Source organism: Cohaesibacter celericrescens (assembly GCF_002866925.1).
Taxonomy (GTDB): Bacteria; Pseudomonadota; Alphaproteobacteria; order Rhizobiales; family Cohaesibacteraceae; genus Cohaesibacter; species Cohaesibacter celericrescens.
Map to the genome: position 1 here is coordinate 57,672 of NZ_PKUQ01000050.1, position 57,671 is coordinate 115,342.

A 57,671-nucleotide genomic window follows, 5' to 3' on the forward strand; every position below is an offset into this window, starting at 1 on the left:
TTGAAGATCAGTTGCGCCGGATTCCCGCGCTTAATAACGTTGCGATGGAAAACGGATGAGCGACTGATCGGCTGCCCGGGGGGCAATGTATAAATAACTTCTTTGCCTATAAGCTCGGCACTTTTCGGCACCACGGAAAATCGGTCGATCCGGAAGGACTGGAACCTCTTTTGTTCCAACACCGCCAAGCTGATGACATCGCCGGGTTTCAGCGTCACCTTAGGGACTGGCAACGAGACAACATGTCCCGAGGCCGCACTTGCTGTCTGTACAAAAGCCCCCCCCAATAGCAGCAGGCATGCCGCAAATGCGACCCCCAGATGCCTTGGCGATCCCGCCGTTTCTGCAGGTCGCCCAGAAGTGTCAGACCGATATGCCATTAGCGAATTCCTTGGGTCACAACACCAGCCATGTCATCGGCAGCCTGGATGACCTTGGAATTCATTTCATAACCGCGCTGAGCACTAATCAAAGCCGTAATTTCTTTTACGGGATCAACGTTCGAGGTTTCCAGATAGCCCTGCCGGATACGACCAAAACCAGCGTTGCCAGCAACACCGTCTACGGCCCCACCTGACGCTTCGGTTTCTTTAAACAGATTGCCGCCCTTTGCTTCGAGGCCAGCGTCATTGGCAAAAATCGCCAGTTGCAGTTGCCCCAGTCTCTGCGGTGCAGGTTGGCTGTCAAGCTTGGCATAGACCTCGCCATCTTCATTGATTTCGACAGCAACAGTGTCTTGGGGGAACAGAATGGCAGGCTCTACTGGATAACCATCCGCTGTCACTAAGCGCCCTTCCCCGTTTGTGTTAAAGGCCCCTGCGCGGGTGTATAGAGTTTCGCCATCTGCATTGGAGACGACAAACCAGCCTCGACCATCAACGGCGAGATCAAAACTATTGGTCGTATTGTCCAGATTGCCCTGGGTGTGTAGATTTCGAATGGCTGCGGTGCGAACACCAAGCCCCAGTTGAGCACCTTCCGGAATAGGATCTTCACCGGTCCGGTTGGGAACGCCCTGCAAGCGATGGGCCTGATAAAGAAGGTCGGTAAATTCAGCGCGGGCGCGTTTGAAACCGGTCGTATTCATATTGGCAATATTGTTGGCGATCACTTCAACATTGAGCTGTTGAGCGCTCATGCCGGTCGCCGCAATAGCAAGGGACTTCATGATTGCAATCCTTGTGTTGTTTCAAAGGTCAGAACAAAAGAGCAGGAAAATGCCCAATCAAATGGCCATTCGGCTGACTTCTTGATAGGCCGTTACGATTTTGTTGCGGATCGCAATCGCGCTCTGCAATGTCAGCTCCGCATTCATCACGGCTTCCACAACAGATTGGACAGATTGTTTGCCCTGAATACTCGCGATCGAGGCGCTTTCACCCTGCTTGATGGTTTGGATCGCATCTGTCGACACTTTGGCAAAATAGTCCGTAAAGGATTGACCGGTTTCGTCGACATCTCCGGTTACATTGACCGCAGCCCTATCGGTGTTGACAAAGCGACTTTCCGATACATTATTCATGCCCGTGGTGGGGGACGAAAGACTGGACGTAGCGTTGAGTGCGTCAATCATTATGAGCTCCTTAGAAGGTCAATTGTACGCAACACCATGCTGCGGGTTTGGGAAATGACTTTGAGGTTGGCTTCGTAACTGCGGTTGGCTTCGCGCATGTCGGACAATTCAATCATGGCATTCACATTAGGCAGCTTGACCATGCCATTTGCATCGGCAGCAGGGTGCCCAGGTTGATATTCGACTTGAAACGGGGCTTTATCGAAACCAACATCCTTGATCGAAACGAGATCAGCACCAAGTGCGCGATCCATTTCACTTTTGAAAGTAACAGTTTTGCGTTGATAGGGGTCTGAGCCTGCGGTTTCCCCCGTAGAGTGGGCATTGGCAAGATTTTCCGAGATCACGCGCAAGCGCTGCGATTGTGCAGACATGCCATTGGCCGAGATCTGGAAGGTTGCGGAGAGTGGATCAATCATCATTGTACCTTCGTGCTCAACAGCATCATGCTGTGCATAGATTTCATCAAATTGGTTGTAAGGGCATGAGAGCGGGCGACTTCATTGGCCTTCATCATTTCTTGTTCAAGGGACACGGAATTGCCTGAATAGGTCACATCCCAGCTGTCTTTCTTTTCGACAACCTGCCCCTGCTTTACAGCAGCAGAGGCAGTCATATGACCTGCTTGTGTGCTACGCATTTGGATATGGGCTTTGTCAAAGAGTGCACTGAAAGATTCAACATCCTTTGCCCGATACCCAGGCGTGTTGGCATTAGCCACATTTTGGGCAATGGTGGCTTCGCGCGCAGCGAGCCAGTCTTGATGCTTGCTCGCAAGTTTCATGAAATAGACAGGTTCCATAAATTCTCTCCGACTGGTTCTGATAGTTCATTCATAATCAGGCAAACTTGCCTGAAGCTGTCGAAGCCTCACTATCTATTTGAAATAATTATATAATTTTTAATTTTATTCAAATTTTTTACGTATTTTCATTGCTCCCAAGAGGACGAGAGCACCGGCAAAGCAAAAAAATCCGGATCGAATATTGGGCGAGTTGACAAAAAAAGCCGCCAAACACATAAGTGAATGACGGCAGTTTGGGCTGTATTACTGTGTAGTCTCTAGAAAAATGAACGAACCAATCCTCCTACCAAAATATTCCAGCCGTCAAGCAAAACGAAAAACAGCACTTTAAATGGAAGCGAGATGACCGTCGGAGGAAGCATCATCATACCCATAGACATGGTGAGTGTCGCAACAATCAAATCAATGACAAGAAAAGGCAGAACGACCAAAAAGCCGATCTCAAAGCCGCGTCTTAATTCTGAAATCATAAAAGAGGGTATCAATACGCGCATTTCAACCAAATTGGGATCATCAGCCTCACTGCCTTGCATGCGAGAGGCAGCCAGATCATTAAACAGAGCCAAATCCGATTCCCTGACATGATCAAGCATGAACTCCTTGAATGGTGCAGCCACCTTTTCATAAGCCTCTGTTTCCGATATTTGGTTTTCCATCAGCGGTTGGAGGCCATTTTTCCAAGCTTGGTCAAAGGTTGGCGCCATGACATAAAAAGTCATAAACAGCGCAAGGCTGATGAAGACGATGTTGGATGGCGTTGTCTGCAAGCCAAGACCTGACCGAAGAAAAGAAAATGCAACGGAGAAGCGAATAAAACTTGTCACCATGATGAGCAGCCCAGGTGCCAGTGACAAAACCGTTAGCAGGGCAACCATCTGCACCATGCGCCCGGTTGCCGCTCCCTCACCGGCTGGCAGTAGACTGCTCAGATCGGGGACTTGCGCGTAAGCCGGTACTGCCATAATCAGGCAAAAAGCAGCCGCTGAAAAAATACGTTTCATTGGACCACCATTGTTTCAAGAATAAACTCGTTGATTTTGCCCTTGGAGCGGATTTTGGCCCGTTGATTTAAATCTTCACGCAAGTTCACCAGCCCTCCCGCCCCTTCCAGATCGGCGAGCGTGAGTGTGCGGATGTAGGCGGAAATATCACTTTCGATCTTGCTGGTCAGGACAGACGCTTCTTCCATCGCATCTTTTTGGAAGATGACAGTGCCTTGCACACGAACAAACACATTTCTAGGTTCGGCCAAATTGGCGACGACAGGTTTGATTGATTTTGCATAGCTGGCTGCATGATAGAGCGGCTTAACATTGATTTTGGCTTGCACCCGCTCGGTCTTGAGCACTGCGAGGCGGGTTTGATCCACCAAATTCATGCCCGCAAAGGCGCCTGCTCCAGCGGTCAGCATCGTCAGAATAAATATATTAATAAATAGCCTACGGTCATTACCCGAACTTGAAACAGAGGAAGACGATAGGCTTGGGGAGACAGGATCACTCATTTTAAGCGGCTTTTCTGATAAACGATTTTCGAAAAAGGACTTTGATTGCTCTAGAATGGCGTCAAAGTTTGGTAAATCCGCTGGCCCCAAGCTGGCTTCTGAACTTCACTGACACGTCCGCGGCCGCCGTAGGAAATGCGTGCCTCTGCAATCTTGTCGTAAGTAATGACGTTATTCGGCCCTATATCTCGAGGGCGCACAATGCCTTCAACGCTTAGGACCCGCACTTCAAAGTTGACGCGCACTTCCTGACTGCCCGAAATAACCATATTTCCGTTGGGCAAGCGTTGCGTGACGATAGCAGCCACCTGAAGGTTGATATTCTCACTTCGATTGATGGCCCCTTTGCCGTTGGATCCACTGTTCGAAGATATATCGAGGTCGCCCTCGCCTTCTTCGTTCATACCAAACAAACCAAATCCGAGGTCCATGCCAAAATCGTTGTTCGAGCTGCGGCTACGACCGGACTCATTGTCAAGATTTGCTTCATCTGAAATATCGATGCTGACCGTCAGAACATCTCCGACGGATTTGGCGCGCGGTTCCTTGAAGAATTCGGTTCGGCTTTGATCCCACATGGATTGATAGCTTTTGTATGGTTGCGGCTGATATTGCGCCAAAGGCGGGTGCAAATCTTTGCGATTAAGCCCCTCGCCCACAGGCGAAAGCCCCGGTGGATCCCTGAATTCCTTGATGACATCGGAGCAGCCCGCCAGCATAAATAAGCTGAGCATTGTCAGGATTGGTTTGGCCCTATGTGGTGTCATTTTATGTCCTCCCCTGTTTCCAGTTCAACGAGAGAGGCCATGCCTTGTGTCAAGACGGACGCTCTGTCCGGATCCATTTCATTGAGAATACCGCCAACAATGCGGGGCTGCATTTTGGTAAGAAGCGCAATCGCGATGTCATTATCGAGTTTGGCCAGGCGTTCGGCGGCCGCATCAGGCCGCATCCGCTCATAGACAGAAACGATGTGCGCTTTCACATCCAGAAGAATCTTGTCCCGTTTTTCAATCCAGCTTCGGACATCCGCCCTCAGTTGGGAAAGCTTTTGGGTGCGTTCATCGATATCGGTTTGCAGAGCAACAAGATTGTGAATTTGCCAAGCGATGCGCTGCTCTTTGGCAACGTTGGCAATATTGGCGCAATAATTTTTGGCATCCGTTTCACTGGCTACATTGGTTGCCTGTTCGGATTGCTTAATCACAGCGGGGCTCTTTGCGTGAGCGCCGCTCGCCATAGCAAGCCCGAGCAAGGCGCACAAAGCCAATCGAATACCCGCCTTACAGGAGGGGTGGTCGGGGGAAGAGTTCAGCATCAAACCTGACAAGCTGATCATGTTTGCCTCGCAATTTTACGCATTTGAATGCGGTATAATTGATAACTGGAGGCAGTTTGCAGGCGCAAACTTGTGTCAGGCTGTATAGAATTTTACGAAGGCAATAAACTGATTTATTTTTAAAAAAGGAGCCTTAGATGAAGACCCGTAGAGCAACAGATTAGTTGAGCATTGCTCGGCTTGACCATTTTGTCGCCATTGGTTTGAGGCGCGCGTCAACCAGCGCATAAACCAAATGATCGATTTGCTCCATATCAGGTGCCTCTGGCACGTTGAACTGGATCTCACGCAATGTGATGTCCGTCACATTGCCGACGAGTGACAAATCGAACCTTGCTATGACACCATTATTGTTGAACTCCATACCGAGAATAATGAGGGGAGAATGATCCCAATCAACAGACATTTCGGCCGCGCGGCAATAAACTAGAGTATCTTCTTTAAAAAGAAGCTCTGTAGAAGATGAAATAATATCCTGAATACTATCGTGAGAATCCCTTAAGACATAAGAAATCATATGACTTGCATCAACAAGCCTTAACTCTGCCCCAAAATCACTTAGGGCCCAAATGAGGGCCCTAGTCAAAGATTCTTCATTACTACCGGTTTTCATGGTTTTATATGTATTTATTCCTGTAGCATTCTGGTTGTTTTTATTCATATGCCCTCAGAGCCGGTTTAAAGTTCTCATCCTTCGCAGTATACACATAATAAAGTAGTTCTGCAACGACACGGAAAAACTGCGGGGGAATCTGTGTGTCTACTTCACATTGTGCATAGAGGGCACGTGCCAACTGGATGTCTTCAATGACTGGAATGTCGTTATCTTCCGCTATTTGACGGATTTTCAACGCAATAAGATCTTGACCTTTTGCAATCACCAACGGCGCTTTATCTTCATTATGTGTATAGCGGACAGCCACCGAATAGTGTGTCGGATTGGCAATAACCACGGTTGCCTTCGGGACTGAGGCCATCATGCGATTGCGCGCCCGATCGCGAGCAAGCGAACGCATCCGCCCTTTGACCGCCGGATCGCCTTCGGTGTCCTTATATTCGTCTTTCAATTCCTTGCGGCTCATGCGCAGATTGCGGCGCCAATGGCCACGAACCCAAATCACATCTAGCGCCACCAATGTGATGATGGCAACACAAATGCCCGAGACCAAACGAACGGTGATCGACAACAGCTCTTCTGGCAACAATGAGGGGTCAGTAAACATCAGATTGGCCAACGTTTGACGTTCATTTGACAAAAGGATGCCAATAACGACTGCAAGAATGATGAATTTGGCAAGGGCTTTAAGAAACTCGATGCCACCTTGTGCGCCAAACATGCGTTTGAAGCCCTTGCCGGGGGAGATTTTGGAAAGCTCTGGTTTGAGCCTGTCAAAGGAGACCTGCGGCGGATGCTGGAACCATGTTGCAGCAAGTCCAAACACCAGCAAGACAGAGACCGGAACGACAAGAAACATTGCCATTTCAAGACCCACAGCACTCGAAATCTGTATGAAGTCGGCTTCATTTTCAATTCTTATATCTCCCACTCCATCCAGCAAACGAGCCAGAACAATTGATAACTTTGCAGTCGGGCCGTTAATGAAATACCCTAAGATAATGAGCAGTGCCAAAAAGCCGGAGAATGTGTTTACTTCCTTCGATAGGGGAAGGTTCCCCTTCTCGATGGCATCCCGGATTTTCTTCTCCGTCGGCTCTTCTGTCTGACTGTCTTTGTTTTCTTCTGACATGGACCGCTTCGCATTTAAATCAAGTTTGAAGGCTTGGGGCTATCGGCCTATTGCAAAAAGCCCCCTCCGTCCTGTTTGGGATTCAGATCAATCTCACCTTTGCCGGCCATTTCCAGGGCAAGATCCGTGATCTCGCGCCTTGCAATAAGAACATCGCGCTCAGCAGCAGGCTGGCCACTGGCCAATTCGTGTTCGACCATACGGCGCGTGCGGCTGGCGAGCGTTGCCAGAATAGCCTGACGCAAGGGCGCTTCAGTGCCTTTGAGCGCCATAACAATCTGTTCGGAATTAACCTGATCAAAGATAGCCATACGTGCTCGCGGCGTAAGATTGACAATATCGTCAAAAGTGAAGAGCAGGCTCTTGAGCGCTTCGGCAGATTTTGGCTGACGTTCTTCCAGGTTGTTTAGCGCGGCTTCCATCTGGTCCCGTTCCATCTGGTTCAGGATACTGGCCATTCTGGAGAAGGTATCGGCTTCCAGATTACCAGAGAAATTCAACAGGAAGTCTTCATGTAGGGCTTTTTCAATGTCCCGGGCAGTGTCTTGCACCACAGGCTTGATGGACAACATGCGGCGCATGAGTTGGTTTCGCAAATCCGTGGGCAGTTGATTCATGATCTTGGCCGCCGCAGCCGGTTTGCTACGCGACAGAATAAAGGCGGCTGTCTGAGGATGTTCTTTTTTGAGATAGTTGGCAATTGCCGTTTCAGAAATGGATGAGATCCGGTCCCAGATAGACCAGTTGGATGATCCGGCAACATCGGCGATGATGTCTGATATTTCATCCTCAGGCAAAACACCGGCCAACAGTTTCTGGACTTCATTGACAGAGCCGAAAAGACTGGAACCATCGGAGAATTGTTCGACAAACTCTTCTATGATGCCTTCCATTTCCCTAGCGTCGACACTGCCAAGCTGTGCCGCAGCACGCGTGATGAGTCTGATCTCGTCGCTATCAAAATGACCAAGCATTTTTGCGGCATTGGTCTGCCCCATGCCGAGCATGAGCGCAGCGACCTTGTCAATGCCGCGAAACTTCCGTACGGGGGCTTGTGGAAGTTGAATTTCGTTCCCAACCGGAGCCAATGCTGTCGTCATGACTTACCTCTGTCGAATATAATTGGTGGCACTGAGGGTTTACGCTTCGATATGAGATGATGGAATTCTCTCTATGCGAAAGCGTAAACCGTAGGCAACATTAGTTGAAAGCTTCAGGTGAAGGCGATGTTCCGGCACCAACGATTTCGGTCAGCGAGACACCAAAGCGAGAACTGTCGTCTTCAACGACGATCACTTCACCACGGGCCACAACGCGGCCGTTGACAACCACCTCCACAGGCTCTCCGACCCGATGGTCGAGCGGAATAACGGCGCCGCGCCCAAGTTTAAGGAGGTTGGATACCAGCATGGAAGCAGACCCGAGTACAACCTGGATATCAACGGAGATACCAAGAATGGCATCAAGGTTGCGATCCGTGTTCACAGTCGCCCCGAGGGTTTCGCTGGCTTCGACCGTTTGAGTGAAATCTTCCAGCTTTGCCTCTTTTTCGACGGGCTGTTCCAAAGGAGGTTTTGGCAAATCTTCCCGCTCGATCTTTTGAAATTCCATATCATCAATCATGGGTCAAATTCCTTGTCGTGAACTTATTTACAAAGGGGTGTCAGGACTTGAGGCGCACTTTGCGCAGCATCTGCGGCAACTGGTTCTCAAGGCGTTGAAAGTGTGGTTCTGACGCATTGCCATTGGGCGAAATTGCCCGATCTGCGGCGTCACTCACGCGCTTGAGCAGATCCACCTGGTTGGCGCATTCCTTGCCTATTTCATCTTGAAAGGCGACCATTTCCAGACGCAATTCTTTCTGCTGCTTGCGGACCTCCCGCGTCATTCGATCAATATCGGTCACAATATCGCGGGCTTCGTCGATGCGGCTTCCCAGTGCATTAAGAACCTGTTTGCCGCGCACATTGATCTCATCAATGGAGACCTCGATGCCATTAAGAGCCAGATTTGTCTGCTCCATGATGCGCCGAAACTCGAACTGATTGTCACGCAATTTTTGTAGTCGAGTATTCATTTTCATGACCCAAATAGAAGTCACGATGAGCGCGATCATCAATACGCCATCAGCTAGATAAGATATCATCGAATATATCCTCTTCTTGATGGATGAAATCATCTACCTTGAGGCAATAAGATCCATCCGCCTGTCCAATCGAACAGGTAAACAATGACTGGTCGTTGCATTGCAGGGTGATTTTGCTTCGTGGTGTGGCTTGAAGTTGTAAAACATCACCAACTTTGAGGTTGGCAAGCTCATCCAACGTGATGGATTTCTCTTCCAACACGGCTTCAAGATCCACATGGGTGCGCTGAATTTCTGCCTGAAACTGCTGGGTCCAGCCTTTGTCCCGGTGGTTGCCTTCACCCGACACGACCTGAGCCAGATTCTGGCGCAAGGGTGTGAGGGCGGTATGAGGAACCATGACAAACATTTCACCACCACGCCCGATGGCTTGCATCAACAATCGCCCGACCACTGCTGTGTTGTTTCGGCGTCCAATGACCGCAAAGTCCATGCGGGTTTCAATGCGCTCGAATTTCAAAGTAATGTCCGAAATCGACTTGAAAGCATCTTCAAGGCATTTGATGGCGTCGTTAAAAAGTGAGCGGGCAACGCGGGTTTCAATGTTGGAAAAAGGCCGCTCGTCATCAATCGGCGGTTCGCTGCCGTCTGAACCATACATGACTTCCATCATCGAAAAAATGAAGTCACGGTCGAAGCCGATCAGCAGGCGGGTATCCCATTCGGGAGTATAAACCACAGCAGCCAAGGCATTTGCCTCATTGGCATCCAGCACATCACCAATGCGGTCATTGCCGATATAGCTGACTGAAACATAACATGGAGAGGCTGCGCGCTGGCGCATGGTATCAGCGAACACCCGGGCCATCCGATCAAAGATGATCGGCAACATCGGCAGTCTTTCGATCGACGTACCCGCCGCGTCCAACAATCGGTCTGTGATGGGTGAATGATGTGATTGCATCATGACCTTACGCAGCTCCCTTCTGGGCAAACTCATGAACACTGCCATCAGAAGAAGAAATCGGACCAGCATTCATCGTCTGATTTTCCACTTCATCAATGCTGGGGCGATCCAGTTCGGAAATTGTTTTGCGGCCATGTTCAAGCGCAATCTGTGGTGCAGCGCCATTCATGAAAGCCAGCAAGGTCTGCTTGACAATCACATAGTGCCGACTGCGTTTCTCACGGATGGTTTTGACCTTGTTTGCCAGTGGACCTACCAACGCATAGGCCCCAAAGATACCGGCGAATGTGCCAACCAACGCAGCCGCGATGAGACCACCCAGAATAGCGGGGCTCTGATCGATCGCCCCCATCGCCTTGATCACCCCCAAAACGGCAGCAACAATGCCGATAGCGGGCAGGCTTTCGGCCTGTGCACTCAAAGCCAGATAGGGTTTCATCTGATCACGCATACGCGTCATCAATTCTTCGTCCATCAGGGCTTCAATCTCATGCGGGCGGGCGTTGGAGACAATCAACAGACGGAAATAGTCACAAATGAAATCCCGCAAAGCTATGTTGCGTAAAATAGAAGGATAAGCAGCAAAAATCGCGCTGTTTTCCGGTTCTTCAATATGAGGTTCAATATCGTTTCGACCCTTGGCCCGCAATTCACGCATCAGCGTGTAGAGCAATCCCAGAACGTCTAGATAGTCGGTTTTCTTTGGCACGGAATTGGACAAGGCTTCACCAATAGACTGGCCCGTGTCTTTAACGGTTTTCAACGGATTGGCTAATACGAACGTGCCCAAAGCCACGCCGAAGACAATCAGAAACTCCCATGGTTGAAACAAGACAGCGACATGCCCCCCCATGGCGGCAAACCCACCCAACAGCGAGACCAAAGAAATTGTAAGTCCAAGAAATACACTCAAGATCGGCTCTCCCGATTTAAATTTTCGTTGGAGCCAATCTAATTTGCCTGTCTTGCGCGAACCTGACCTTCCGCTTTGGACGGCAAAGGCGAACCACTCGTCAGTATATAAGGACACCGTCACAGCACGGATCTAGGTTAAGACATCGGTGAAGACAGGTCAGCCTGAGGCAAGCTGCGCAGGGCAAACTCTGGTTAGAAACGCCAGGAGCGCCGTCATGATTGATACGTCACTACGACTGACCATGCTCAACAACAATATGAGCAAGTCGCTTGATACGGTCAGCAAGGATCCCCTTGTCGACCGGTTGAGTCAAAACTATCTCGAGAAAATTCAAGACATTAAAACCGTCGATGAGTTCATTGATGATTACGAAGTCTTCAGTTTTGCCATGAAAGCCATGGGGCTGGAAGACATGACCTACGCCAAAGCTTATATGCGCAAGGTGCTGGTTGAAGGGGTGAGCGACAGCGACTCTTTTGCCAACCAGATCACAGATGAACGGTTTAAGGCCTTTGCCGAAACCTTCAATTTCGAACAGTTTGGCGAAACAACAACGACCTTTAGTAAAACCCAGCAACCGATAGTCGATATGTATGTCCGGCAGACTTTGGAAGACAATGAAGGGGAAGACAACACAGGTGTCAAACTAGCCCTTTATTTCCAGCGCAAGGCTTCAACAATCACCACCAGCATGGAATTGCTTGCCGACAATGCGATGGCCGAGGTGGCGCGCACCTTGGCGGGCATTCCTTCTGAAGCAGCCGGAGCTGACCTCGACTTGCAAGCAAGTATGATTGATGAGCGCATCAACATCGAAGATTTGCAGGATCCTGACAAGGTCAAAGAAATGCTGGTCCAGTTTTCCGCTCTTTGGGATTTGGAGAATGGAACCGCAACCCAGACTGTTCCCAATGTTTTGATCTCTGACCCGCTCAGCGCTGGCATTGATCAAGATCTGCTTATGAGCCTGCAAGGGCTCCGACTGGGAGGAGTGTAATGCCCTCTTCTACCTATGTGTCTCTTTCGGCGCAGGTGGCAATGGAAAATCGTATGAACTCCATTGCCCGCAATGTCGCCAACATCAATACCGCTGGATATCGGGCCGAAGAAATCAGTTTTTCCGAAACCATGTCTGATGTCAGCAAAGCCCCGGTCAGCTTCGTCTCGATGGGAGAAACCTATATTTCGCGCCAGCAAGGGGCGATCACAAAAACGGGCAATGCACTGGATTTGGCGATTGAAGGTGAGGCCTGGTTTTCTATCCAGCGCGGCAATGAAGTGGCCTACACCCGTGACGGGCGATTGAATCTGGACCAGACCGGCACTCTGACGACGGTGAATGGAGAGCCCATACTATCTGCGAATGGCACCCCGATCCAAATGGACCCCGAAGGCGATAGCCCCTATGTGCAAGCGGATGGCGAAGTGGTGCAAGGGGAGCAGAATGTCGGTCGAATTGGGCTTTTTGAGTTGAATGAAGGTGAAAAGCTAACCCGCTATGGCGGCTCTGCCGTCCTGCCTGAAGGTATAGCCTTTCCACTGCAAGACCTCACCAAAGCACGCATCGTGCAAGGGTTTGTTGAAGGCTCCAATGTCAATGCGATGACTGAAATGACCAAATTGATCATGATCAGCCGGGCTTTTGAAAGCGCTGCAAAAGCAATGGAAACAACTGAAAATGCCCAAAGCGAAGCTATTCGAGAACTTGGGAGCACGTCATGACCGGACCAATTTCCGCCACACAAAGCATCAGCAGTCTAAAACCGCTCGACTTATCCCGAGTCTCATTTCAAAGCACCAGCCTTAAGTCCGGTGCGGTGACGGAGACATTCTCGTCGCATTTTCCGGCCCAAGCAGGCAACGCAGGCAGTGCGCGTGATGGTCACGTCTCTTTGTTGAAGTTTGACTTTTCATTGGAACAAGTTCCGCTGGTTGGAGATTTTTTGTCCCTCGTCTCTGATTTGTTTTCCTCCACCCACGGGTCGTCATCATTGGCAACAGATCAGACCAGTGAAGTTGCCTATCACCGCAGCAATAGGACTATTGCAAACAGAGATGTTTCGGCCTCTGCAAACCAATTTTCCCAAAGCGACAGCCAGAAGATGGCAAGCACAAACGATCTGTCCGCTCTATTGCCCAGTCTCGAAGGATTGTCCCCTGCTCCAATAAATCTTCTGCCCGACGATGATGTTGCTCCCGATGCGCTAACGGCAACGCCGGACGCCGCGCGATCGATTTCCGGTTTGGCAAAACATCCATCCAACTTGCTTCCGGCAGAAACATTACAATTGCTGCAGGATCGCTATATGGCCAAGATTTCCAAGGAGGGATAAATTATGAAGAAAGCCCCCCCTCACCGGGCCGCCTCTGCACCCGCACGCGCAAAATCTGCCAACAAGCTTGATAAACTGCATGGCGTGGTCCGCTTGCTGCAAGAGCATAATACGTCTGTGCGCGTTTGCGGCACGGTCTCCCAGATCACACCCGGATATTACGGCATCAGCGGACTGGAAAAGCATGTTTGCATTGGCGATTGCATTGAGCTGGATGTGATGCGTCCCTATGGTCGCGGACCCGCTCGTGCCGAGGTCATCCGCATTGATGAGGGCAAGGTCTATGCCAAGCCTTACAGCCAGCATCTGGATGTTGGCATTGGCACCCGTGTCATGCGCATGGGCCCGGTTCAGCTAAGTCCGGACAACAGCTGGCTGGGGCGTGTGATTGACTCCCTAGGGCGACCAATCGACAACAGGGGTATGCTTGTGCCCGGTCGATTGAGTGTTTCCCTTGAAGGGGACCCGCCTCCCGCCATGGAACGGTCCATGATCGAAAAACCTATTCGCACCGGCGTGCGGGCCATTGATTTATTTACCCCTTTATGTGTTGGCCAGAGGATCGGTGTATTTGCAGGGTCAGGCGTTGGCAAATCCACATTACTCGCCATGTTGGCCAGCGCTCTTGATTTTGAAGTCGTAGTTGTCGCGCTGGTTGGCGAGAGGGGACGAGAGGTCCGCGAATTCATTGAAGGAACCCTGGGAGAGGCGCTCACAAAATCTGTGGTTGTCGTCGCAACCGGTGACGAGAGTCCCATGATGCGCAGACAGGCCCCTAAAACGGCCATGGCCATTGCGGAACATTTCCGCGATCAGGGCCTCTCTGTTCTTATGATTATGGATTCAGCCACCCGCTTTGCTCAGGCCGCAAGAGATGTGGCAATGGCGTCGGGGGAACCCGCAGTCGCGCGTGGCTATACGCCCAGTGTGTTCAGCGAATTACCGCGCCTGTTGGAGCGGGCCGGCCCAGGACGGGTGCCAGAGCATGAGTCAGAGCCTTGTGGGGCGATAACCGGAATATTTTCCGTTCTTGTTGATGGCGATGATCACAATGATCCGGTTGCCGACTCCATTCGCGGTATTCTGGATGGACATATTGTTTTGGATCGAGCGATTGCAGATCAGGGGCGTTATCCCGCCATTGATGTCTTGTCGTCGGTGTCTCGTATGGCCAACAAAGCCTGGAACAAAAATGAAGCGCAGCTGATCATGAAACTAAAAAGCATGATTACACGCTATGAAGAAACGCGCGATCTTCGCTTGCTGGGCGGTTACACCAAAGGTGCTGATGCAGAACTTGATCATGCCATGCTTTTAATCCCAAGCATCTATGACATTTTGTGCCAAACACCTCATGAGATGGTTCCAGCCAATGAGATTGACGACCCATTTCGCGAGCTCTCGGATGCCCTCACCGCAAAAGAAATAAAGGACTAGCACAACTCGTCAGGCAAGTTTCAAGCAAGCCACGTGCATTAATATTATCGCAACATTGGTGCACAAAGACAAACCGAGGTACTATGCATGGCTATATCCATTCCCTCAGATTTGGTTCTTGATGTTGTGAAGGCCGCCGATCCGGTCGCGCAACAGCATGCAACCATCGCGTTGGGGTCATCAAATGGTGTCAGGGCGCAGCCTTCTGAAAGCGCTTTGCAAAACGCATCCTTAGATGACGAGTCTTTCCAGCAAACCTTTTCATCCGTCGCGCAGCCTGCTGTGTTGTCAGATGCCCGAGGCAGCTTGTCCCGCTATCAAATGGCCCCGGTATCCACCCCCGTTGGTGAGAAATTCGAAGCCATGCTGCTACACCAGTTTTTGGAAACCATGTTGCCACGCGAGTCCGAAGCCGTATTTGGCAAAGGCACTGCGGGGGAAATCTGGCGCTCCATGCTGGCTGAACAGGTGGGCGCGCAAATGGCCAGAACAAAGGCAATTGGTTTGGCCTCCTATCTCAAAATTCCTGAACAAAGCAATCCTGCAACATAAGGGAAGAATACCCATGACAACCGAGCTTGAGCTATCTCATTTTGACGTCCCCACAGCGGTCCCGCCTGTTGAGGTTCTGTCCAACGCAGCGCAGCCATCAGATGAGAAAGGCACCGTCATCTATCTTGAAGAGAAAATGCTTGCCTCTGTCGACCGGGCAATAGATGTCGTGTCAAATGAAACACGTGCCCTGCGCGAAAATGTCATCGTCGACTTGCGTCCGCACGCTGATGCAAAATCACGGGCTCTTCTTGATCTCAATCGCATCATGGGTGATCTGTCTACCAAGGATGTACCCCAGTCTGTGGTCAACGAACTGCGCATATTGAGGCATATTCTTACTGACAATGAACAGCTTCTTTCCAACCATCTTGAAGCGGTTCGTGAGATCACGGACTTGTTGTCATCGACGATGATGAAAGAAGAGTCTGACGGCACATACACCGCTGATCATCTGGAGCCTAGATAAACGATGCGTTACATCTTGCTGGGTTTTTGGATTGGTGCTGTCGCCATTCTGTCTGCTTATTTCTCGGGTCTCTGGATGAATAAGCAGAATTTGATCGAAATCGCCGAAACCCCTCAAAATACAGGCATGGATTATGAAGAGACCCGCGCGATCAGTGTTCCTATGATCGCAGATGGTAAGGTGCATGGATATGTGGTGGCACAATTTGTCTTCACCATTGAAGTCGAAGCCTTGCAATCCCTGTCTGTCCCGCCCAATCCTTACATTATTGACGAAGCCTTTAGGGCCATCTTCAATGACCCTGACATCAATTTTTCTGACCTCAGAAAATATGATCTAGACGGTTTGACCCAGCGCATCAAAGACAATGTCAATGCCCGCATGAAGGGAGATTTGGTGCACGACATTTTGGTTGAGGAATTCAGCTTCTTTCCAAAATCCATGGCGCATGCGGGATAAGACCGCGTTCCGTCTAAAGAGCATTGACACCGTTGAACCCATTTAAGGTTCTTGACGGTCGCCTCGCAAGCCCAGCGCAAGTTTGCTGGGCCAAAATCCCGTGACAGAAAAACTCACGCAATGGAGAGCGACATGACCGACAGCAACGTTGTTGCAAGTGTTGGCCTAAATCCCGAAAAGAATAGCCGAGATATCGGTTTCGCTTTTGGCATGGTCATTATTCTGACGATCCTCTTCCTACCAATTCCAGCGATTTTAATTGATATCGGCCTGTCTTTATCTATTGCCTTGTCCGTCCTCATTTTGATGGTCTCGTTGTGGATCCAGAAACCACTGGAATTTTCGTCCTTCCCAACGATCCTGCTGATTGCCACGATGTTGCGCCTGTCATTGAATATCGCAACAACCCGCATGATTTTGTCTCGCGGGCACGAAGGCATGGATGCCGCTGGCGGTATCATCAATGGATTTTCACAATTCGTGATGGGCGGCGATTTTGTAATCGGTATTATAGTGTTCGCCATTCTGGTCATCGTGAATTTTCTGGTGATCACCAAGGGGGCAACAAGGATTGCAGAGGTTGGCGCACGCTTCACACTGGATGCCATTCCTGGCAAACAGATGGCGATTGATGCCGACCTGAATGCCGGATTGATTGACGAGAAGGAGGCACAGTCGCGCCGGCGTGAACTGGAAGAGGAAAGCTCTTTTTTCGGCGCAATGGACGGGGCCTCCAAATTTGTGCGCGGCGATGCCATCGCCGGTCTGATCATTACAGCCGTCAACATTTTTGGCGGCATTGTTATCGGGGCGACCCGCTATGACATGAGCCTGTCGGAAGCTTCGGATGTATTCACCAAACTGTCGGTTGGCGATGGTCTGGTTTCACAGATTCCGGCATTGGTTGTCTCGCTTGCCGCCGGTTTGCTTGTCTCCAAAGGAGGAACACGCGGATCGACAGAAAAAGCGGTCATGAGCCAACTGGGCAAATACCCACGTGCTCTGTTTGTGGCATCCAGCTTGATGGTCATTCTCGCCATCATGCCCGGCCTGCCCGTTCTCCCCTTCGCCATTCTTGCCGGCATCATGGCTTTCACCGGCTATACCATTCCACGCAAACTCGCAGAGCAACAAGATGTAAGAGACAAAAAGGCTGCCGTCATTGCCCGACAAAAAGAGCAGGAAGAGCGCTTATCGGTCAAACAGACACTTAAATCAGCTGAGATTGAACTCTGCCTCGGCAAGCAACTCACGGCTCAAATGCTGACATCCCGTGATGATCTGGCCAATCGGGTCGGCAAAATGCGTCGCAAATTTGCTGAGGAATATGGCTTCGTTGTCCCCGACATTCATTTGACCGACAGCCTGACCATCAATCCCAAGAGCTATGAAATTCGTATCCATGGCACGGTCGTTGCCAGCCATGAACTTCGGGTTGGTGAGCTATTGGTGCTTTCAGGTCCAGAAAACACCAACAAACTACCCGGTGAGGCGACGCGCGAACCCGCCTTTGGCATGCCAGGCATTTGGGTGCCTTCTGCCTATGCCGACGAAGTCAAACGCATTGGCATGGATGCCGTCGACAACACCTCGGTTGTCTTGACCCATTTGAGCGAAGTAATCCGCAACAACCTGCCACAATTGTTATCCTATAAGGATATGCGATCTTTGCTGGATCGTCTTGATAAGGAATATAAGCGCCTGATTGACGACATTTGTCCGGCACATATTTCTTATTCTGGTTTGCAAGCCGTTCTTAAATTATTGCTCGCCGAGCGCGTTTCGATCCGTAACCTGCATCTCATTCTGGAAGCAATTGCCGAAATTGCCCCCCATGTTCGCCGATCAGAACAAGTGGTGGAGCATGTTCGTATCCGGATTGGCCAACAGATTTGTGGCGATTTGGCCCACGGTGGGAAACTGCCCGTTATCCGGCTTGGTAACCAATGGGATTTGGCCTTCCATGACGCCCTCAAACGCGACCCCAAAGGTGAAGTGATCGAATTCGACATTGACCCGCATTTGGTGGAACAGTTTGGCGAACAATTGACCAAACTTGTCAGGGATAAATCGGCAAATCATCAAAGTTACGCGATTTTAACAACGCCGGACGCCCGCAGTTATGTGCGCATGATTGTCGAACGTCTGTTTCCGACATTGCCGGTCCTGTCCCATCTTGAAGTCGTTCGCGGGGTCGATTTGATCACCGTCGGCAGCGTGTCCTGATCGCTCATGGTCTGGCTTCAAACCAATGTGTTGGTCGCGATATTCCTGATCTATTGTCGTATCGGGGCCTGCTTAATGATTGTGCCGGGTTTCGGCAGTGCACGGATTGCCGCTCAGATCCGTCTGTTCATTGCCCTTGCCATCTCTTTGGCACTTGCGCCCTTGCTTTTGAAGCAAGTCATGCAGATCATTCCTGATGTATCACCTGCCAGTTTGTTGTTGTTGATCGCCTCTGAATTGCTCATAGGTGCGACCATAGGCTTCATTGGCCGAGCCTTTCTGGCGGCCCTACAAACGCTGGGAACTTTTGCCGCAATGTCGATGAGTTTCTCCCCCATGGCAGGGACGCCGATTGAAGGGGGGGAACCGGTTCCAGCCCTTGTCAATCTGATGACTATGACAGCCGTTGTCTTGATTTTTATTTCCGGGCTTCATTGGCAGATGATTTCAGGACTGATTGATTCCTATCAGGTGGTTCCTCCCGCTATGTCATTTGCAGTACAGGACAGTTTGATACAGGCGACAGATGCATTGAAAGAAGCCTTCATACTGGCTTTGCGCATAAGCAGCCCCTTCATAATTTATGCGGTTGTCGTCAATCTGGCGCTGGGTCTTGCCAACAAATTGACCCCACAAATTCCGATATACTTCATTGCCATGCCCTTTGTTATCGCGGGAGGACTTTTTCTCGTCATGTTCGTATTCAGCGAAATGATAGGGATATTCATTGATCAATTCTCTCAAGTGATTAATCGCTAATTTTTTTGGAGGCCCCATGTCTGACCGTCTCAAGAAAACCCGTCTCTTGTTGCGCGCGCAAGAGCATCTACAAAAGAATGCCCAGCGCGCTGTCACGCAGATGAAGACTCAGCTTGATCAACTACGTCAAAAAGAAAAAACCTTGTTGCTGCTTATGTCAGAAGGGGACCCCATGTTGGTCAACAGCTTGATGCATTCGCACACAAAACAAATCAAACGCGTCTCCCAGGACAGAAAGAAAATAGATGCTGCCTTACAGGAGATGAAGGAACAAACCCGCAAACACGGTGTATCAATGGAAATCGTCAAACGGCTTATTTCTGTGCAGGAAGAGGCCCAGGCCAAGATGCAGGAAAAAAAAGATCAACTTGAGTTGATTGATCAGTCAGTTCAGAAAAATCAATCTTTTTAAAAACTTAAGCATCACAAAAACCAACCGCAATGCGACAGAAAACCCCTTTTCCTGAGGGGTTTTCTTTTTTTTCAAAAAACATTCGTAGAGGTCAGCTTCAGGCAAGTTTGCAACTTTAAGGTCTGAAGTACGGCAGGTTGGACAACAACCAAAAAGGTCCAAAGGCATGACGCCGCCCTGTCGTCCCGGTGAAAATCCGGAATGTCCCCATATTTGACTATCATTGAAAGGGACATCATCATGTCTAACAGTATTCTGACCAATGCATCTGCAATGACAGCTTTGCAGACCCTGAACGCAACCAACGCCAATATGTCGGAAGTTCAGAACCGCATTTCTACTGGCCAGCGCGTTTCTTCCGCTGAAGACAATGCGGCCTACTGGTCTATTGCAACCACTATGCGTTCGGACAACTCAGCTTTGTCCGCCGTACAGGATGCTCTGGGTCTCGGTGCTGCAACGGTTGACACCATGTATACAGCCATGAACTCTACCGTTGAAGTTGTTGACGAAATCAAGGCAAAACTCGTTGCTGCCAAACAGCCTGGCGTTGACCGTGGCAAAATTCAGTCTGATATTTCTGAGCTGCAAAACCAGCTTCAGACCATCGCAGACTCCGCCGTGTTCAACTCTGAAAACTGGCTGTCAACTGATGCCTCAGCAACTGGCTACTCCGCAACAAAAAGTGTTGTTTCTTCCTTCAGTCGTGCCGGTGGTGCCATTACAATCTCCACCATCGACATCGATACCACTGCTACGCAGTTGTTTGAAGCATCTACTCAGGCTGGTGTTCTCGATAAAGCCCGCACAGCCGCTGCCGGCAACATGATTGGTGACAGTGTTGCTACCATCGACATCAGTGCGATTACTGATGATGCAGCCGATACAGCAGCCCTTGATGCGGCAATCAGCGACGTCGACGCTGCAATGGCTGAAATCACCGACTCGGCTACTCTGTTGGGTTCTGTGAAAAAGCGTATCGATCTTCAGAAGGACTTCGTGTCCGCTCTGACAGATGCTCTTGACCGCGGTATCGGCCAGTTGGTTGATGCGGATATGAACGAGGAATCAACACGTCTTAAAGCTCTTCAGGTTCAACAGCAGTTGGGTATTCAGGCTCTCTCGATTGCCAACTCCAACAGCGAGAACATTCTGTCACTGTTCCGTTAAGGCAAGACAGATCAAGACTTTTGATGTTGCGACAGACATGAAAGGCACGCCCCTTGTGGGGCGTGCTTTTTTGTTTTGGGTGATTGCAATTCAGTTGGACGAACCAATTCCCACGCATGCTTCGCGCAAGTTTTAGCCCGCATAGTGGCCCCAGTTAATTCTCAGTCGTGCAAGGGGTTTCAATTTCGATGCCAGGTAGTGAACAAGCCGAGAAAATTTGGTCCAACCTCAAAGAACTGGGACCAAAACGCCTGATGGCATTAGGCATAATCGGAGTGCTGACGTTATTCTTTGTCGGCGGTGGAGCCTATCTCCTCTCCCGTCCGCAATTGACCACTCTTTATTCCGGATTGGATCGGGAAGACATCACCCGTATCGGATCCGCTTTACAAGATTCTGGTATTCAATTTGACGTCAATACCGAAAGCTCTGCAGTTTTGGTGAGTCATGCGTCGGCCAAGCGGGCTCGCATGTTGCTGGCAGAGCGGGGGCTCCCCCGAGGGAAAAGCGCCGGCTATGAACTGTTTGATGACCTTGGTTCTCTGGGTTTGACATCGTTCATGCAAGAAATCACACGGGTTCGTGCGATCGAAGGTGAGTTAGGCCGAACCATTCAGTCCATGAAAGATGTACAGGCGGCGCGAGTTCATATTGTTTTACCGGAAAAAGGCTCTTTCAGAAGCAAGGATCAACCGCCTTCTGCGTCTGTGGTCATCAAAACAGCGGGGGCGGGTAATTTCCACACAGCTCAAGCGGTGCGCTTTCTTGTTGCCGCCGCAGTTCCCGGCATGGTCCCCGATAAAGTAACGGTGCTTGATTCAAGTGGTACCCTGCTTGCGTCCGGACAAGGCGAGCACAACACTTCAGCCGGTGAAATGGAAGGGCTGGCTGATCGTGTATCAAACCGCATTCAGGAAAACATTAGAAAAACCCTGACGCCCTATCTTGGATTGTCGAACTTTCAGGTTTCCGTCGCTGCCAAGCTGAATACGGATAAGCAGCGTGTTGCAGAAACAATCTTTGATCCCAACAGTCGGATTGAACGCTCGGTTCAAACGGTTAGGGCCAGCGAGAGTGCCCAAAATGCAACGTCGCAAAAGCCGACGACCGTTGAACAAAACTTGCCAGACAGCAAGGTTGATGCGGGCGGTGAAGATCAATCAATAGAAGAAAACAACCGACGCGAAGAAACCGTCAACTATGAAATTTCTTCGAAAAAAATAGAACAAACACGTGAAGGTTATGATGTCGAACGGCTTTCCATTGCTGTGTTGGTCAACCGCCAGCATTTGGTACAAACCCTGGAAGAAGGCATCGAAGAAACCGCCATCAATGAAGCCCTTGACAAACATGTCGAAGAAATCCGCCAGTTGGCAGCTTCCTCAGCCGGTTTTGATGAAACCCGCGGAGATCAGATCAAGGTTGCAACAGTCAATTTTGAAGTTGGTACAGGTGATCTTGCGCCTCTTGAGCCCTATTCATTCTCTCAGGTCTTGCTTCGCCAATCGAGCGACATAATCAATGCCATCAGCATCTTGCTGGTGTCCGGCCTGCTGATCTGGTTTGGCTTGCGTCCTGCCGTCAATTCCTTAATTCCCAAACTCATAGCCAATGACAATGCCGCACCGCAAGAAGTAGATCTGCAAGAAGCCGCCATCGCTCTGGATGCGCCGGAAGCCTCTATCAACGGGGCCTTGCTAGAAGACTTGTCACGCAAACTGGAAGCGTCACCCGTGCGCAAACTGGAACAGGTTGTTGAGCTTCATGAAGAACAGTCTGCTGCAATCCTCAAACAATGGTTCTATCAGACGGAGCATGCATAATGGCCAGTGCGCTGAAAGACTTGTTGCCTTTGGTTGATGAAACGCCGGTTTTGCCCAGCGCATCAACACAGAAAAAGCACCCGGAAAGGGTCCTGTTTGGTGGGCTTGATATTTTGTTTCAAAAAGCCCATCGGGAAGAGCAAGCAACTCTGAAAATGGATGAACAGAGCCTGAGAACACAGGCGTGGTCACAGGGCCTGTCCGATGCTGAAACGCTTTGGAACGAGAAACAAGAACATGAGCGCGAAGCTGCAAGGCGGGCTCTGCAGCAGGAAAAAGACGAGCTAGCCGACTTGTTATACGAGTCTCTGACTGGGCATATTGAGCACCAATTCGAAGAAATCAAAACAGCACTTGCTGATCAGCTTGCGGAACTTTTGGAACCATTAATGGCCGAACAGGGGCGCAAAGTCATGGTCGCCCGATTTGCTGAAGTGGCCGCCTCGGCGCTGAATGAATCGGTTGCCCAGACGCCTATGCTCAAGGGATCAAAAGAGCTTTTACAGCAGCTATCGACTTGTTGCCAAAATGCCAAGGTCGATGCATTGGCCAGAGATCAACTGGCCATAGATGAACTGTCCAAAGACGATCCGACCAAGGCCCTCTTGCCCCAAAAAAATGAACTGTCTTTACAGTTGGACAAGACCGTTTTCGAGACCCGTTTGACGGCCTATTTGGCTCAACTCAGGGAGGCCGTACAGCATGGCTGAAGAATCCACCGAACGTGAACCCGAGCTCATTATTGTACGCAGACGCTATGATGCTGACCTTGATGCCCCGCACGGGGGCGTTTGGAAAATTGCACATGCCGATTTCATGACGGCAATGATGGCTTTCTTTCTGGTTATGTGGCTCGCCTCGGCGACAGATGAAGAAACGCGCAAAGATATTGCGCAATATTTCAACCCGGTGAAACTGGCAGAAATGACGCCCCATCAAAAGGGGCTGCAAGATCCCGAAGAGGCAGCACCCAAACCGGACGACACTGCCAATGAAGAAGGGAAGAAATTCAACGGCAAAAGCAACACCCCATCTACTCCGCGCAAATTCAGCGCAGATGGCGGGCGTGTAGAGAAAACTGGCACCACGAACTTCAAGAATTTGCCGACCTATTCGGAAGCCGAAATCTTTTCTGACCCTTATGGCATTCTAAATCGCATTATGGCGTCGGCACAACAGATGGAAAAGCAAGAGTCTCCAAGCGAGGGAGCTTCCGACAACGACGGCAAAATCGGCAATAAGGGAGGGGCTGCGCTGCGGGACCCATTCGATCCGCTTTACTGGCAATTAAAACCTGAAAAACCGGAGATTGAGCAGGATAACCTGCAAGTTGAAGTGATTGAAAGCAAGGTCTTTCAGACCCAACTGCCGCGTATCAATCCGATGTTGAGCGACACATCAATCGTAAAAGGCATTATCACCGGCAACGATCCCGCAACCGAGATTACTCCTGAACCTCCGATGGGAACCCGACATGCGTCCTCGGGAGAAGAACCCGAGGATGCAGCCTCCCTAGAGCCGACAGATACCAATGCCAGCGGGCCAAAAACCACTTCCAAACCTCAACAGAAACGACAAGCGGAGAAGCTCGCGCTCTATAAAGATCGCCTTGCCCAAGAACTCGGCAAGTCTCCCCGTTTGGTTATTGGCAATGAATTGACGGTCACCCAGAAGGGAGATGGCATGTTGATTGATGTCACCGATAAACCAAGTTGGAGCATGTTTGCTGTGGGGTCATCCGAACCGTCCGCACGCTCCATCGCACTGCTCGAAAAAATTGCCAACAGCCTCAAGACGGTCAAGGGTAAGATTATTATCAGGGGTCACACCGACAGTCGGCCATTCCGTAACAAAGGCAACGATAACTGGCGCCTCTCGACAGCACGGGCACATATGGCACGTCACATGCTCATTCGTGGTGGTCTGGATGAAACACGCCTGTGGCGGGTCGAAGGCTATGCGGATCGAGAGTTGAAACAACCCGATAAGCCAGAGGCAGCCAACAACCGGCGTATCGAGATTTTGGTGCAGCCCGATGAGGAGGCAGGACAATGAAACCATTACGCAATTTATTGCCTCTTGCCTGCCTTGCCACCTGTCTCGGGGTGCCCCAAATGACAACAGTCACCCTGGCGCAAGAGGCGGCATCAGTCCCACCGCCAAAACCAAGCCCAATCCGGGTAGTGGGGGGCGCCGCAGTGGTTCCGGCCAAACATGCTGATCAGGCAGAAGCTGTCGATTTGGCCAATTCACCATATTCCACCCCAGAGCTAGACCGGATTCTGAAGCCGGATTCCAATAAAGAAAAGAAACCCTTTATGCAAATTCGTATTCTTCAGGGTCTGCAAAGCCAGACAGCAAAAGGATCCACTCATGCTTTGAAAGCGCAGCGTCGACTGCTCGGCCGCATGAATGAATATTTTAAAAGCCTCGATCCTGTTTATTGGAGCGATCATCGCAACATACGAGCAGCGGTGTTGCTGCTGTTGTCTGGAGGCCATCCTTCTGTCGGTCATCATCTGCTCTCTCTTGGGCTACCCGTGGAAGCAGACATGACGATGATGCAAGGAGCACTCGACTATATAGAGGGCCGTAAAGAGGATGCTTACGCAAATTTGACCTCTTTCGAACCACTGGATCTTGAGCCAAGCTTGGGCGGTCAGATCGCCTTGGTGCAAGCGGTTCTATATCTGCCCCATGATTTAAAGAATGCCTTGGTCGCCATAGACAAAGCCCGTCTGCTGATGCCGGGCTCCCTGATCGAGGAAGCAGCCCTGCGCCGTGGGGTCTCCATCGCTGCTGCTCTGAACCAACCGGATTTATTCCAAACCTACGCCTTGCAATATATCCGGCATTATCGCAGTTCCATTTATAACGAAGATTTTCGACGTCGTTTTGGTCTCGCCATGCGTCATTTCAGTGACAACAGGTCGGAAGAAACGTTCGATTATCTCGATGGGGCCATCACTGAATTTGATATGGACACCCGCCGCGAATTTTATCTTTTACTTGCCTACTCGAGCTTGGTGGAAGGCAATTTGGATTTGACGCAAAAAGCAGCCCGTTCGGCCTTGCCTTTAAGTATGGACAACACCCCAGACCGATCCCGCGCACGTCTTTATCTTGCAGGCTCTATACTCAAGGCAGACAGATTGGATATTGCGCTAAAGCATCTTTGGGCCGTCAAACGAGACCTGTTGACCCAACGAGATCAGGCCCTAGCGGAACAGGTGTCAGAAACCCTGAATAATATCCGCCATTGGCCCCAATCTGGGCCGGATTCCCGAAGCTTTATATCGCACAAAGCACTGGTAAAACCGGAAAATGAAGATTGGGATGAAGGGACAATTTCGGAAGCACATCTGGAACTTGAAGCATCGGACCAGCTTTTGACTTTTGCTGACAAACCGATGCAGGGGGGGGCACGATGACGGATCAAGCCATTCAAACTCTGGGCACGATGAAGCAAAGCACAACGCCATCACCGATTGGCTCCAAAGATCAATCTTCTGGACAGGGGATCGGTAAAAAAGGCGATCAGCGGGGACAACATCCCTTCAAGGGCTGCGTGGAGCAACAGGACGGAGCGACTGTCTCAAAAGAGACGAGCCTGACCGAGACCGATGAGCAAAAGACCGATTTTGACAAAGTCTTTGAAGGCATCGATGCACAGAAGTCAAAGTCTACCCAGAAGGGTGAGACTGCCACTTCTGATGCTATTGACCTCCAAAGCGACGGTTCCACGCCCGCCCAGGACAGCAAGCCTACCACGAGTGAGCAGACCGGATCAGAATCTGCTTTCGCGCGTCTTTTGAGCGCAGTTGCACCCGAAAAAATTGCGGTAGAGACAGCTTCCTTGGCCAATGAGGGAATGCAAAAGGAATCCTCTCCTTTGCTTCAGTCACAGAACCATGCTTCAACGCACGCTAAGGGTAGCCAGATGGCAAACGCTGCGGCAGGCCTGTTTGATGCTTATGCTGTTGACGTTCGCCCTGCATCTGCTTTCGACAAAATCGTCCCCATTGTCAAAGAGACGATTTTAACCCCGACACAAAGGGCCATGAAAGACGGTTTTTCTATTATACGGCAAGAAACCCACTTTGCCCCGACAGCAACGTTGGAGACCAATACCATAGCTGCAACGGGAACAATCATCCAACAGGTTGGTACAGCGATCGGTAAGGAGCTGTCGCCTTCGGTTTTTGGGCAACAGGGAAGCACACCACAAACAACAGCCACCGCTCCCCGCCCTGACACCGGCAGTTTCCGCATCAATAACGGCAGTGAGGCCCTGCGGGTTCTCGATATTCAACTGCATCCTGCAGATCTGGGCAAAGTGCGCCTTTCGATCCGGCTCAATGACACATCTGTTGATGTGCGAGTGGAAGCATCAAACGCTGCGACTGCCAAGATTTTAGAAGGCAACAAACAAGCATTGGATCAACTGCTGCAAAAAGCGGGATACCGCGCCGATCACATCTCAATTGTCGCCATCGACGACAAAAGTGGCAGCCAAATCGCCCCCCCCTCGACCGCCAATTCATCTCAAAGTCAAAACTCCGCGCAGGAAGATGGTGCGAGCTTCAGCACAGGGGACCAGGCTCACTCCGGCGAAGGCGGCAATGAAGACGATGGTCAGGCAACGGGCCAATCAGACGACATCAATCTGATGTCTGATCATCCCTCTGCAAATGGATCTGATGAGGAAAGTCATGAAGCGCACAGAACGTTGTCTAGGGGCATTACTCTTTAGCTCAGCTGCCCTGACAAGCAGCCTAGCCTGTGCCGGACAGGCTGCCTTTGACCCTGTTTGCGAACGGGAAATGCGCGCCGCCTCCCAAGCAGAGAGCGTACCTTTGGGGATCTTGTATGCGGTCGGATTGACAGAAACCGGCCGCGGCAAAAAACTCCATCCCTATGCCCTGAATGTGGCAGGGAAATCTATATTCGCCACCTCGAAATCGGATGCCCTCAAGCATTTTCATAGTGCACAAAAGAACGGTAAAAAGCTGATAGATATCGGCTGTATGCAGATCAATCACCATTATCATGCCAAAGAATTTTCCTCGCTGGATCAGATGTTTGATCCTAAGTCCAACGTTATGTACGCCGCCAAATTCCTCAAACGGTTGAAACATCGGCAAGGCAGTTGGACGATGGCTGTGGCTCGCTATCACGCAGGCCCCAACAACAATCCTGCTCAAAAACGCTATGTCTGTGCGGTCATCGGCAATCTTGTTGCAAGCGGTTTTGGCAAATGGACCAATTCATCCCGCACATTTTGCAAGTAATATTGGCGGCGTTTCCGACCGTTAACTCCCCCCACCTCACCTCACCTCACCTCACCTCACCTTCCCCCACCGCCCCATCTGTCCGACCAAATCAGCTCAATCAATGGCTATAATTTTTGAGATCAGTTTCGCGCAAGACTGCACGTCTATCTTCTGTTTGTAATCATCTCACAGTCCGTTTTGGACTTGGTGGCGTTCTGCTCGCTGTTATCAGGAGAGTGGGCCCTACATTCGACAGGAGAGCAATCATGAGCCTATACGGCGTTATGCGTTCAAGCGTTTCAGGCATGTCTGCCCAGTCCAGCAAATTAAGTGCGGTCTCAGACAATATTATCAACTCGGCAACCGTTGGATACAAACGTGTGGAGACCGAATTCAGCTCCATCACAATGCCTTCGGGGTCAGGCACTTATAATTCGGGTGCCGTTGAAGCCCGCTCCCGTTACGCGATTTCAACAGCAGGCAACCTTGATTTCACCACCAGTGTCACGGACCTAGCGATTGAAGGCAATGGCTTCTTTGTGGTTGCTGATAGCGATGGAACACCAGCTTTGACGCGTGCAGGACGTTTTGTTGCTGATGACACCGGCGATCTAATCAATACAGCTGGTTATTATTTACAAGGTTATGATTTGGGAACGGGCGGGGTACCCGCTGTTGTCGCCAACTCCATGGCCGGTATGACCACTGTTAATGTCGCCCAGATGCAGCTAGATGCCGACCCGACAACCGCAGGCTCAATGGGCGGAAACCTGCCATCAAATGCAACGGCAGTTTTGGCCGGCTCATGGCCAAGTGATAACGTTGCGGGCTCTGATTTTACAGCCAAAACATCAATGGTCACCTATGACAACCTAGGTAACGAAGTAACCGTCGATATTTACTTTACCAAAAAGAGTGCTTCTCCGGCCAGCTCTGTCTGGGAAGTATCCGTATTCAATCAAGCTGATGCAGATCCGGCAACCGGTGGGTTCCCCTACGCTGCGGCTCCGACAAGCCCCCTTGGCACCCCTTACACCAACCCGCTAAGCACGACAGACCTGACCTTTGACAATACCACGGGAGATATCACTGGCACCGATTTTGTGCTGTTTGACATTCCCGATGGGCAAACCGGTGTAAATTTTTCACTCTCGGAAATGACCCAGCTGGCCAAAGAGTTCGGCAGCGTGAATCCTGAAATGAACGGCAATCCGCCGCAAGCCGTCGAAAGCATATCCATCGATAGTGATGGAACGCTTTATGCGGTTTATGAGAATGGCAACCGCGAGGCACGCTTCAAAATCCCTCTGGCGAACGTCGCCAGCCCGGACAATCTCGATCCTATGGGTGGTGAAGTGTTCCGCACCTCTAGCGACAGTGGCGATGTGGTCGTTGGCTTTGCCGGAGAAAACGGACTAGGCACGATGCGCTCCATGGCCATTGAAAACTCCAACGTCGATTTGGCAACCGAATTGACCAATATGGTGGTTGCACAGCGGTCCTTTTCAGCCAACTCCAAAGTTTTTCAGACCGGATCTGATTTGCTGACCGAAGTGGTCAACCTCTCCAGATAGCTCCGGTTAACGAGGCTACGCGACCCTTCCCTTTTGTCGCTCGCGTAGCCGCCTTCCATTTATACAGGTTCGTGTCATGAGTCTTTCAGTTGCCCTGCAGGTCGCTCAATCTGCCTTAACGACCCGTCAGCGAGAAACCGCAATTCTGTCAAAGAATATCACCAGTGCGACGGAGGAAGGATACAGTCGCAAGACAGCTCTTATCTCTTCCCTGCGCTCAGAGGATGGTCAAAGTGGTGGTGTTTATGTCAGCGCCATTGATCGAGCCACCGATAGTGCTTTGTTCAGCAATTTGATCAGCTCCACATCAGCGGGCATGACCAGTGAGATCTTTCTTGATGGCGTAACCCGCCTTTCACAAACAATTGGCGATCCCCAGGAATCCCGATCCCCTAGCGCAACCTTGGGCCGCTTTGCCAATGCTTTGCAGCAATATAGTGCTGAGCCACAGAATACGGTTCTTGCCGGTGCTGTTTTGACGGGAGCACAGGATCTGGTCAACACACTGAACACAGCAACCAGTGCTGTACAGACCGAGAGAGAGCGGGCCGATGCCTTGATTGCAGACTCGGTCAATTCAATCAATTCCCTGCTATCCAATCTGGAAGACGTCAATAAGGAGGTGATCCGCGGCACGCAAGCAGGCACGGACATTACGGATGCCCTCGATGAACGGGATCAAATCGTTCTGCAACTGTCCGAATTCATGGGTATCAGGACAGAGACACGTGCCAACAACGACCTTGTGGTAACCACCGACAGCGGCGTCATGCTGTTTGAAACAACACCCCGATCGGTCAATTTTGAAGCGACCAACAGCTATGTCGCAGGAACCACCGGCAACGCATTGATTGTAGACGGCGTCAGAGTTTCTGGTCCCGGAGCCAACATGGAGCTGAAAGAAGGCAAGATTGTCGGCCTGATGCAGATCCGTGACGAGGTAACGGTAACCTATCAAAACCAGCTTGATGAAATAGCCCGCGGCCTGATTACTGCCTTTTCAGAATCAGATCAGGTCGGCACCAATCCGGACCGCACAGGTCTGTTCACTTACTCCGGCTCCCCTACGGTTCCCGCTTCAGGTACGTTGGTTACAGGTCTGGCAGGGTCCATTTCCATTGCCGCCTCCGTTGACCCCGATCAAGGGGGCGATATCAATCGCCTGCGCGACGGTGGCATATCCGAACCGTTTGACAGCGATTATGTCTATAACACGGGCGGTGAAGCCGGCTATGTGACACGCCTGCAAGACCTGATCACCAATGTCGATACGCCGATGACCTTTGATCCTGCAACGCAGGTGGACACCAGCAATTCACTCACCGCTTTTGCTTCCTCTTCGGCCAGCTGGCTCGAAGGAGAACGCAAACAGGCCACCACCATCAATGAACAACACACTGTGGTTGTCACGCGGACGGCCGAATCCCTTTCCAATATCACGGGCGTCAATATTGATGACGAGATGCAGTCGATGCTGGAAATAGAGCGGAGTTATGCAGCGACCGCCAAACTCATCACCACGATCAATCAAATGCTTGATCAACTTCTTCAAATCGCGGGGTAAGTCATGAAAACCGGTTTTATATCTACATTGTCCCTGACCTCCGCCTCGCGTGGCTCCATTATGGAGCAGAGTGTGGCGTTGGCCAAACTGCAAACAGAAGTTTCCTCGGGGCGAAAATATGATGTCGGCCTCGATCTCGGCATAGGAACCGGCGAAGCCATTTCCATGCGCAGCGAGTTCGAAAACCTCAACACCATTGTTGACACCAATGGGCTGGTTAAAAGCCGCTTGGATGTCACCGAGACCGGCATGCTGAATGTACGCGACAGCGCGCAAACAATGCTGGCAACACTCGTATCCAGCATTGGTAGCGAAACAGGTCGTGAAGTAACCATCGCCGAAGCAAAAAACAATCTCGAACAGCTTGTCGCGACATTGAACACCTCCTTCAGCGGCACCTATCTTTTTGCTGGAATCAATGTCGGAGAAACACCGATTACCGACTATTACGCCACGGGTTCAGCCAACAAAACAGCAGTTGACACCACCTTTATGGCCGAGTTCGGCATGGCACAAAACAATGCAGGACTGAACAGCGTGACGGCGGCGCAAATGCAAAGCTATCTGGATGGCGCATTTGCCAATGAATTTGACAGTCCGGGCAACTGGAATGCCAATTGGTCAACAGCCACAGATCAGGAAATGGTCAACCGGATTTCAACGTCCGAAACCATCGAGACGTCCATCAGTGCCAATATTGATCCCATGCGCAAACTTGCTATGGCCTTTACCATGGTCGCCGATCTTGGCGGTGAAAATATGACACAGAACACCTTTGATGTGGTGCTCAACAAGGCCGTTTCTATGCTCGGAGAGGCTATTGGTGAGCTCAACTCCAGCATAGGGCAGGTCGGCAATGCGCAGGCACGCGTGGCACGGGCATCAGACAAGTTGTCCCTGCAAACCGATCTTATCAACGAGCGCATTCTGGCGTTGGAGAATGTGAACACAACAGAAGTTTCCGTCCTGCTTTCAAACGCTGTAACCCAGCTAGAGGTGACCTATGCCGTCACCAGCCGGATGCAGGGAATGAGCTTGTTGAACTATCTTTAAACACCCCGTTTGACCGGTGGTCCAACGGCATGTCTTTGGCTAACTCCTTTGTAGCAAGGGTCACAATGTATAACACCTATTACGCGGAAAGCACGGCACTGTCGTGCGAGTTCAATCGCAACCACGAATGGTCTGCTTTGGATCAAGTGGTCACGGCATTAAAGACAGCAAAAGAGCACGGGCTTGTATCCTCTGAAGGGAAACAGGCTCTGCATAATACGATGATGGTCTGGAGCTTCCTGCTAGAAGACCTGAGCAACAGTGACAATGACCTGCCTGCGCAATTGCGCGCAGACCTCATTTCCATAGGCATTTTTGTCATTAAGCAAGTGGGGCGTTTGCGCGAGGCGGAAACAGCCGAGATTGACGGCCTAATCGACATCAACACAACCATAAGGGATGGATTGAACCAATGAAACCGTTGCAATTGACCTTCAAATCTGGCGAGCGTTTCTATGTCAACGGCGCTGTGATCAGGTTTCCAAAGAAAACCACGGTTGAGTTGTTAAACAATGTCGAGTTTCTGCTCGAAAGCCAGATCATGCAGATCAGCGAAACAACCACTCCTCTACGCCAGCTTTATTTTGTCGCACAGATGTTGCTGACGTCCCCCAGCAACACAGATGACGCGCATGCGACATTTATGCATTTCTCCCGCAGTCTGGCCCAGACCCTGAAGCACTATCGCCTCTGCGCTGGTGTACAGGAAGTTGTCGACATGGTGAATGCTGGCAGCACCTACGAAGCCATGAAAAAAATCCGTGCGCTCTACCCCCTGGAAGCCAGCATTCTGGATGGCTCCGCGCTTCACACGACGGAATCACTGGTGCAACCCCAAAAAGCAGCGGCCGCGGCCAATTATCTCTAACCCTCCGATCCGAACTGAAACATCTTCCGATCCACAGCAAATTCAGAGGATTTCCCACAATGAGCGTCTCTACCGTCACCCCGTCGAGTTCTGTTGATACGACATCGAGTTCAACCTCATCAGCCATGCAAACCCAAACCATGGATTATGATTCATTTCTGCAATTAATGGTGACGCAAATGAAGAATCAGGATCCAACGGAACCAACCGACATGGGCGAGCAGATGGGGCAACTCGCGTCTTTCTCCAACGTCGAGCAAAATATTCAGACCAATAATAAGCTGGATGCGGTGCTTTCCCAACTTTACGTCAATCAGTCGGCGAGCCTGATTGGTAAAACAATCACCACCACCAATAATATTTCGGGACAAATCGAATCCGTCGGCATTTATTCCGATGGTGTTGTGGCAAAGCTGCAAGATGGTACAGACGTTCTTATAGGTCCCGGAGTGACAATCTCCTGATGAATGAAATGGACGCACTCGATTTGGTTCGAGCAGCATTCTGGACGATCATAGTCAGCTCTGGCCCTGCGGTTGGCGCAGCCATGGTCGTCGGCGTTGCGATTGCCCTGTTCCAAGCACTGACTCAGGTTCAGGAAATGACGCTGACCTTTATTCCCAAGATCCTCGTGATTTTTTTAACACTGATCGCCAGTGGTACCTTTATCGGTTCCCAAATTGCCAGCTTCACCGAGGTGGTTTATGACCGGATCGAACACGGCTTTTGATAGGATACCAAGATTGTTGGATCGTCGTAAGCAGCACCCGCTAGATCCTCAGGATGCAGCAACAAAGTCCGTCATGCCACATACCCTATACCGCAATAGGTGCACGGATATGGGGATGCGGATCATATCCAACAATCTCGAAATCATCAAAACCATACTCGAAAATCGAGTCGGGTCGGCGCTTGATTTTCAATTGCGGCAATGAGCGCACCTCGCGTGTGAGCTGCATTTTCACTTGTTCAAAATGATTGGAATAGATGTGGGCATCACCGATGCTAATAACAATCTCACCAACATCCAAGTCACATTGCTGAGCCAGCATATGGGTAAGCAACCCAAGGCTGGCAGTGTTATACGGATTGCCCAAAAACAAATCGTTGCTTCGAATATAAAGGGATGCACTTAACCGCCCACCGCCCACATAAAACTGATAGAAAGCGTGGCAAGGCGGAAGCGCCATTCTACCGGCTGCAGCATTTTCCTGCGGCGTCATTGTTTCATCGGGCAGAGCAGAAACATTCCAGCCGCTAATGATATGACGGCGTGAGTTCGGATTGTTTTTCAAACCATCCATAAGCGCTTGCACTTGATCATAGGATTTACCATCAGGTCCCTGCCAAGCACGCCATTGCGCTCCATAAACGGGACCCAATTCTCCATCTTCAAGAGCCCATTCATCCCAAATGCTGACACCATTCTCTTTGAGAAACTTGGTATTGGTATCGCCACGCAAGAACCACAACAACTCGATAGCAATCGATTTAAAATGGAGCTTTTTGGTCGTCAACAGCGGAAACCCCTCGGTCAGATCATACCGAACCTGCCGCCCGAACACCGAACGCGTCCCTGTCCCAGTACGGTCGCCTTTATCAACTCCGCTTTCCATCACGTCTGAAAGCAAGTCTAAATAAGTCTTCATTGAGCGCCCCTGACTCTACCTAAATAAATTGGCAGAGAGTATGTGTAATTTGAACCGTTTTCATAGAAACATTCTACGAATGAATTGTTTACGCTGCCAATACGGCTCGACCAGTTCTGCAAAATGCCAAACACAGATCCAGTAGCGGTGCAGTCTCCATTGACTGCCTCATAATCAGGCTATATTGCAACAAATCCGGATATCCTTGCGTCTATGCCCCAACCGTCATGCCATATTTTGTGTTCTGATAGCTGATTCTGCAATCCATTCACAGCGCGGCATAATTCCGTGCCTTCGCTATCATTCCCTCTTTTAATCCCACCGACTAGTCCCTATATTCAATTTGTCACTTCGGTGACTATGGCAATAAATGGCCTTTGTAATAAGCCTATCGGACCCGGGGGCGGTACCCGGCGCCTCCACCACAAGCACCGTTGCGAATGCAACGTCAGAAAGCGGTGTTTTTGCTGGGGGCGAAATAGGATCGACGAGGGTGTAAAGATCGTGTTTTTGCTCGGCATTGTACCGCCGTTATCGGGCTATATTTTAGTTGCAAATGACAACTATGCAGGCTCACGTCTCGCTGCTGCTTAAGCAGTGCGACAAGCCACTTAAGCCCTAACCGGTTTGCTCGGTTAGGCGGGGTTCGGAGGCACCTGGCAACAGAAGCCTTCACTTAATTTCGACAATCCTTTGACAATGGTTGATATCTGCCGCTGGAATAGGTATTGAGCGCCTGCCTCGCTTGACTTTGAGCAGCAGCCACTGACAATAGAACGGCAAATCTTCCAGAATTCGGAGGCCCCATGAGTGAAGACCTGATCCGCTATGATATCCTTGCACAAGACGCTTTGCGAGGTGTGGTGAAAACGGTTTTGACCGAAGTGTCACGCACCGGCCTTCCCGGCGAACACCACTTTTATATCACCTTTAACACCCATGGAACTGGCGTACGCATTTCGCCGCGGCTTTTGGCAAAATACCCAGAAGACATGACCATCGTATTGCAGCATCAGTTTTGGGACATGACAGCCCACGAGCAGGCCATTGAAATCGGCCTCTCCTTTGATGGCATCCCGGAAAAACTTTATATCCCTTATTCCGCAATCATCACATTCATTGATCCCAGCGTCCATTTTTCATTGCAGTTCGAAGTTGAAACAGACGTCGAAGATGAGTTGGAGAGCCTTGATCTTGAAACAGATGAAGGATCCGAGGCAATCATCACCGTAATGGCGCCCACGTCGGAGCGGGACGAAGGCACAACAGCAGAATCTGCCGAAGAAGCCCAGACCGCATCAGACACATCGACCTCAAAAGAAGAGGATGATAAGTCAGATGGCGCTGAAGTGGTGTCATTGGATGCTTTTCGCAAGAAATAGACATTTTTCAGGGATCATCCCGCCAAAGGCACCTGTTAGAAGCAATGGCCAGCATTATCAATCTCCGCCAAGCACGCAAAAGCAAGGCTCGCGTTGAAAAAGAACAACGAGCCGAGTCCAATCGTGCCAAATTTGGCCGCACCAAGGCGGAGAAGGCCAAACAAAACTCAGAATCCGATAAACTCAATCGGCATTTGGACGGTCACAAACTGACGACAGCCCCCGCAGACAGCGACGGCAGCTAATCTGGCACCCTCATGAAAAAGCACTCAGTCACTATCGCAGGCCATCGCACATCCATTTCTTTGGAAGACGAGTTCTGGACCGGACTGAAATCGCTGGCGGCCAGCCGCAATAAATCACTGGCTGACATCATCCGCCAAATCGACCGTGATCGCGGTGCAAACAACCTCTCATCAGCCATTCGCATTTCCGTACTCGATCATTACAAGGCTCAGATCCCTGACAACACGGATCTGACAGAACCCACTAATCCAACTGAATGATCCTGTCGGGAGAATTGAGCAATTCTTCAATCAAATCATTATGAACCGAAGGATCAACGCGGTTCTGTTCTGGGCTCGTTGTCTCCTGCTGCGTTGGGCGAACGGTTCTAATCTGTGGCAACGTAAACAGAGCTTCAGGCAACACCCGCGGTTGTATCAGGATAGGGTCTTGAGCCGCATCGCCCAAAAGCCCATCAATGCCCAAAAGAGTTGCACCATCAGCATCGGGCTTAAGCTCTTGAAGCGGCCGGATTTCGATGCCATTTTGCACCCGCCCATTGCCATCATCCGATTGTGATTGTTGCTGAATGCGCTGAGCATCCCGCTCGGCTCTTTGCGCCTCGGCAGCCAATCGTTCAGCTTCAGCGCGCGCAGCCTCCACGCGGACTGCCTCTTGGTCAGCCTTACGTTGCGCTTCGGTTGCCAAACGAGCCTTTTCTATCGCAATTTTGCGCGCTTGAGCGGCTTTGAATTCCAATTCGGCTTTTCGTTCATTCTCTGCGCGCAGCGCTGCTTGGGCTTCGCGTCGGGCCCTTTCTTCGGCGGCCTTGCGTTCAGCGTCAGCTTGACGTGCGGCGTCAGCTTTGCGGGCCGCTTCTTCATCCAGACGCGCTTTTTCAAGAGCCGCCTTTTGTGCCGCTTCCGCTATGCGGGCTTGTTCAGCTTTTTGCTTTGCCAACAACTCTTGCAATTGTTTCCGCTTGGCAGCGGCCTCGGCCTTGCGTTGTGCTTCGAGACGGAGTGCTTCTTGTTTCGCAGTTTCAACCGCTTGTTCAGCGGCCAAAGCAGCCTCTTGACGGTGTTTTGCCTGCTCACGATACAGACGCAATAGGCGGCGCATTCGTTCTTTTTCCAAAATATCCGCTTGCAACCGCTCGACGCGATCAACCTCGCGTTCAAAGGCCCGAATGCTGAGATAGCCGGTAAAGGGCGCAACATCGACAACACGACTTGGCGCATCAAGATCCCCAGAGAAGACCAAACCAACTTCAGGCTGGGCACCTGTCACGGCATCCTCCTCATTGGGCTCAACCTTGATGGACCAATCGCCATTGATCGTCTGAGCCGATAAATCAATCATCAGATTGCCACGGGATTGCAGTATGTCCGCATCGGCCTGAATGTTGTTTGCACGCAGGGCCCCCCCCGCAATGCGAAAGGCACCCGCAAGATTGGATACCCGCGTTGAACCTGCATCCATATGCGCCGTGAATGCCTTGGCTATATCATCGTTTTTCAGCTCCAAGCCTTTATCTACGGCCCGCACCACCAGCTCAAAAGCCTGCGGATTGATGTAATTCAACACCCCGTCTGTAAGCGTGAATGTGCCATTGCCAGACAATCCCGATACAAGCCCCGCCAAAGACCGCCCCTGTGTCTCGACATTAAAATTGACATCCATCTGCCCATTGGCAACAGCGCGACCATCGCGTTCCCAAACAAAGGGTGCCAATGCCATATCGGTGACACGCAGATGCGACTTCAGAACAGCTTCCCCATTTACATTTTCAAGCTGCAAGCCACCTATAGCTGCGCCCCCTTCCAAAAGGGCGTCAAAATTGCTGACGACAACTTCATTATCGCGCCAAATCAGGTCAAACTTTGGTTGTTGGAAAATATAGGGCGCGGCAAGTTCCAAACTGCGGGCTTTGACCCCGAGCACAATCTTGACCGGATGGGCATCGGCATCTGCCAATGGCGCAAGAAAAGCGGTATCGGGCCAACTGCGATCCAGCGATGTAAGGCGGCCCGCACCAACCACACTTTCACCAAGCCATATCCCGTCCAGATCACCCAGTTCCAACTGGCCTTTCAAAAGCCTGTCTGTGATGGTTGTCTCATAGGTCAGTTGCCCCACAACCGGCTGTCCATCCCACTGACCTTCAAGGTTGTTGATCTTGCTCACGGCATCGGCATGATCCAAATCCGCCATCAGCTTAGCTGGCAAGGCGAGACCGGGATTGCTTAGCGAGATACCCGACGCCATTAAATAGGGAGCCAAATCATCAATGTCCAAAGCAAGCTTGCCTTTGGTGCCGACACCCTCCTTGGCGCTATAACGCACCGTGCCGTCATACGTGAGCGACCCTTGCTCAGGTTGCAGAGACAGGGCCAATGACGCGCCTTCTGCAAGCACCCCTTTAACAACAACCCGAGAAGCAAGTGCAGGCAAGGCAATAGCATTGCTCCCCAGCCCGACAAGGCCAAGCAGCTTTTCGCCATCGGGATTGTTCACTTGCAAATCCAGCGCCAAATCATGATCGGCCCAATTGGCAAAGGACCCGTCCAAATGGCCGCCAAAAGACACATCGCCACCGCCTAATAAGCCAGAGAGCTTTCCTTCAATCCCGCTGCCTTGAGTGCCGCCATCGATCGAAAAAGTAACATCTGCAGGAGACAAAGCCCCTTGCGCTTTGGCAAACCAGTCAGCAACGGGTTGCTCGGGCAGGAAGCGTGCAACAAGATCAGCGAGACCATTCAGATCATCAGCGCGCACTTGCCCTTCGAGACGGCCGCGCGGTGTTCCTGTCAAATTCTGCAAATTGCCTGACGTGGAAAGATACGCACCAGCGAAATCGTCGACAACGAGTTGGTCAATACGAATGTCACCATTGGCAAGACGGAGTTTGGCAGCCATTTTTTTGCCTTGAAAGTCCCCTGCCAGCAAACGGTCTGTTTCAATATCGAGGCTAATATCGCTCAACGGCGCGGCCTTGCCACTGGAGTTGGCCAATAGCAAAGACCCGATCCCCTGCACCACATCAAGATTGACCTGATCTGCCTTCAATTGCATGGTCAACGCACCTGATTTCTCGGCGGTGCCATCGCCCAAATACCAATCTATCTGCCCTCTGGCGCGATCGCCATTTATATCCAGATCCAATGACGCAATCGAAATCTGATCAGACTTGACCACCACTTGACCACTCAAATCAAAAGGTTCAAGGCGCCCGCCTGGGGGCACATCCTTAAGCCACCATTTGGCAAAAGCCGAGGGTTGATCGGACCGAACGCGCGCCTCTCCCTCAAATACATGCTGGGAATTGACGCTGTCCATGCGCTGTGAAAACAGCCCCGCCATTGCAAACCGGGTTTGCCCCGGCAAATCAGCTTCCAATGTTTCAATCTGCCAACCATTGTCCACCAAACTGGCGTCCAGTTGCAGATTGCGAATAATACCACCACCCAGAATGACACCGGGCACATCAAAACCGACACGCCCCGGCATCGGTGGAATAGGCATTTTAGTCAAACCATCCGCAAGCACACTGATGCCATGTTTCAAATCAATTGGCGCATTGGGGCCCTCCCCTAGTGCTCGATCCAAATCAAGCTGGCGAGAGGAAACGACAACGTCAAAGCGCGGATTGACGCCAAAATCAATGGTCCCCGCCCCATTGAGGCGATAGGCCTGATCAACAGGACCGTGGGAAAATTCAAACTTGGGCAGAACCAAGGAGGATGCGGTCAAATCGCTTTCGCCGTTGAGCAGCCAAGGAACAGACTGTTCCTCCAATCCATCGATTTGATTGGTTAGTCTGGTCGTGCCGACATAATGATAACGACCATCTTCCTGTTCTTTCACATTGCCATCCATGGCAAGCGTGACGGGCAGGTTGACCGGCGTTAACAAGCTCTTGAGATGAAGGCCGGATTCGCTGGCAGAACCAGTCGAAAGCATCAGGGAATATGGTTCTCCATCCATTTGGAAGGAGGTCTCGATTTTGTAAGGTCCGATCAGGCTTCGGGCTTGCAATGTCGCATTCAGCGACGTGATGTTCTTTGAACGGCCGGTGCTTTTATCGTCAAAGGCAATCCGCCCGTTTTCAACGCGCACATCATTGAGCTTGATTTTCTCCAGATCGATATCCCAAAGCTTGCCCTTGTCCTGCCGCCATGCAAATTGCCCTTGTTCATCCAGCTGCATCCGCAATATGGGCGAACGCAATGTCATGTCGACCACTTCAATTTTGCCCTGCAACAGCGGCAGCAATTCGATGCGCATATCAAACGTATCAACCACCAGAATGGGCGCTTCATTGTCTGGCCCGACATGCACACTTTCAAAATGCAAGTGCGGCAACGGCAGGATTTGCATATCCGCCGCCCCCAAAACACGAACCGGCTGACCCAAGACAACCGTCGCTTCTCGCTCAAATGCTGCGCGATAAGAAGTCCAGTCGACAAAAAGCGGCCCAACCAGCGCCACGATCAACGCCAGCAAAAGCGTACCACCAATGGTGAAATACAGACTATTCAGAACCTTGTCTCCTTAAGGCCATGACCAGCAACCAACAAGCCAACGGACATACATCAAAATCCGACCAGCGCGGATTTATCTTTCGCATAACGGCATCAAACACATAACGCCATATCAAGCCACAACAAACGCTAGCAAAATGAACCCGTTGACCGCAAATCAGGAGTTGTCCTTACCCCAGATTTGGTAGCATTTTCCCCGGATTCATGATGTTCTTTGGATCAATGGCCTTTTTGATAGCCACCATATAGGCCAACGCAGGCCCAAACTCTTCCAACATATACTTCATTTTGCCCTGACCGACACCATGTTCACCTGTACAGGTCCCGCCCATTGAAATGGCGCGATGGGCCAGGCGCGACAAAAAGGCATCTGCTTTTTCTTGCTCAGCGGGACTTTCGGGGTCAAGCAACAACAACACATGGAAATTGCCATCCCCGACATGACCGACCGTTGTGGCGACAAATCCATTGTCTTCCAAATCCTGCTGCGTTTGCGTCACACATTCAGCGAGTCGGGAAATCGGCACACAAGCATCTGTCGAAATGCCCTTGGCACCTGGCCGCAACTCATGCGATGCCCAATAGGCATCATGGCGCGCCGTCCACAACTTGGTTCGGTCTTCAGCACGAGACGCGGATTGAAAATCGGATCCGCCGCAATCGGCAACGATCTCGCCGAATAATTCGATCTGTTCCGCCACACCCGTTTCTGTACCGTGGAATTCCACCAGCAAGGTTGGTCGCTCGACCAGATCCAGTTTGGAATAGAGATTACACGCCCGTATTTGCATCACATCAAGCAATTCAATCCGCGCAATGGGAATCCCGCACTGAATGGTCATGATCGTGGCGTTGCAAGCACTTTCCAAATCAGGAAATCCACACATTCCGCCAGCAATGGCTTGCGGTATGCCCGACAGCTTCAGCGTCACTTCGGTAATAATGCCCAACGTGCCTTCGGATCCAACCAACAGACGGGTCAAATCGTAACCAGCAGAGCTTTTTTTGGCACGGCTCGCCGTTGTGATGATTTTACCGTCAGGCATAACAGCCTTCAGCGAAACCACATTGTCTTTCATGGTGCCATAACGCACCGCATTGGTGCCCGAAGCACGTGTCGCAGCCATCCCCCCGAACGAAGCATCGGCACCGGGATCAATAGGGAAAAACAAACCTGTATCGCGCAAATAATCATTCAATTGCTTGCGCGTCACCCCCGCTTCAACCGTACAATTGAGATCCTCGGGATGCACTTCAACCACCGCATTCATCTGGGACAAGTCAATAGAAATGCCGCCAAACGGAGCGTTGAGATGGCCTTCAAGCGAAGACCCCGTACCAAACGCAATCACTGGCACGTCATGCTCGTTGCACAGCGTCACAACGTCAGAAACCTCTTGGGTGTTTTTGACAAAAACCACCCCATCCGGCATCTGATTTTTCAAATTTGTGGTCGTATGGCCATGCTGTTCTCTAAAGGACGCACCCGTCGTAAAGCGGTCGTCAAAACGCTGCTTAAGCAGATCACACACAGCAGCGGTTGCAGCATCATCTCTAACCCGGCTGAAATGAGGTTCGGTCACCATTATTTATCTTTCTTCTTTAGCCCTTGCATAAAACCGAACCTAGCAAAATTATTTCGAAAACAAAACCGCTTACCGCACTGCCGCATAGCAAATCTGCAATGCAATTTTCAACGATCCCCTTGAAAGAGGGCTTGGGATTTATCCAACATTGCCTATACTGCCCCCATCGCCAGACTGAGCCATCTGATTCAATTGTTGCAGCAGCAAGAAGGACTGAGACAAGACTTATGCGTTGGTTAAACCCGTTGCAACTGTCAAAAAGCTGGATTGAACCCAACTGGCGTGTCTATCTTTCCACACAACAACCCAAATTGTGGTTTCTTGCGATTGTCATTGGCATGTTGGTTTCATGTGCGGCAATTGTCTTTCGTCTCGGCATTGGTGCGGTGCAGTGGCTCTGGCTTGGAACCAATAGCGAAAGTATTCTGACAGCGGTGCAAAACACACCTGCATGGGTGGTTATCCTTGCCCCCACAATCGGTGGACTGGTTGTTGGTTTGTTTCTGGAATATGTCCACCCGATCAAACGAGCAGAAGCCGTGGCCGATGTTATCGAGGCCCGTGCCCATGGCGGCAAGGGGCTTCGCTTCTGGCAAGGGCTAGACAGCGCAGCGGTGACCATCATTTCACTGGGAGCTGGTGCCAGTGCTGGCCGTGAGGGGCCCATTGTGCATTTGGGAGCCAGCCTTGCCAAAATGCTTTGCGAGGCTTTTTCTCTCACACCGGCGTCCAAAAAAACGCTTCTGGCCTGTGGCGTCGCCAGTGCTGTTTCGGCTTCCTTTAACGCCCCCATCGCAGGGGTCTTGTTTGCCCATGAAGTCATTCTCGGCCACTATGCCCTGACGGCATTTGTGCCCATTGTGCTCGCCTCTGCCATGGGCACTATGCTCTCACGCCTTTACTTTGGCGACATCGCAGCCTTTGATATTCCCGCCTATCAAATCACATCCTACTGGGAAATGCCTGCCTTTGCGCTGCTTGGCCTGACATGCGCATTTGTCGCAGTTCTGTTCCAGTTCACCTTGATGGGCACAGACTGGGTCGCTCGACACGTCAAAATGCCCCTGCCCTTGCGCCCAGTGATAGGCGGCTTTCTGATTGGTTGCATAGCTCTCTATTATCCCGAAATACTCGGAGTCGGCTATGAAGCAACCGACAAAGCCCTGCACCAACAATTGCCACTGGCGATGCTGTTTGGTCTGATCATTGCCAAAACGGCAGCCACCGCGATCACACTAGCGTCGCGTTTTGGCGGCGGGATTTTCTCTCCTTCTCTCTATGTCGGTGCCATGACGGGCGGCACCTTTGGACTGATCGCTGCACAAGTTTTCCCCGATATGGCTTCAAGCCACGGCCTCTATGCCATTTTGGGCATGGGCGCGGTTGCCGCAGCGGTCTTGGGCGCGCCCGTATCCACCACTATGATTGTATTTGAGCTAACCGGCGGCTATGCCTTGTCTATCGCCCTGCTGCTCACAGTCTCCATCGCCACAGGCATCACTTTGGCACTGCATGGCCGCTCCTATTTCCATTGGCAACTGGAAATGCGCGGCATCTTCCTGCAAGAAGGTGCGCACAAATTTCTTGTCAAAGAAGTCAAGGTCGCCCAATTCTATAAACCCCTGCCAGAAAATGCCAAAGAAGAGCAACAGCTTTTGCCTCAAGGCGCACCAACCATTCGCCTCATGGACACATTGGAAAAGGCTCTCAAAGCCTTTGACGCTGTAGGAGGAGAGGATATCGCGGTTCTCGATCCTGAAGACAAAGGCCGGATCATCGGTTGGGCTCAACAGGTCCAAGCGTTACGCTATTTCAACGACAAGCTCATCAGCACCAATGTCGAAGAGCACCGCTGATGACAGTTTGGCATATTTTGCGCCTGACAAACCACATTTGTTGCTATAATGTTCTAATGCTGGATTCGGCAAGGCCCCGCCACCATTAGAACCGAATGCATCCCTCTTGAACCGTTAATTTGGACCAGATTGTCTCCATGCCAGACCTTTTTGCCAACAACTCTGCACCTCCGTCTCATGAAATGCAGGAGGACGATCAGGAAGGGATTCGGGCCAAACTAGCACGCATGCACCCGACGCCTTATCTTGAAGGCCTCAATCCGGAACAAAAAGAAGCCGTTGAAAGCCTTGATGGTCCCCTGTTGGTTCTGGCTGGTGCAGGCACAGGAAAAACACGGGTTCTAACGACACGCATCGGTCATATACTGGCCACACGCCGCGCAGCACCTTGGCAAATTCTGTCGGTGACCTTCACCAACAAAGCATCGCGTGAGATGAAAGACCGCATTGGTCGGCTGATCGGTGGGTCGGTTGAAGGCATGCAATGGCTGGGCACCTTCCACTCCATCGGCGTTAAAATTCTCCGCCGTCACGCCGAACTGGTTGGCCTCAAGTCCAATTTCACCATTCTCGATAGTGACGACCAAATCCGCTTGATGAAACAACTCATTCAGGCACAAGGCCTTGATGAAAAACGCTGGCCTGCGCGCCAGCTTGCCGGGTTCATTGATGGCTGGAAAAACCGCGGCCTTTCGCCGGAGCAAGTGCCACAAGACGAAGCCTTTTTATTCGCGCAAGGCAGCGGCCTCATCCTTTACACCGCCTATCAAGCGCGACTCAAGATTCTCAATGCCTGCGACTTTGGTGATCTTTTGCTCGAATGTCTGCGTCTTTTCCGCGAACACCCCGATGTTCTCTCAAGCTACCATAACAAATTCCGCTATATTCTGGTGGACGAGTATCAAGACACCAACGTAGCGCAATATCTCTGGCTGCGCCTCCTCGCCCAATCCAACCACAATATATGCTGTGTTGGCGACGATGACCAATCCATCTATGGCTGGCGCGGCGCCGAAGTCGACAATATCCTGCGCTTTGAAGCAGATTTCCCCGGCGCAAAGGTCATCCGCCTAGAGCGCAACTATCGCTCGACCGAACATATTTTGGCCGCGGCGTCTCATTTGATCACCTTCAACCAAGGCCGCCTGGGTAAAACCCTGCATCATCAGATTGAAGACGATGAGGCCGAAAAGGTTACAGTCACATCCATCTGGGATTCAGAAGAAGAAGCCCGCACCATCGGTGATCAAATCGAAGCGCAACAGCGCGATGGCCACAATCTCAATGAGATCGCCATTCTGGTGCGTGCGTCTTTCCAAATGCGGTCGTTTGAGGACCGTTTTGTCACCATGGGCCTCAATTATCGCGTCATCGGCGGCCCGCGCTTTTATGAGCGCGCCGAGATCCGCGATGCTCTTGCCTATTTCCGTGCTGTTGTGCAGTCAGCTGACGACCTTGCCTTTGGACGGATTGTCAACACACCGCGTCGCGGTTTGGGTGATGCAACCGTGCGCCAAATTCACGCTTTGGCGCGGCATCAAGAAATCCCGTTGATGGAAGCGGCAGCCGAGCTGGTTGGCACCGAAGACCTCAAACCGCGTGCACGCAGTTCATTGAAGGGGTTGCTTGGTCAATTCAACCATTGGCGCACGATGCTGTCGACCATGAAACATTCTGAATTGGCTGAAGTCATTCTAGACGAGTCCGGCTACACCGAAATGTGGCAGAAGGAAAAATCGCCTGACGCGCCCGGCAAACTGGAAAATCTGAAAGAGCTTGTTCGGTCCATTGCAGAATATGAGTCTCTGCCCAGCTTTTTGGAACATATCGCTCTTGTCATGGATCGGGATTCCGGCGAGACCAACGAAGCAGTTTCTATCATGACCCTTCATTCCGCCAAAGGTCTTGAGTTTGACTCCGTCTTCTTGCCCGGTTGGGAAGAAGGTCTCTTTCCCCATCAGCGCGCGTTGGATGAAACCGGCAACAAGGGTCTGGAAGAAGAACGCCGGTTGGCCTATGTCGGAATCACCCGCGCTAAAAAACGCGCCAAGATTTATGTCGCCCAGAACCGCCTCATTCATGGCAAATGGCAAAACTCCATTCCCTCGCGCTTTCTGGATGAATTGCCCAACAAACATGTCGAAATCGAAGAAACCCAATCCACCTATGGCGGCTATGGCGCATCCGGTGTTGGCGGCTCTATCTATGGCAAAAGCCGGTTTGATAAATCCGACCCGTTTGAAAGCTCTTACGACACCCCGGGCTGGAAACGCGCACAAGCCAACAAAGCCAACCGATCAAAAAGTGGGTCCTCACATGGCAGCCACACCTCTCACCTGATCGAGGGCGAACTTGTTGCCAAAAGCGTTTCAGATGGCCCCGCCAAATATGCAGTCGGCGAACGGGTCTTTCACATCAAATTCGGTTATGGTGAGGTCAAATCTGTTGAAGGCAACAAACTGACCATCCAGTTCCAAACAGGTCAAAAACGCGTTGTCGATTCGTTTGTAGAAAAGCACTAAAAACCAAACACACCAAGGCACCTGCTTGCCTTTGCAGCCCAGACGGTTTATCGACTGACAAAAGCCAAAGCGTTGCCATGACCACTAAAAAATTGGCCATGAATCTACGCACCCACCCAATATTTCGGCCTTGTCTGATTTCGTAAAACAGAAAAGGCTTGGATTGTGAGACAAAGCCATGCCCCAATATCTTTATGCCGAAGGCAACTTGGAAGAAATTCAAACCGCCGCCAAACATCTAGAAAACGTGTTTGAAGAAGACGGCTTTGCAGTCTCCAATTTCGAGATTGATGAAGACAACGGCCTTTGGGCTTTGTCACTTTATCCTGCCGAAGAGGGTGTCACCGACACCTACAAGATTGCACTGGCTGAATTATCTGCTCTTTCCATGCAAATACCGCTCAAAATCAAAGAACTAGAAGACGAAGATTGGGTTAGCAAATCGCTTGAAGGGCTCTCCCCCGTTGAGGCCGGGCGCTTTGTGGTTCATGGTTCCCACGACAAGGGCCTGAACACCAAAGGCCGGATACCAATTCAGATCAATGCAGGCCAAGCCTTTGGCACGGGACATCACGGCACCACAGCCGGTTGTCTGAAGATCATCAGCGAAGAGCTGCGCAGCTATAGCCCTTGCCGGATACTCGATCTTGGCACGGGGTCAGGCGTTTTGGCTATCGCATTGGCAAAATTGCTAAAGCAAGAAGTGATTGCCACGGATATCGACCCTATTTCCATTGAAACAACAAATGAAAATATCCGTATCAATGGGGTACATCCCCTTGTGAAAACAGCGGTAGCTACGGGCTTCTCACATTCAATTTTTAAGGAAAAAGGCCCATTTGACCTGATCGTTGCCAATATTCTGGCCGGTCCTCTATGCCAAATGGCTCCAGAACTTGCCGCTCACACCAGCGTTGGTGGCCGCATCATTCTGTCTGGTCTGCTTCCTCATCAACGCGCAAGAGTGATTGCTGCCTATCGCACACAAGGTATGCGGCTCATCCGTTCCATCACCCAAGATGGATGGCTGGTTTTGGTGCTCGGGTAAAGCACCAAAAAAGAAAGCGGACCAAAGGCCCGCTTTTCTTTTTAGTAATTTCCAGACTATGCCCCAAGACCATTTAGAAAATGAGAAACTTAGGAAACAGCTGTTCAAGCCGATACAAATCACCCAATCGGCCTGAGATGCGTATCTTTATCAGAACGGAAGATATTTAGGGTCACCAAGTTTCAACTCATCTGCATCAAAGCCGTTTGCTTCCAGCAAATCGCGGTCGGCAGTGCGTAGATAGATTTGTAGGTGACGGCGCGCTTCTTCTTCACGTGCAGCAAATATTTTTCCAAGTGTACGGCTAACGATAGACATTTCATCATCCTTTTATCATCAGACCCCGACATCCGGACTCTATGACTTTAGTATAGGTCGAAATTAACCCATGATTAAATATACGTTTCTTCAAATCAGCCATTCAAAAAATGCATGCCTATCAAATATGAAGACCAGATACGAAAAAAGCGGGTCGTAACCCGCTTGTTTCCTTGGAACTAATTTGTTGAACGGTATTCCTTCCGTCCGGCGCTTTGATCGGCTTCCATCCTGCTCCCTTCAGCAGCTGGAGCCGTTAAAAGCACCCCAAGTCATTAATCTTTTGAATCTGTAGAAATTTCGAGCATGGTGTCGATACCGTGGTCAGCCATGTAAGTACTTACAAAACGCTCTGCCTGTTCTTCACGGGACTGGATGTAACGATCGAAAGCGCGGTTAAAGAAGTTCATAATGTTTTTCCTTTTGGTTTCTGTCAGTCATGCTTGACTTACATCAACAATATGGTGCATTGCGGTGATTTGAAAAAGAGCCAATTGCTCAAGACTGCCATGCGAATATTGCATATCGAAAATATGAGCTCCGCGTTAAACGCAAATACGGGTTAAGACCTAGGTGATATATATCAGGTTAGAACACCTGCATTCGGTTGCGAGACCGGACCAAATTTGCCACTTTAGCCCTATGTAGATAAGCGCCCCATCGATGTGTCGGTGGTTGCAAAAACCTTTGCCAATCCACTCCTATTTCCATTAGAAATCAATAAATGTCATTATGAATCCCAGAGGATTTCGTCCATGTTCCAAGAATTTAGCGATCAAGCTTGCCCAGAGCAAGGCCGCGTTCGGCTCCCTCTATTGCGGGAGGAATTACAAGAACAGGGCCTATCGGGCTTCATTGTGCCTAGAGCCGATGAATATGGTGGTGAGAATCTGGCCCCCTATGCTGAGCGCTTAAGCTGGTTGACGGGCTTCACCGGATCCGCTGGCACGTCTGTCATTCTCAAAACCAAGGCCGCAGTCTTCATCGACGGGCGCTACACCCTGCAAGTGCGGGATCAAGTCGACACAGAGCTATTGACCCCGATCTCTGTTCCTCAAAGCTCGGTCTCCAAATGGCTAGAGGCCAATCTGTCATCTGGCGACGTGATCGGTTTTGATCCGTGGCTGCATGGATCCAGAGACGTGGCGCGTTTGCAAGATGTCTGCGAAAAGGCAGGAGCCGAGCTCAAGGCTTGTGAAACCAACCCAATTGACGCGATCTGGACCAATCAGCCAGAGCGCCCGAAAGCACCTATTGTGCCCCACCCGATGAGTTTGGCTGGTCAAACCGCAGAAGAAAAACTGAACAAAATTTCAAAACAACTGCAAGGCAAAGCCGATGCAACATTCATCACCCAAGGTGATAGCATTGCTTGGTTGCTCAACATTCGCGGCAGTGATGTACCAAGGGCACCGCTTCCCCTGGCCTTTGCAATCGTTACGGCGGCCTCCAAAGCCATTCTCCTGATTGATCCATCCAAACTGACCGCTGAAACACGAGCGCATTTGCCTGACAGCATCACAATTGAACCGCTGGACAACTTACCGACAATCATCAGCAATCTTGCGGCCTCGGTTAAAAACTGGATGCTGGATGATCAGTTGGTGCCATTCGCCGTCAGAACCATCATCGAAGCCACAGGTGCTGAAGTTGTTATTGGCCAGGATCTCTGCCTCAAACCAAAATCTGCCAAGAATAAGGCTGAGCTGGCAGGAATGCGAACCGCGCACCTCCGTGATGGCATCGCCATGTGTAATTTCCTTGCGTGGCTTGATACAATGGCACCGACAGACAGCCTGGATGAAATCGCGGCAGCTTCGGCGCTCGAACACTTCAGGTCTGCGTCTGGTTGCTTAAAAGACATCTCGTTTGAGACAATATCCGGCGCCGGCCCCAATGGCGCGATTGTGCATTACCGCGTCAGTGAAGCGAGCAACCGAAAGTTTGATCAAAACTCGCTCTTCCTCGTTGATTCAGGAGGCCAGTATCCAGACGGCACCACCGACATCACACGCACGATAGCCATCGGTACACCCGATACAGAAATGAAAGACCGCTTTACGCGGGTTCTCAAAGGCATGATTGCCGTTTCTATGGCGCGTTTCCCCAAAGGGGCCAACGGCGCGCAGCTGGACACTCTGGCGCGGATGCCTTTGTGGCAAGCCGGACTTGATTATGCCCATGGCACAGGGCATGGCGTGGGGTCATATCTGTGTGTGCATGAAGGCCCCCAACGCATTTCAAAAGCAGGCGCGGTGCCTCTGGAAACCGGCAACATCCTGTCCAATGAGCCCGGCTATTACAAAACCGGAGCGTGGGGAATCAGGATCGAAAATCTGCTTGCGGTCACAGAGCCAGAAACAATCAAAGACGGCGAAGACGCCATGCATGCCTTTGAAACCCTGACTTTGTGCCCAATTGATCACCGACTCGTCGATGCGCGCCTGTTGACGCAGTCCGAGCTGGATTGGTTCAACGACTATCACGAAAGGGTCTTTGCAGAATTGTCAGGTGATCTGGATGAAAAAACCCGTGCATGGCTGGCTGAAGCAACCAAGCCATTGCACAAATCATAAAATACCCAGCAAACGAAATGGATCGGCTAACCAGAAATCAGGTCGATCCATTCATCCTCGGTATAGATGATGATGTCCAGTTCTTGCGCCTTTTTCAGCTTGGACCCAGCCCCCGGTCCGGCAACCAATATATCGGTTTTCTTTGACACTGATCCAGATACCTTGGCCCCGAGGCTCTCGGCTTGATTCTTGGCTTCCGATCGGCTCAAGCGCTCAAGGCTGCCCGTAAAGACAATGGTTTTTCCCGAAACAGAACTATCCGTCTGTACAGCTTCGGCTTCTTGAGGGGTGACCGCAGCCAACAAAGCATCGAGCACCTCTTCATTGTGGGGTTCGTTGAAAAATTCAACAACCGAACGAGCCACAATAGCCCCGATCCCGTCGATCCCCAACAGATCCTGCCAGGCATCGCTGTCCGCGTCCCCTGCCTTGATCATAGCCTGACGCAGCGCGGTAAAGGTATCATACTGCCGCGCCAGCAATTTGGCCGTGGTCTCACCCACATGGCGGATCCCCAGCCCAAATATAAATCGGTGCAAAGCAACCGACCGCCGTGCGTCAATCGCATCAAACAGATTGCGTGCCGATGTTGGGCCCCAACCTTCACGATCTCGAAGACGTTCGCCACGATTCTTGCCCGCATCAATCTCTCGTAATCGGAAAATATCTGCGGCATTGTGGATCATGCCTTCTTCATAGAAAGCAGTGACCTGCCGTTCACCCAATCCGTCTATATCCAAAGCGTTGCGCGAGACAAAATGTTTCAGCTGCTCTACAGCCTGCGCCGCGCAAATAAGCCCGCCTGTACAGCGACGGATGGCGTCCAACTCACCGTTTTCCTTTTTTTCCCGCACGGCATGAGACCCACAAACAGGACATTTCGTCGGAAAATCAAAAGGCTTCAAGCCCTCGGGGCGCAATTCCAGCACAGGCCCGATAACCTGAGGGATCACATCTCCAGCCCGCTGCACCGTGACCACATCACCGATGAGCACGCCTTTGCGCTCAATTTCACCTTCATTATGCAGCGTCGCGTTCGACACCACAACACCGCCCACAGTGACAGGCTCAAGCTTGGCAACGGGAGTGAGTGCGCCGGTGCGGCCCACTTGAATTTCAATATCCAGCAGCTTTGTGGTGGCCCGTTCAGCTGGAAATTTATGTGCTATGGCCCACCGTGGTGCACGCGATACAAAGCCCAGCCTGCGCTGATAATCCAGCCGGTCAACCTTATAGACCACCCCGTCAATATCATAATCCAGCGACGAGCGTTGTGCCTCAATCGCGCGGTAATGTGCCAGCAATGCCTCGACAGTGGTGTGACAGCGCATTTGCGGATTGACCATAAATCCCCAAGCATCAAAACGCTGTACAGCTTCATATTGTGTCGGAGCCAATTCTTCACTGACCTCACCCCAAGCATAGGCAAAAAACGCGAGATTTCGAGATCGAGTAATTTCCGCATCCAACTGGCGCAAGGAGCCCGCCGCTGCATTGCGCGGATTGGCAAATGTCTTGCCACCCTTTTCTTCTTGTCGGGCATTGAGCGCCGCAAACTCCGAGCGGGGGAAAAAGACCTCGCCACGCACTTCAACCACACTGGGGATTTCGGAACCATGCAGCTGCTGCGGGATAGAAGCGATGGCTTTGACATTGGCAGTGATGTCTTCCCCAACGGCCCCATCGCCGCGTGTGACACCATACACCAGCGCGCCATCTTCATAGCGCAAGGATGCAGACAAGCCATCGATCTTGGGCTCGGCGGTGATAGCAACAGGCTCACTGCTGGCAAGCCCCAGAAACCGGCGCACCCGCATGACAAATTCAGCAACATCTTCATCATTGAACGCATTGTCCAAGGATAGCATAGGCACCGCATGTGTGATCTTTGAAAATTTTTCGGAAGGCGCAGAACCAACGCGTAAAGTAGGGCTGTCTGCACGCCGCAGATTAGGAAACCGCAACTCCAGAGCCCGATTTCGTCTACGCAGGGCATCATACTGGCTATCGGTCAGAAGAGGCGTATCTTCACCGTGATAGAGTTTATCAGCTTCGGCTATATCTTCAGCCAGATGGGCCAATTCTTGCTCGGCTTGCGTACCGTTCAATTGATCAACGGCCAAGTCCCGCAAAGTTTGCCGATCCACGCCTTATGCCCTCGCTTTTTCATCAGACATCAAACGGCGAGCAGCCGCCCGTGCCTCGTCGGAAACAACATCGCCCGCCAACATTCGCGCAATCTCTTCTTCTCGGTGATCGCCATCAATAACAGAGACCCCCGTGGCAACCCTATTTTCGCCCTTAACAGCAGTTTTCGCAATCCGCATGTGTGCGTCAGCACGAGAAGCAACCTGTGGCGCGTGGGTGACTGACAACACCTGCACATTGCCAGCAAGGCGCGCCAATCGGCGCCCAATAGCATCGGCCACCGCACCACCAACGCCGGTGTCAATCTCGTCGAAAACAAGCGTCGGCGCAGAGCCTTTATCGGCCATAGCAACCTTCAGTGCCAATAGGAAGCGAGACAACTCCCCACCGGATGCGACTTTCATCATCGGCCCGGCTTTGGTACCCGGGTTAGTTTGAACCCAAAACTCAAGCTGATCAATGCCGTCTTCACTGCGCGCCTCACCATCACTGGTCATATTGACCAAGAAGCGAGCGGCCTCCAGCTTCAGGGACGGCAGTTCTGCCATCACTTCTTTAATAAGTGCATCGGCTACTTTCTTGCGTTTTTTACTCAGATCGACAGCCGCTTTATCATAAAGGGCTTTGGTGCTGACAGCGGCCTGACGCAGCGCAACCAAACGCTCTTCGCCATGATCAAGCGTATCGAGTTCTTCGCGCATTTTTGCCAACAAACCAACCAAGGCATCGCCGGTTAGCTTGTGTTTTCGAGCCAACGCCCGCAGACCAAAAAGCCGTTCTTCGGTCTGTTCCAATTCACGCGGATCAAAATCCGTTTGCCGTTGAGCTTCTTCAAGGCTGCCACGAGCTTCTTCCAAGGCATTCAACGCAACATTCAAATGCTGCAAAGTTTCATCGAGCAAACCCGGCATTTGTTCGGTTTTGCGCTCAAGTCGCCGCATCATTCCAGACAAGGTTGGGATGGGCGACGCATTGCCATCCAGCACCTCAAAAGCCTCATTCAGATCGCCAGCAATCTTTTCCGATTGCATCATCACAGTGCGTTTAGCGGCAAGTTCATCTTCTTCCCCCTCAACGGGGCCAAATGCGGAGAGCTCATCGACCGACGCATTGAGATAGTCGGCTTCCTTGCGTGCTTCTTCAATCGAGTGTTCCAGATGCGCCAGATCTTTTTCAGCCTTGCGCCAATCCTTGAATAGCTTACCCACCTTGGCAACTTGGCCCTGCAATCCACCAAAAGCATCCAGCAAACTGCGATGCACAGAAACGTCCACCAAAGCACGATCATCATGCTGCCCATGAATCTCGACAAGACCGTCGCCAATCTGGCGCAGCATACCGGCACTGACGGGTTGATCATTGACATAGGCTCGCGTGCGGCCATCACCATTTTGCACACGGCGCAAAATAAGATCACTGCCACTGGACAGTCCCTGCTCTTCCAAAAGGGAAAAAACGGGGTGGCTGGGCGTAAGGTCAAAGCTGGCGACAATCTGGCCCTGTTTTTGGCCAGCACGCACCAACCCACCATCTCCCCGCCCGCCGAGTGCAAGCGACAGAGAATCCAGCAAAATAGACTTGCCCGCACCGGTTTCGCCGGTCAGCACAGTCATGCCATCGCCGAATTCCAGATCCAGGCGATCAATCAACACAATGTCACGGATGGAAAGCGAGGCGAGCATGGTTTCCTCTTGGATCAGACGAGCTTAACTGGTCAGTTCACTGACTCGGATTTCGAGCCATGCTATGACAATTCGCCATCTAAAAGCAATCAGGCAATGCGCAAAAACGTGAACAAAACAAGATCATTCCCACAAGACAATTCTATGCGACGAGACATTTCTATCGTGCGGGGCAAACTTGACTGCCTATCAGCGAAACAGGCGTGCCATCCAAGAGCCGCGATTGACCTTGGGGGCCAAACCATCCTTATTCAGCATGCCATAGGCAATCTTGTACCATTTGCTCTGCGGGAAGTTATGGCCCAAAACAGCGACTGCGGTTTGTGCTTCATGGGTAATGCCCATGGCGAGATAGGACTCAGCCAAACGCATCAAGCCTTCTTCCACCTGACGTGTCATCTGGAAGTCAGTTACCACCACTTTGAACCGGTTGACCGCCGCAATATACTCTTTGCGCTCGAGATAGTAACGACCAATCTGCATTTCCTTACCTGCCAATTGATCCATTGTAATACGGATTTTGCGGCGGGCGTCATCGGAATATTCAGAATCGGGGTAGCGCTGGATCAACTCGTTCATCGCCTGCATCGCACGCTCTGACGATTCTTGATCGCGTGTAACATCAGGAATCTGTTTGAAGTAGGACTGCCCAATCAAATAATAGGCGTATGGCGCATCGTCATCACCGGGATATAGTGCAATGAATCGCTTTGCTGCCGAGATACACTCTGTATATTGACCGCTTTTATAATGCGTATAGGCGGTCAGCATCATGGATTTGCGAGCATAGTTGGAATAGGGATGCTGGCGATCAAGCTCCTCGAATTTCTTCTTGGCTTCTTTTGCATCGCCGGTTTCCATAGCCACAAGGCCTTCTGCATAGAGCTTCTCGGCTGGAATCTCTTCAAAAGCCAACTCGGAAGGGTCGGTGCTGGAGCAAGCCGCCAAGCCGGTAGCCAACACCAGAGCGAGCCCAAACCGGCCGCGTTTTGCAGAAAGAAAACCCATCGTTACTCATACCCTTCAATCAGGAAGCAGATCCATCCGCCCGGCCGCGCAGGCCACGTCTATCTTGTCTTTACAAGAAAGCAGTAGAATTTTCCAACAGTGTCATCACAATTTAGGAAAAAATGTGTCTTACCGCCAAGTTGCTCGCTATATCTTCACAGCAAAGTCACTTATACGCACAATCTAAGACAATCGCACCCACAATCCCAAGATTTTTGCCGCCAATAGAGTGTTAAAACAAAAAGGGTGACTTGCGCCACCCCAAATTTATCAAAACAAATGCAAGCTTAGTTGGTTTCAGGGCCCATCGCTGCCTGAATAGCAGGGCTGGTATGGGACACGCCAACACGCATGGAATTCCGTTTGCTGGCAGCAGCTTCCACCCACTCCCAATTGCTGTCATCTGCAAAAAGAGCTTCCAGCATATTGAAATTCAATTTGTGGCCACCTTTGAATGAACGGAAATGCGCCAGAAGCTGAGCACCAGCCAATGCAAGATCTCCAACGGCATCCAGTGTTTTGTGACGCACAAACTCATCGCTATAACGCAATCCATCAGGATTGACGATTTTCTGATCATCGCCAATGACAACCGAATTTTCCAAGGAAGACCCAAGCGCATACCCTGCGGCCCAAAGGCGCTCAACATCGGACATAAACCCAAACGTGCGAGCCAAGCTAACATCACGTTTGAACACCTCTGGTGTCATTTCAGAGTCGAAAGTCTGAACACCGATGGAATCGCAATCAAAGTCGATGGTGACATCAAACCGTGTTCCATCATAAGGCATCAATTCGCCGACGGACTCACCATTCTGAACACGCACAGGCTTCAACACACGGATATAGCGGCGCGGTGCTGACAATTCTGTCAAGCCAACCTGATCGATTGCATCGATATAAGCACGAGAGCTGCCATCCATAACAGGCACTTCATCCGCATCAACTTCAACCAGAACATTGTCGACACCGTAGCCAACCAATGCCGCCATCAAATGCTCGATGGTGGCAATCATCCCTTTTTGAGGATGCCCGATAATCGTGCAAAGCTGGGTATCAATGACCGAAGAAAAAGATCCTTTGATCTCCAATTCGGTGCCATTTTCACGATCAACACGCAGGAAGTTAATGCCGGTATTGGGGTCTGCCGGATGCAAGATCATCTCGACGGGCTTACCGCTATGCACACCAATACCCGACACCACCACACGTTCGCGCAAAGTGGTCTGTTTAGCGTTTAGCAAATTTGCCATATTTATGCCCCTAATCGTATCTATCGTTTTTTCAGTGTCGGCCGCCCACATCCAGATGTGGAATCTCTTTCGCCAACGATACGCATGATACGCTTTATGCTTTTCTTGAGCCGAACATAACGTGTGAATGATCTGTTTACCAAATCACGCTTTCTTACCCTATGTTACGAAAATAATCCCGACGCACTGATAATAGAGCCGTCAATAAAAACACATATATTTCAATAAATTAGAAGCCGGAGTTGGCTCAACCCCGGCTTCTGGCAGTCTATTTATTATAGTTTATGTAACAGAGTGTTACCGCACCTGTCTGCGCAAGAAGGCAGGAATTTCAACTTGTTCTTCTTCGCTGATTCCCTGAGCCTGTGGCGCAGCAGTTGGTACAGAGCGGCCATGCGGGTCCAGCTGACCCTGCTGTGGCTGATACATGCTGTTTTGCGTAGGCCGTTGTTGGCGCGGTGCAAACTCATTAAAAGGCGATCCTGCAGCAGGCATGCCTGGCTGAGAAGAATGTGGCGCATGAGGTGCAGCAGGTGCATTCATACGCGGCATGGCAGGCAATTCATTTTGCACAGGACGCTGAGCGGCTTGAGGCGCAGGCGCTTGCTGGGGCTGATAATGCTGTTGTGCCTGTGGCTGCTGAACACGTGGCTGCATTGGCTGTTGCACAGGTGCGGCTTGCTGCACTTGCGGAGCAGCCTGTGCTGCCTTTGCTGCCTGTGGTGCATGACCACCAGCAGCCTGTTCAAGTTCGTCTTCACGACGACCAAGACCAACAGCAGCAAGGCGTTTCAACAGGCTCATAGGACGCGTTTCATCATCCTGATGTCCCAATTCTTCACGATTGCGCAGAGCTTCGAGCTCACGTTGGATCATGGGTGGCAATTCATCCACATTCGGCATTGCACGGCGCAAATTTTCGGGCACTTCAGGCATCGCAGGAATGAAAGGTTGTTCCGCAACG

At 51.0% G+C, this 57,671-nt stretch carries 57 protein-coding genes and 1 other RNA gene (2 of these 58 cut by a window edge); 32 read left to right on the top strand and 26 right to left on the bottom strand.

Translation table 11 applies throughout. The features are described from left to right. The 16 genes from flgA to motA form a co-directional block, all read right to left on the bottom strand. A protein-coding gene (gene flgA / locus C0081_RS19300) for a flagellar basal body P-ring formation chaperone FlgA (protein WP_101531982.1) crosses the window boundary here: on the bottom strand, window positions 1-380 show its 5' portion. The gene continues 145 nt to the left of window position 1, outside the view; only the first 380 of its 525 coding nucleotides appear in the window; it begins with the start codon at window positions 378-380; its stop codon lies off the left edge, out of view. Then, window positions 380-1,168, bottom strand: coding sequence for a flagellar basal-body rod protein FlgG (gene flgG, locus C0081_RS19305; RefSeq protein WP_101531983.1), 789 nt, complete (start codon window positions 1,166-1,168; stop codon window positions 380-382). Before flgG ends, flgA begins: the two co-directional genes overlap by 1 nt. Window positions 1,169-1,225: 57 nt before the next feature. Next, the gene (gene fliE / locus C0081_RS19310) at window positions 1,226-1,573 is read right to left on the bottom strand and encodes a flagellar hook-basal body complex protein FliE (RefSeq protein ID WP_101531984.1); all 348 of its coding nucleotides are present in this window, start codon (window positions 1,571-1,573) and stop codon (window positions 1,226-1,228) included. Continuing rightward, window positions 1,573-1,992, bottom strand: coding sequence for a flagellar basal body rod protein FlgC (gene flgC / locus C0081_RS19315; protein ID WP_101532338.1), 420 nt, complete (start codon window positions 1,990-1,992; stop codon window positions 1,573-1,575). Before flgC ends, fliE begins: the two co-directional genes overlap by 1 nt. Beyond that, window positions 1,992-2,375: a flagellar basal body rod protein FlgB gene (gene flgB, locus C0081_RS19320; protein WP_101531985.1), complete on the bottom strand. Its 384-nt coding sequence runs from the start codon at window positions 2,373-2,375 to the stop codon at window positions 1,992-1,994. Before flgB ends, flgC begins: the two co-directional genes overlap by 1 nt. 260 nt (window positions 2,376-2,635) lie before the next feature. After that, window positions 2,636-3,340 (bottom strand): flagellar type III secretion system pore protein FliP, encoded by a 705-nt coding sequence (gene fliP, locus C0081_RS19325; RefSeq protein WP_101532339.1) that lies wholly within the window; start codon window positions 3,338-3,340, stop codon window positions 2,636-2,638. Window positions 3,341-3,375: 35 nt separating this feature from the next. Then, window positions 3,376-3,882: a flagellar basal body-associated FliL family protein gene (locus C0081_RS19330; protein ID WP_101531986.1), complete on the bottom strand. Its 507-nt coding sequence runs from the start codon at window positions 3,880-3,882 to the stop codon at window positions 3,376-3,378. Window positions 3,883-3,932: 50 nt separating this feature from the next. Further along, window positions 3,933-4,649, bottom strand: coding sequence for a flagellar basal body L-ring protein FlgH (flgH, locus tag C0081_RS19335; protein WP_180966699.1), 717 nt, complete (start codon window positions 4,647-4,649; stop codon window positions 3,933-3,935). Next, a complete protein-coding gene (locus C0081_RS19340) occupies window positions 4,646-5,221 on the bottom strand; it encodes a MotE family protein (RefSeq protein WP_101531987.1) in 576 nt (191 codons plus the stop codon). Before C0081_RS19340 ends, flgH begins: the two co-directional genes overlap by 4 nt. A 160-nt stretch (window positions 5,222-5,381) precedes the next feature. Further along, entirely contained in the window at window positions 5,382-5,882 is a 501-nt protein-coding gene (locus C0081_RS19345) for a hypothetical protein (RefSeq protein ID WP_101531988.1), read from the bottom strand. Further along, window positions 5,875-6,969: a flagellar biosynthesis protein FlhB gene (gene flhB, locus C0081_RS19350; protein ID WP_101531989.1), complete on the bottom strand. Its 1,095-nt coding sequence runs from the start codon at window positions 6,967-6,969 to the stop codon at window positions 5,875-5,877. The genes C0081_RS19345 and flhB overlap by 8 nt, the downstream gene beginning before the upstream one ends. 47 nt (window positions 6,970-7,016) lie before the next feature. After that, a complete protein-coding gene (locus tag C0081_RS19355; protein ID WP_101531990.1) occupies window positions 7,017-8,069 on the bottom strand; it encodes a flagellar motor switch protein FliG in 1,053 nt (350 codons plus the stop codon). 100 nt (window positions 8,070-8,169) lie between these two features. Continuing rightward, complete coding sequence (fliN, locus tag C0081_RS19360) at window positions 8,170-8,592, bottom strand: flagellar motor switch protein FliN (RefSeq protein WP_245417825.1); 423 nt, start codon at window positions 8,590-8,592, stop codon at window positions 8,170-8,172. Between the two features lie 40 nt (window positions 8,593-8,632). Further along, entirely contained in the window at window positions 8,633-9,115 is a 483-nt protein-coding gene (locus tag C0081_RS19365; RefSeq protein ID WP_101531991.1) for a hypothetical protein, read from the bottom strand. Further along, window positions 9,096-10,022 (bottom strand): flagellar motor switch protein FliM, encoded by a 927-nt coding sequence (locus C0081_RS19370; RefSeq protein ID WP_101531992.1) that lies wholly within the window; start codon window positions 10,020-10,022, stop codon window positions 9,096-9,098. The genes C0081_RS19365 and C0081_RS19370 overlap by 20 nt, the downstream gene beginning before the upstream one ends. Window positions 10,023-10,026: 4 nt before the next feature. Beyond that, window positions 10,027-10,935, bottom strand: coding sequence for a flagellar motor stator protein MotA (gene motA, locus C0081_RS19375; RefSeq protein WP_101531993.1), 909 nt, complete (start codon window positions 10,933-10,935; stop codon window positions 10,027-10,029). 217 nt (window positions 10,936-11,152) lie between these two features. Between motA and C0081_RS19380 the strand changes: the two genes are divergently transcribed. From C0081_RS19380 to fliQ, 24 genes are all read left to right on the top strand, one after another. Continuing rightward, window positions 11,153-11,935, top strand: coding sequence for a DUF1217 domain-containing protein (locus C0081_RS19380; RefSeq protein ID WP_101531994.1), 783 nt, complete (start codon window positions 11,153-11,155; stop codon window positions 11,933-11,935). Continuing rightward, window positions 11,935-12,660, top strand: a complete 726-nt coding sequence (gene flgF, locus C0081_RS19385; protein WP_101531995.1) for a flagellar basal-body rod protein FlgF — start codon at window positions 11,935-11,937, stop codon at window positions 12,658-12,660. The genes C0081_RS19380 and flgF overlap by 1 nt, the downstream gene beginning before the upstream one ends. Further along, window positions 12,657-13,271 (top strand): hypothetical protein, encoded by a 615-nt coding sequence (locus C0081_RS19390; protein WP_101531996.1) that lies wholly within the window; start codon window positions 12,657-12,659, stop codon window positions 13,269-13,271. The genes flgF and C0081_RS19390 overlap by 4 nt, the downstream gene beginning before the upstream one ends. A gap of 3 nt (window positions 13,272-13,274) precedes the next feature. Further along, window positions 13,275-14,708 (top strand): flagellar protein export ATPase FliI, encoded by a 1,434-nt coding sequence (gene fliI / locus C0081_RS19395; protein ID WP_101531997.1) that lies wholly within the window; start codon window positions 13,275-13,277, stop codon window positions 14,706-14,708. 87 nt (window positions 14,709-14,795) lie between these two features. Continuing rightward, window positions 14,796-15,260, top strand: a complete 465-nt coding sequence (locus tag C0081_RS19400; protein WP_101531998.1) for a rod-binding protein — start codon at window positions 14,796-14,798, stop codon at window positions 15,258-15,260. 13 nt (window positions 15,261-15,273) lie between these two features. Next, window positions 15,274-15,729, top strand: coding sequence for a hypothetical protein (locus C0081_RS19405; RefSeq protein WP_101531999.1), 456 nt, complete (start codon window positions 15,274-15,276; stop codon window positions 15,727-15,729). 3 nt (window positions 15,730-15,732) lie between these two features. After that, on the top strand, window positions 15,733-16,188 hold the full coding sequence (locus C0081_RS19410) for a hypothetical protein (protein ID WP_101532000.1): 456 nt from the start codon (window positions 15,733-15,735) through the stop codon (window positions 16,186-16,188). Window positions 16,189-16,320: 132 nt separating this feature from the next. Further along, complete coding sequence (gene flhA, locus C0081_RS19415) at window positions 16,321-18,414, top strand: flagellar biosynthesis protein FlhA (protein ID WP_101532001.1); 2,094 nt, start codon at window positions 16,321-16,323, stop codon at window positions 18,412-18,414. A gap of 6 nt (window positions 18,415-18,420) precedes the next feature. After that, window positions 18,421-19,173, top strand: a complete 753-nt coding sequence (locus C0081_RS19420; protein WP_101532002.1) for a flagellar biosynthetic protein FliR — start codon at window positions 18,421-18,423, stop codon at window positions 19,171-19,173. A 46-nt stretch (window positions 19,174-19,219) separates the two neighbouring features. Further along, window positions 19,220-19,585 carry a hypothetical protein gene (locus C0081_RS19425; RefSeq protein WP_146006380.1) on the top strand — a complete coding sequence of 122 codons (366 nt, stop codon included), beginning with the start codon at window positions 19,220-19,222 and terminating at the stop codon, window positions 19,583-19,585. A 240-nt stretch (window positions 19,586-19,825) separates the two neighbouring features. Next, on the top strand, window positions 19,826-20,755 hold the full coding sequence (locus C0081_RS19430; RefSeq protein WP_101532342.1) for a flagellin N-terminal helical domain-containing protein: 930 nt from the start codon (window positions 19,826-19,828) through the stop codon (window positions 20,753-20,755). A 188-nt stretch (window positions 20,756-20,943) separates the two neighbouring features. Continuing rightward, window positions 20,944-22,578, top strand: coding sequence for a flagellar basal-body MS-ring/collar protein FliF (fliF, locus tag C0081_RS19435; RefSeq protein WP_101532004.1), 1,635 nt, complete (start codon window positions 20,944-20,946; stop codon window positions 22,576-22,578). Then, on the top strand, window positions 22,578-23,288 hold the full coding sequence (locus C0081_RS19440) for a RasGAP domain-containing protein (protein ID WP_101532005.1): 711 nt from the start codon (window positions 22,578-22,580) through the stop codon (window positions 23,286-23,288). The genes fliF and C0081_RS19440 overlap by 1 nt, the downstream gene beginning before the upstream one ends. Further along, on the top strand, window positions 23,281-24,633 hold the full coding sequence (locus tag C0081_RS19445) for a MotB family protein (protein WP_101532006.1): 1,353 nt from the start codon (window positions 23,281-23,283) through the stop codon (window positions 24,631-24,633). Before C0081_RS19440 ends, C0081_RS19445 begins: the two co-directional genes overlap by 8 nt. A 59-nt stretch (window positions 24,634-24,692) precedes the next feature. After that, window positions 24,693-26,009 (top strand): chemotaxis protein, encoded by a 1,317-nt coding sequence (locus C0081_RS19450; RefSeq protein WP_180966700.1) that lies wholly within the window; start codon window positions 24,693-24,695, stop codon window positions 26,007-26,009. Continuing rightward, window positions 26,006-27,331: a flagellar hook-length control protein FliK gene (locus C0081_RS19455; RefSeq protein WP_101532008.1), complete on the top strand. Its 1,326-nt coding sequence runs from the start codon at window positions 26,006-26,008 to the stop codon at window positions 27,329-27,331. The genes C0081_RS19450 and C0081_RS19455 overlap by 4 nt, the downstream gene beginning before the upstream one ends. A 70-nt stretch (window positions 27,332-27,401) precedes the next feature. Continuing rightward, the gene (locus C0081_RS19460) at window positions 27,402-27,869 is read left to right on the top strand and encodes a transglycosylase SLT domain-containing protein (protein WP_101532009.1); all 468 of its coding nucleotides are present in this window, start codon (window positions 27,402-27,404) and stop codon (window positions 27,867-27,869) included. A gap of 248 nt (window positions 27,870-28,117) precedes the next feature. After that, window positions 28,118-29,425, top strand: coding sequence for a flagellar hook protein FlgE (locus C0081_RS19465; protein WP_101532010.1), 1,308 nt, complete (start codon window positions 28,118-28,120; stop codon window positions 29,423-29,425). A gap of 76 nt (window positions 29,426-29,501) precedes the next feature. Continuing rightward, window positions 29,502-30,989: a flagellar hook-associated protein FlgK gene (gene flgK, locus C0081_RS19470; RefSeq protein WP_101532011.1), complete on the top strand. Its 1,488-nt coding sequence runs from the start codon at window positions 29,502-29,504 to the stop codon at window positions 30,987-30,989. Window positions 30,990-30,992: 3 nt separating this feature from the next. Then, complete coding sequence (locus C0081_RS19475) at window positions 30,993-32,042, top strand: flagellar hook-associated family protein (RefSeq protein ID WP_101532012.1); 1,050 nt, start codon at window positions 30,993-30,995, stop codon at window positions 32,040-32,042. 65 nt (window positions 32,043-32,107) lie between these two features. Then, complete coding sequence (flaF, locus tag C0081_RS19480) at window positions 32,108-32,458, top strand: flagellar biosynthesis regulator FlaF (RefSeq protein WP_180966702.1); 351 nt, start codon at window positions 32,108-32,110, stop codon at window positions 32,456-32,458. Continuing rightward, complete coding sequence (flbT, locus tag C0081_RS19485) at window positions 32,455-32,910, top strand: flagellar biosynthesis repressor FlbT (protein WP_101532014.1); 456 nt, start codon at window positions 32,455-32,457, stop codon at window positions 32,908-32,910. Before flaF ends, flbT begins: the two co-directional genes overlap by 4 nt. 59 nt (window positions 32,911-32,969) lie before the next feature. Next, window positions 32,970-33,374: a flagellar hook assembly protein FlgD gene (flgD, locus tag C0081_RS19490; RefSeq protein WP_101532015.1), complete on the top strand. Its 405-nt coding sequence runs from the start codon at window positions 32,970-32,972 to the stop codon at window positions 33,372-33,374. Further along, the gene (gene fliQ / locus C0081_RS19495; protein ID WP_101532016.1) at window positions 33,374-33,640 is read left to right on the top strand and encodes a flagellar biosynthesis protein FliQ; all 267 of its coding nucleotides are present in this window, start codon (window positions 33,374-33,376) and stop codon (window positions 33,638-33,640) included. Before flgD ends, fliQ begins: the two co-directional genes overlap by 1 nt. Before the next feature lie 85 nt (window positions 33,641-33,725). Here the strand turns inward: fliQ and C0081_RS19500 are convergent, their stop codons facing one another. Next, window positions 33,726-34,559 carry a thymidylate synthase gene (locus C0081_RS19500; protein ID WP_101532017.1) on the bottom strand — a complete coding sequence of 278 codons (834 nt, stop codon included), beginning with the start codon at window positions 34,557-34,559 and terminating at the stop codon, window positions 33,726-33,728. Between the two features lie 306 nt (window positions 34,560-34,865). Between C0081_RS19500 and ssrA the strand changes: the two genes are divergently transcribed. From ssrA to C0081_RS19520, 4 genes are all read left to right on the top strand, one after another. Then, window positions 34,866-35,236, top strand: a transfer-messenger RNA (tmRNA) gene (gene ssrA / locus C0081_RS19505). A 129-nt stretch (window positions 35,237-35,365) separates the two neighbouring features. Further along, window positions 35,366-35,941 (top strand): SspB family protein, encoded by a 576-nt coding sequence (locus tag C0081_RS19510; protein WP_101532018.1) that lies wholly within the window; start codon window positions 35,366-35,368, stop codon window positions 35,939-35,941. Between the two features lie 44 nt (window positions 35,942-35,985). Further along, a complete protein-coding gene (locus C0081_RS19515) occupies window positions 35,986-36,186 on the top strand; it encodes a DUF4169 family protein (RefSeq protein WP_101532019.1) in 201 nt (66 codons plus the stop codon). A gap of 12 nt (window positions 36,187-36,198) precedes the next feature. Further along, window positions 36,199-36,447, top strand: coding sequence for a ribbon-helix-helix domain-containing protein (locus tag C0081_RS19520; RefSeq protein WP_101532020.1), 249 nt, complete (start codon window positions 36,199-36,201; stop codon window positions 36,445-36,447). Here C0081_RS19520 and C0081_RS19525 read toward each other — a convergent pair. After that, window positions 36,431-40,672 (bottom strand): AsmA family protein, encoded by a 4,242-nt coding sequence (locus C0081_RS19525; protein WP_101532021.1) that lies wholly within the window; start codon window positions 40,670-40,672, stop codon window positions 36,431-36,433. The genes C0081_RS19520 and C0081_RS19525 overlap by 17 nt on opposite strands. A gap of 208 nt (window positions 40,673-40,880) precedes the next feature. Next, the gene (locus C0081_RS19530) at window positions 40,881-42,296 is read right to left on the bottom strand and encodes an FAD-binding oxidoreductase (protein WP_101532022.1); all 1,416 of its coding nucleotides are present in this window, start codon (window positions 42,294-42,296) and stop codon (window positions 40,881-40,883) included. A 227-nt stretch (window positions 42,297-42,523) separates the two neighbouring features. On the opposite strand from C0081_RS19530, the gene C0081_RS19535 reads away from it, so the two are divergent. The 3 genes from C0081_RS19535 to C0081_RS19545 all read left to right on the top strand — a co-directional run bounded on the left by C0081_RS19535 (window position 42,524) and on the right by C0081_RS19545 (window position 47,722). Further along, window positions 42,524-44,152, top strand: coding sequence for a chloride channel protein (locus C0081_RS19535; RefSeq protein WP_101532023.1), 1,629 nt, complete (start codon window positions 42,524-42,526; stop codon window positions 44,150-44,152). A gap of 182 nt (window positions 44,153-44,334) precedes the next feature. Beyond that, the gene (locus tag C0081_RS19540) at window positions 44,335-46,674 is read left to right on the top strand and encodes an ATP-dependent helicase (protein WP_245417840.1); all 2,340 of its coding nucleotides are present in this window, start codon (window positions 44,335-44,337) and stop codon (window positions 46,672-46,674) included. 178 nt (window positions 46,675-46,852) lie between these two features. After that, window positions 46,853-47,722: a 50S ribosomal protein L11 methyltransferase gene (locus C0081_RS19545; RefSeq protein ID WP_101532025.1), complete on the top strand. Its 870-nt coding sequence runs from the start codon at window positions 46,853-46,855 to the stop codon at window positions 47,720-47,722. 150 nt (window positions 47,723-47,872) lie between these two features. On the opposite strand, the gene C0081_RS23285 is transcribed toward C0081_RS19545, so the two are convergent. Together C0081_RS23285 and C0081_RS23730 are read right to left on the bottom strand one after the other, a co-directional pair. Continuing rightward, window positions 47,873-48,040, bottom strand: coding sequence for a hypothetical protein (locus C0081_RS23285; RefSeq protein ID WP_180966703.1), 168 nt, complete (start codon window positions 48,038-48,040; stop codon window positions 47,873-47,875). Window positions 48,041-48,315: 275 nt separating this feature from the next. Beyond that, complete coding sequence (locus C0081_RS23730) at window positions 48,316-48,450, bottom strand: hypothetical protein (RefSeq protein WP_280952853.1); 135 nt, start codon at window positions 48,448-48,450, stop codon at window positions 48,316-48,318. Between the two features lie 345 nt (window positions 48,451-48,795). Here C0081_RS23730 and C0081_RS19550 point away from each other — a divergent pair, with 345 nt between their 5' ends. Then, entirely contained in the window at window positions 48,796-50,616 is a 1,821-nt protein-coding gene (locus C0081_RS19550; RefSeq protein WP_101532026.1) for an aminopeptidase P family protein, read from the top strand. A gap of 26 nt (window positions 50,617-50,642) precedes the next feature. On the opposite strand, the gene ligA is transcribed toward C0081_RS19550, so the two are convergent. The 5 genes from ligA to ftsZ form a co-directional block, all read right to left on the bottom strand. Then, window positions 50,643-52,763, bottom strand: a complete 2,121-nt coding sequence (gene ligA, locus C0081_RS19555; protein ID WP_245417826.1) for an NAD-dependent DNA ligase LigA — start codon at window positions 52,761-52,763, stop codon at window positions 50,643-50,645. Between the two features lie 3 nt (window positions 52,764-52,766). Beyond that, window positions 52,767-54,446: a DNA repair protein RecN gene (gene recN, locus C0081_RS19560; RefSeq protein ID WP_101532027.1), complete on the bottom strand. Its 1,680-nt coding sequence runs from the start codon at window positions 54,444-54,446 to the stop codon at window positions 52,767-52,769. A 189-nt stretch (window positions 54,447-54,635) separates the two neighbouring features. After that, window positions 54,636-55,454: an outer membrane protein assembly factor BamD gene (locus C0081_RS19565; protein ID WP_101532028.1), complete on the bottom strand. Its 819-nt coding sequence runs from the start codon at window positions 55,452-55,454 to the stop codon at window positions 54,636-54,638. A gap of 287 nt (window positions 55,455-55,741) precedes the next feature. After that, complete coding sequence (gene lpxC, locus C0081_RS19570) at window positions 55,742-56,707, bottom strand: UDP-3-O-acyl-N-acetylglucosamine deacetylase (protein WP_101532344.1); 966 nt, start codon at window positions 56,705-56,707, stop codon at window positions 55,742-55,744. Window positions 56,708-57,004: 297 nt separating this feature from the next. Further along, on the bottom strand, window positions 57,005-57,671 hold the end of the coding sequence (gene ftsZ, locus C0081_RS19575) for a cell division protein FtsZ (protein ID WP_101532029.1). 1,295 nt of this gene lie beyond the right edge of the window; only the last 667 of its 1,962 coding nucleotides appear in the window; its start codon lies off the right edge, out of view; its stop codon occupies window positions 57,005-57,007.

Coding starts and splice junctions, on each gene's coding strand:
- C0081_RS19365 (WP_101531991.1), bottom strand. CDS start 9,115: ATGATATCTTATCTAGCTGATGGCGTATTGATGATCGCGCTCATCGTG.
- flgH (WP_180966699.1), bottom strand. CDS start 4,649: ATGACACCACATAGGGCCAAACCAATCCTGACAATGCTCAGCTTATTT.
- fliE (WP_101531984.1), bottom strand. CDS start 1,573: ATGATTGACGCACTCAACGCTACGTCCAGTCTTTCGTCCCCCACCACG.
- fliF (WP_101532004.1), top strand. CDS start 20,944: ATGCCAGGTAGTGAACAAGCCGAGAAAATTTGGTCCAACCTCAAAGAA.
- C0081_RS19460 (WP_101532009.1), top strand. CDS start 27,402: ATGCGCGCCGCCTCCCAAGCAGAGAGCGTACCTTTGGGGATCTTGTAT.
- flgK (WP_101532011.1), top strand. CDS start 29,502: ATGAGTCTTTCAGTTGCCCTGCAGGTCGCTCAATCTGCCTTAACGACC.
- fliP (WP_101532339.1), bottom strand. CDS start 3,340: ATGGCAGTACCGGCTTACGCGCAAGTCCCCGATCTGAGCAGTCTACTG.
- C0081_RS19530 (WP_101532022.1), bottom strand. CDS start 42,296: ATGGTGACCGAACCTCATTTCAGCCGGGTTAGAGATGATGCTGCAACC.
- flgD (WP_101532015.1), top strand. CDS start 32,970: ATGAGCGTCTCTACCGTCACCCCGTCGAGTTCTGTTGATACGACATCG.
- flhA (WP_101532001.1), top strand. CDS start 16,321: ATGACCGACAGCAACGTTGTTGCAAGTGTTGGCCTAAATCCCGAAAAG.
- C0081_RS19465 (WP_101532010.1), top strand. CDS start 28,118: ATGAGCCTATACGGCGTTATGCGTTCAAGCGTTTCAGGCATGTCTGCC.
- C0081_RS19455 (WP_101532008.1), top strand. CDS start 26,006: ATGACGGATCAAGCCATTCAAACTCTGGGCACGATGAAGCAAAGCACA.
- C0081_RS19565 (WP_101532028.1), bottom strand. CDS start 55,454: ATGGGTTTTCTTTCTGCAAAACGCGGCCGGTTTGGGCTCGCTCTGGTG.
- C0081_RS19550 (WP_101532026.1), top strand. CDS start 48,796: ATGTTCCAAGAATTTAGCGATCAAGCTTGCCCAGAGCAAGGCCGCGTT.
- C0081_RS19380 (WP_101531994.1), top strand. CDS start 11,153: ATGATTGATACGTCACTACGACTGACCATGCTCAACAACAATATGAGC.
- C0081_RS19545 (WP_101532025.1), top strand. CDS start 46,853: ATGCCCCAATATCTTTATGCCGAAGGCAACTTGGAAGAAATTCAAACC.
- C0081_RS19445 (WP_101532006.1), top strand. CDS start 23,281: ATGGCTGAAGAATCCACCGAACGTGAACCCGAGCTCATTATTGTACGC.
- C0081_RS19500 (WP_101532017.1), bottom strand. CDS start 34,559: ATGAAGACTTATTTAGACTTGCTTTCAGACGTGATGGAAAGCGGAGTT.
- flaF (WP_180966702.1), top strand. CDS start 32,108: ATGTATAACACCTATTACGCGGAAAGCACGGCACTGTCGTGCGAGTTC.
- flbT (WP_101532014.1), top strand. CDS start 32,455: ATGAAACCGTTGCAATTGACCTTCAAATCTGGCGAGCGTTTCTATGTC.
- lpxC (WP_101532344.1), bottom strand. CDS start 56,707: ATGGCAAATTTGCTAAACGCTAAACAGACCACTTTGCGCGAACGTGTG.
- C0081_RS19340 (WP_101531987.1), bottom strand. CDS start 5,221: ATGATCAGCTTGTCAGGTTTGATGCTGAACTCTTCCCCCGACCACCCC.
- C0081_RS19450 (WP_180966700.1), top strand. CDS start 24,693: ATGACAACAGTCACCCTGGCGCAAGAGGCGGCATCAGTCCCACCGCCA.
- C0081_RS19540 (WP_245417840.1), top strand. CDS start 44,335: ATGCAGGAGGACGATCAGGAAGGGATTCGGGCCAAACTAGCACGCATG.
- C0081_RS19410 (WP_101532000.1), top strand. CDS start 15,733: ATGCGTTACATCTTGCTGGGTTTTTGGATTGGTGCTGTCGCCATTCTG.
- flgG (WP_101531983.1), bottom strand. CDS start 1,168: ATGAAGTCCCTTGCTATTGCGGCGACCGGCATGAGCGCTCAACAGCTC.
- C0081_RS19535 (WP_101532023.1), top strand. CDS start 42,524: ATGCGTTGGTTAAACCCGTTGCAACTGTCAAAAAGCTGGATTGAACCC.
- C0081_RS19390 (WP_101531996.1), top strand. CDS start 12,657: ATGACCGGACCAATTTCCGCCACACAAAGCATCAGCAGTCTAAAACCG.
- C0081_RS19430 (WP_101532342.1), top strand. CDS start 19,826: ATGTCTAACAGTATTCTGACCAATGCATCTGCAATGACAGCTTTGCAG.
- C0081_RS19405 (WP_101531999.1), top strand. CDS start 15,274: ATGACAACCGAGCTTGAGCTATCTCATTTTGACGTCCCCACAGCGGTC.
- C0081_RS19330 (WP_101531986.1), bottom strand. CDS start 3,882: ATGAGTGATCCTGTCTCCCCAAGCCTATCGTCTTCCTCTGTTTCAAGT.
- C0081_RS19440 (WP_101532005.1), top strand. CDS start 22,578: ATGGCCAGTGCGCTGAAAGACTTGTTGCCTTTGGTTGATGAAACGCCG.
- C0081_RS19515 (WP_101532019.1), top strand. CDS start 35,986: ATGGCCAGCATTATCAATCTCCGCCAAGCACGCAAAAGCAAGGCTCGC.
- flhB (WP_101531989.1), bottom strand. CDS start 6,969: ATGTCAGAAGAAAACAAAGACAGTCAGACAGAAGAGCCGACGGAGAAG.
- recN (WP_101532027.1), bottom strand. CDS start 54,446: ATGCTCGCCTCGCTTTCCATCCGTGACATTGTGTTGATTGATCGCCTG.
- fliQ (WP_101532016.1), top strand. CDS start 33,374: ATGAATGAAATGGACGCACTCGATTTGGTTCGAGCAGCATTCTGGACG.
- C0081_RS19510 (WP_101532018.1), top strand. CDS start 35,366: ATGAGTGAAGACCTGATCCGCTATGATATCCTTGCACAAGACGCTTTG.
- C0081_RS19420 (WP_101532002.1), top strand. CDS start 18,421: ATGGTCTGGCTTCAAACCAATGTGTTGGTCGCGATATTCCTGATCTAT.
- C0081_RS23730 (WP_280952853.1), bottom strand. CDS start 48,450: ATGAACTTCTTTAACCGCGCTTTCGATCGTTACATCCAGTCCCGTGAA.
- C0081_RS19355 (WP_101531990.1), bottom strand. CDS start 8,069: ATGACGACAGCATTGGCTCCGGTTGGGAACGAAATTCAACTTCCACAA.
- flgF (WP_101531995.1), top strand. CDS start 11,935: ATGCCCTCTTCTACCTATGTGTCTCTTTCGGCGCAGGTGGCAATGGAA.
- C0081_RS19475 (WP_101532012.1), top strand. CDS start 30,993: ATGAAAACCGGTTTTATATCTACATTGTCCCTGACCTCCGCCTCGCGT.
- fliI (WP_101531997.1), top strand. CDS start 13,275: ATGAAGAAAGCCCCCCCTCACCGGGCCGCCTCTGCACCCGCACGCGCA.
- C0081_RS19520 (WP_101532020.1), top strand. CDS start 36,199: ATGAAAAAGCACTCAGTCACTATCGCAGGCCATCGCACATCCATTTCT.
- C0081_RS19400 (WP_101531998.1), top strand. CDS start 14,796: ATGGCTATATCCATTCCCTCAGATTTGGTTCTTGATGTTGTGAAGGCC.
- C0081_RS23285 (WP_180966703.1), bottom strand. CDS start 48,040: ATGTCTATCGTTAGCCGTACACTTGGAAAAATATTTGCTGCACGTGAA.
- C0081_RS19345 (WP_101531988.1), bottom strand. CDS start 5,882: ATGAATAAAAACAACCAGAATGCTACAGGAATAAATACATATAAAACC.
- flgB (WP_101531985.1), bottom strand. CDS start 2,375: ATGGAACCTGTCTATTTCATGAAACTTGCGAGCAAGCATCAAGACTGG.
- fliN (WP_245417825.1), bottom strand. CDS start 8,592: ATGATTGATGATATGGAATTTCAAAAGATCGAGCGGGAAGATTTGCCA.
- C0081_RS19370 (WP_101531992.1), bottom strand. CDS start 10,022: ATGATGCAATCACATCATTCACCCATCACAGACCGATTGTTGGACGCG.
- flgC (WP_101532338.1), bottom strand. CDS start 1,992: ATGATTGATCCACTCTCCGCAACCTTCCAGATCTCGGCCAATGGCATG.